The 56378-nt window shown below is 58.9% G+C and carries 53 protein-coding genes, 1 pseudogene and 1 riboswitch (2 of these 55 running past the window's edge); of the genes and pseudogenes, 31 read left to right on the forward strand and 23 right to left on the reverse strand.

All coding sequences use genetic code 11. The annotated features are described in order from the left end of the window. From ACYVDM_RS23250 to ACYVDM_RS23290, 9 genes are all read left to right on the forward strand, one after another. A protein-coding gene (locus ACYVDM_RS23250; protein WP_415790087.1) for an alpha/beta fold hydrolase crosses the window boundary here: on the forward strand, positions 1-126 show its end. The gene continues 825 nt to the left of window position 1, outside the view; the window shows 126 of its 951 coding nt (coding positions 826-951); its start codon lies off the left edge, out of view; its stop codon occupies positions 124-126. 119 nt (positions 127-245) lie between these two features. Beyond that, positions 246-337: riboswitch (TPP riboswitch) on the forward strand. A gap of 68 nt (positions 338-405) precedes the next feature. Further along, the gene (locus ACYVDM_RS23255; RefSeq protein WP_415790089.1) at positions 406-1488 is read left to right on the forward strand and encodes a LuxE/PaaK family acyltransferase; all 1083 of its coding nucleotides are present in this window, start codon (positions 406-408) and stop codon (positions 1486-1488) included. Further along, positions 1485-2957, forward strand: coding sequence for an acyl-CoA reductase (locus tag ACYVDM_RS23260; protein WP_415790091.1), 1473 nt, complete (start codon positions 1485-1487; stop codon positions 2955-2957). The genes ACYVDM_RS23255 and ACYVDM_RS23260 overlap by 4 nt, the downstream gene beginning before the upstream one ends. Beyond that, positions 2954-3718, forward strand: a complete 765-nt coding sequence (locus ACYVDM_RS23265) for an ABC transporter ATP-binding protein (RefSeq protein ID WP_415790093.1) — start codon at positions 2954-2956, stop codon at positions 3716-3718. The genes ACYVDM_RS23260 and ACYVDM_RS23265 overlap by 4 nt, the downstream gene beginning before the upstream one ends. Next, the gene (locus ACYVDM_RS23270; protein ID WP_415790095.1) at positions 3715-4479 is read left to right on the forward strand and encodes an ABC transporter permease; all 765 of its coding nucleotides are present in this window, start codon (positions 3715-3717) and stop codon (positions 4477-4479) included. The genes ACYVDM_RS23265 and ACYVDM_RS23270 overlap by 4 nt, the downstream gene beginning before the upstream one ends. A 20-nt stretch (positions 4480-4499) precedes the next feature. After that, positions 4500-5516, forward strand: coding sequence for an ABC transporter substrate-binding protein (locus ACYVDM_RS23275; RefSeq protein WP_415790097.1), 1017 nt, complete (start codon positions 4500-4502; stop codon positions 5514-5516). 1 nt (position 5517) lies between these two features. Next, a complete protein-coding gene (locus tag ACYVDM_RS23280) occupies positions 5518-6297 on the forward strand; it encodes an SDR family oxidoreductase (RefSeq protein ID WP_415790099.1) in 780 nt (259 codons plus the stop codon). A gap of 47 nt (positions 6298-6344) precedes the next feature. Continuing rightward, positions 6345-6962 (forward strand): cysteine dioxygenase family protein, encoded by a 618-nt coding sequence (locus tag ACYVDM_RS23285; RefSeq protein ID WP_415790101.1) that lies wholly within the window; start codon positions 6345-6347, stop codon positions 6960-6962. Beyond that, positions 6959-8560 carry a rhodanese-related sulfurtransferase gene (locus ACYVDM_RS23290; RefSeq protein ID WP_415790103.1) on the forward strand — a complete coding sequence of 534 codons (1602 nt, stop codon included), beginning with the start codon at positions 6959-6961 and terminating at the stop codon, positions 8558-8560. Before ACYVDM_RS23285 ends, ACYVDM_RS23290 begins: the two co-directional genes overlap by 4 nt. Positions 8561-8666: 106 nt before the next feature. On the opposite strand, the gene ACYVDM_RS23295 is transcribed toward ACYVDM_RS23290, so the two are convergent. Then, on the reverse strand, positions 8667-9485 hold the full coding sequence (locus ACYVDM_RS23295) for an aspartate dehydrogenase (RefSeq protein ID WP_415790105.1): 819 nt from the start codon (positions 9483-9485) through the stop codon (positions 8667-8669). A 179-nt stretch (positions 9486-9664) separates the two neighbouring features. Here ACYVDM_RS23295 and ACYVDM_RS23300 point away from each other — a divergent pair, with 179 nt between their 5' ends. Then, entirely contained in the window at positions 9665-10180 is a 516-nt protein-coding gene (locus ACYVDM_RS23300) for a DUF6314 family protein (RefSeq protein ID WP_415790107.1), read from the forward strand. On the opposite strand, the gene ACYVDM_RS23305 is transcribed toward ACYVDM_RS23300, so the two are convergent. The 3 genes from ACYVDM_RS23305 to ACYVDM_RS23315 all read right to left on the reverse strand — a co-directional run bounded on the left by ACYVDM_RS23305 (position 10118) and on the right by ACYVDM_RS23315 (position 12986). Further along, on the reverse strand, positions 10118-11416 hold the full coding sequence (locus ACYVDM_RS23305; RefSeq protein WP_415790109.1) for a TRAP transporter large permease: 1299 nt from the start codon (positions 11414-11416) through the stop codon (positions 10118-10120). The genes ACYVDM_RS23300 and ACYVDM_RS23305 overlap by 63 nt on opposite strands. Then, entirely contained in the window at positions 11413-11877 is a 465-nt protein-coding gene (locus tag ACYVDM_RS23310; RefSeq protein WP_415790111.1) for a TRAP transporter small permease, read from the reverse strand. The genes ACYVDM_RS23305 and ACYVDM_RS23310 overlap by 4 nt, the downstream gene beginning before the upstream one ends. A 95-nt stretch (positions 11878-11972) precedes the next feature. Further along, positions 11973-12986, reverse strand: coding sequence for a TRAP transporter substrate-binding protein (locus tag ACYVDM_RS23315; RefSeq protein WP_415790113.1), 1014 nt, complete (start codon positions 12984-12986; stop codon positions 11973-11975). A 250-nt stretch (positions 12987-13236) separates the two neighbouring features. On the opposite strand from ACYVDM_RS23315, the gene ACYVDM_RS23320 reads away from it, so the two are divergent. The 3 genes from ACYVDM_RS23320 to ACYVDM_RS23330 are packed head-to-tail and all read left to right on the forward strand — an operon-like array spanning position 13237 to position 16167. Beyond that, positions 13237-14310 carry a LacI family DNA-binding transcriptional regulator gene (locus tag ACYVDM_RS23320; protein ID WP_415790115.1) on the forward strand — a complete coding sequence of 358 codons (1074 nt, stop codon included), beginning with the start codon at positions 13237-13239 and terminating at the stop codon, positions 14308-14310. Further along, entirely contained in the window at positions 14307-15320 is a 1014-nt protein-coding gene (locus ACYVDM_RS23325) for a hydroxyacid dehydrogenase (protein WP_415790117.1), read from the forward strand. The genes ACYVDM_RS23320 and ACYVDM_RS23325 overlap by 4 nt, the downstream gene beginning before the upstream one ends. 16 nt (positions 15321-15336) lie before the next feature. Then, positions 15337-16167: an amidohydrolase family protein gene (locus ACYVDM_RS23330; protein ID WP_415790119.1), complete on the forward strand. Its 831-nt coding sequence runs from the start codon at positions 15337-15339 to the stop codon at positions 16165-16167. On the opposite strand, the gene ACYVDM_RS23335 is transcribed toward ACYVDM_RS23330, so the two are convergent. The 4 genes and pseudogenes from ACYVDM_RS23335 to ACYVDM_RS23350 form a co-directional block, all read right to left on the reverse strand. After that, positions 16153-17157 (reverse strand): LysR family transcriptional regulator, encoded by a 1005-nt coding sequence (locus ACYVDM_RS23335; protein WP_415790121.1) that lies wholly within the window; start codon positions 17155-17157, stop codon positions 16153-16155. The genes ACYVDM_RS23330 and ACYVDM_RS23335 overlap by 15 nt on opposite strands. A 42-nt stretch (positions 17158-17199) precedes the next feature. Further along, positions 17200-18253: pseudogene (locus ACYVDM_RS23340) on the reverse strand (tripartite tricarboxylate transporter substrate binding protein). Positions 18254-18332: 79 nt separating this feature from the next. Then, positions 18333-19064 (reverse strand): Sua5/YciO/YrdC/YwlC family protein, encoded by a 732-nt coding sequence (locus ACYVDM_RS23345; RefSeq protein ID WP_415790123.1) that lies wholly within the window; start codon positions 19062-19064, stop codon positions 18333-18335. A gap of 67 nt (positions 19065-19131) precedes the next feature. Continuing rightward, positions 19132-20115 carry a Bug family tripartite tricarboxylate transporter substrate binding protein gene (locus ACYVDM_RS23350; protein ID WP_415790125.1) on the reverse strand — a complete coding sequence of 328 codons (984 nt, stop codon included), beginning with the start codon at positions 20113-20115 and terminating at the stop codon, positions 19132-19134. A 258-nt stretch (positions 20116-20373) separates the two neighbouring features. Here ACYVDM_RS23350 and ACYVDM_RS23355 point away from each other — a divergent pair, with 258 nt between their 5' ends. Continuing rightward, on the forward strand, positions 20374-21918 hold the full coding sequence (locus ACYVDM_RS23355) for an acetolactate synthase large subunit (RefSeq protein ID WP_415790127.1): 1545 nt from the start codon (positions 20374-20376) through the stop codon (positions 21916-21918). 100 nt (positions 21919-22018) lie between these two features. After that, entirely contained in the window at positions 22019-22999 is a 981-nt protein-coding gene (locus ACYVDM_RS23360) for a Bug family tripartite tricarboxylate transporter substrate binding protein (protein ID WP_415790129.1), read from the forward strand. Positions 23000-23190: 191 nt separating this feature from the next. On the opposite strand, the gene ACYVDM_RS23365 is transcribed toward ACYVDM_RS23360, so the two are convergent. Further along, a complete protein-coding gene (locus tag ACYVDM_RS23365; protein ID WP_415790131.1) occupies positions 23191-24630 on the reverse strand; it encodes an NAD-dependent succinate-semialdehyde dehydrogenase in 1440 nt (479 codons plus the stop codon). A gap of 246 nt (positions 24631-24876) precedes the next feature. Here ACYVDM_RS23365 and ACYVDM_RS23370 point away from each other — a divergent pair, with 246 nt between their 5' ends. From ACYVDM_RS23370 to ACYVDM_RS23380, 3 genes are all read left to right on the forward strand, one after another. Then, positions 24877-25110: a putative hemolysin gene (locus tag ACYVDM_RS23370; protein WP_415790133.1), complete on the forward strand. Its 234-nt coding sequence runs from the start codon at positions 24877-24879 to the stop codon at positions 25108-25110. Positions 25111-25199: 89 nt separating this feature from the next. Continuing rightward, a complete protein-coding gene (frmR, locus tag ACYVDM_RS23375) occupies positions 25200-25475 on the forward strand; it encodes a formaldehyde-responsive transcriptional repressor FrmR (RefSeq protein ID WP_415790136.1) in 276 nt (91 codons plus the stop codon). Positions 25476-25529: 54 nt separating this feature from the next. Then, the gene (locus tag ACYVDM_RS23380; protein ID WP_415790137.1) at positions 25530-26639 is read left to right on the forward strand and encodes an S-(hydroxymethyl)glutathione dehydrogenase/class III alcohol dehydrogenase; all 1110 of its coding nucleotides are present in this window, start codon (positions 25530-25532) and stop codon (positions 26637-26639) included. A 78-nt stretch (positions 26640-26717) separates the two neighbouring features. On the opposite strand, the gene ACYVDM_RS23385 is transcribed toward ACYVDM_RS23380, so the two are convergent. Further along, positions 26718-29168, reverse strand: a complete 2451-nt coding sequence (locus ACYVDM_RS23385; protein WP_415790139.1) for a carbohydrate-binding family V/XII — start codon at positions 29166-29168, stop codon at positions 26718-26720. Between the two features lie 133 nt (positions 29169-29301). Beyond that, complete coding sequence (locus ACYVDM_RS23390) at positions 29302-29925, reverse strand: FMN-binding negative transcriptional regulator (RefSeq protein WP_415790141.1); 624 nt, start codon at positions 29923-29925, stop codon at positions 29302-29304. A gap of 169 nt (positions 29926-30094) precedes the next feature. On the opposite strand from ACYVDM_RS23390, the gene ACYVDM_RS23395 reads away from it, so the two are divergent. Continuing rightward, positions 30095-30991 carry a MurR/RpiR family transcriptional regulator gene (locus ACYVDM_RS23395; RefSeq protein WP_415790143.1) on the forward strand — a complete coding sequence of 299 codons (897 nt, stop codon included), beginning with the start codon at positions 30095-30097 and terminating at the stop codon, positions 30989-30991. 188 nt (positions 30992-31179) lie between these two features. Here the strand turns inward: ACYVDM_RS23395 and ACYVDM_RS23400 are convergent, their stop codons facing one another. Further along, positions 31180-32046: an isocitrate lyase/PEP mutase family protein gene (locus ACYVDM_RS23400; protein WP_415790145.1), complete on the reverse strand. Its 867-nt coding sequence runs from the start codon at positions 32044-32046 to the stop codon at positions 31180-31182. After that, complete coding sequence (locus ACYVDM_RS23405; RefSeq protein ID WP_415790147.1) at positions 32043-33215, reverse strand: TauD/TfdA family dioxygenase; 1173 nt, start codon at positions 33213-33215, stop codon at positions 32043-32045. The genes ACYVDM_RS23400 and ACYVDM_RS23405 overlap by 4 nt, the downstream gene beginning before the upstream one ends. A 104-nt stretch (positions 33216-33319) precedes the next feature. Here ACYVDM_RS23405 and ACYVDM_RS23410 point away from each other — a divergent pair, with 104 nt between their 5' ends. After that, positions 33320-34210: a LysR family transcriptional regulator gene (locus tag ACYVDM_RS23410; RefSeq protein ID WP_415790149.1), complete on the forward strand. Its 891-nt coding sequence runs from the start codon at positions 33320-33322 to the stop codon at positions 34208-34210. A 166-nt stretch (positions 34211-34376) separates the two neighbouring features. Then, a complete protein-coding gene (locus ACYVDM_RS23415; RefSeq protein WP_415790151.1) occupies positions 34377-35333 on the forward strand; it encodes a Bug family tripartite tricarboxylate transporter substrate binding protein in 957 nt (318 codons plus the stop codon). Positions 35334-35358: 25 nt separating this feature from the next. Here the strand turns inward: ACYVDM_RS23415 and ACYVDM_RS23420 are convergent, their stop codons facing one another. Then, a complete protein-coding gene (locus ACYVDM_RS23420; protein ID WP_415790153.1) occupies positions 35359-36144 on the reverse strand; it encodes an alpha/beta fold hydrolase in 786 nt (261 codons plus the stop codon). A 195-nt stretch (positions 36145-36339) separates the two neighbouring features. On the opposite strand from ACYVDM_RS23420, the gene ACYVDM_RS23425 reads away from it, so the two are divergent. Further along, positions 36340-37467 carry a metallophosphoesterase gene (locus ACYVDM_RS23425; RefSeq protein WP_415790155.1) on the forward strand — a complete coding sequence of 376 codons (1128 nt, stop codon included), beginning with the start codon at positions 36340-36342 and terminating at the stop codon, positions 37465-37467. A gap of 46 nt (positions 37468-37513) precedes the next feature. Here ACYVDM_RS23425 and ACYVDM_RS23430 read toward each other — a convergent pair whose 3' ends face one another. From ACYVDM_RS23430 to ACYVDM_RS23450, 5 genes are all read right to left on the reverse strand, one after another. Continuing rightward, positions 37514-38494 carry an Lnb N-terminal periplasmic domain-containing protein gene (locus ACYVDM_RS23430; protein WP_415790157.1) on the reverse strand — a complete coding sequence of 327 codons (981 nt, stop codon included), beginning with the start codon at positions 38492-38494 and terminating at the stop codon, positions 37514-37516. Between the two features lie 101 nt (positions 38495-38595). Continuing rightward, on the reverse strand, positions 38596-39603 hold the full coding sequence (locus ACYVDM_RS23435) for an ABC transporter substrate-binding protein (protein WP_415790159.1): 1008 nt from the start codon (positions 39601-39603) through the stop codon (positions 38596-38598). A gap of 213 nt (positions 39604-39816) precedes the next feature. Continuing rightward, a complete protein-coding gene (locus ACYVDM_RS23440; RefSeq protein ID WP_415790161.1) occupies positions 39817-40563 on the reverse strand; it encodes an SDR family NAD(P)-dependent oxidoreductase in 747 nt (248 codons plus the stop codon). 282 nt (positions 40564-40845) lie between these two features. Beyond that, positions 40846-41541: a glutathione S-transferase family protein gene (locus tag ACYVDM_RS23445; protein WP_415790164.1), complete on the reverse strand. Its 696-nt coding sequence runs from the start codon at positions 41539-41541 to the stop codon at positions 40846-40848. Between the two features lie 40 nt (positions 41542-41581). Further along, a complete protein-coding gene (locus ACYVDM_RS23450) occupies positions 41582-42178 on the reverse strand; it encodes a TetR/AcrR family transcriptional regulator (RefSeq protein WP_415790167.1) in 597 nt (198 codons plus the stop codon). 264 nt (positions 42179-42442) lie between these two features. Here ACYVDM_RS23450 and ACYVDM_RS23455 point away from each other — a divergent pair, with 264 nt between their 5' ends. From ACYVDM_RS23455 to ACYVDM_RS23480, 6 genes are all read left to right on the forward strand, one after another. Then, positions 42443-42988: a sigma-70 family RNA polymerase sigma factor gene (locus ACYVDM_RS23455; RefSeq protein ID WP_415790170.1), complete on the forward strand. Its 546-nt coding sequence runs from the start codon at positions 42443-42445 to the stop codon at positions 42986-42988. Then, positions 42985-43626: a DUF1109 domain-containing protein gene (locus ACYVDM_RS23460; protein ID WP_415790172.1), complete on the forward strand. Its 642-nt coding sequence runs from the start codon at positions 42985-42987 to the stop codon at positions 43624-43626. The genes ACYVDM_RS23455 and ACYVDM_RS23460 overlap by 4 nt, the downstream gene beginning before the upstream one ends. A gap of 158 nt (positions 43627-43784) precedes the next feature. Then, positions 43785-44096: a BufA1 family periplasmic bufferin-type metallophore gene (locus ACYVDM_RS23465; RefSeq protein WP_415790174.1), complete on the forward strand. Its 312-nt coding sequence runs from the start codon at positions 43785-43787 to the stop codon at positions 44094-44096. Between the two features lie 26 nt (positions 44097-44122). Beyond that, entirely contained in the window at positions 44123-45043 is a 921-nt protein-coding gene (bufB, locus tag ACYVDM_RS23470; RefSeq protein ID WP_415790176.1) for an MNIO family bufferin maturase, read from the forward strand. Next, the gene (locus ACYVDM_RS23475) at positions 45033-45818 is read left to right on the forward strand and encodes an HvfC/BufC family peptide modification chaperone (protein ID WP_415790178.1); all 786 of its coding nucleotides are present in this window, start codon (positions 45033-45035) and stop codon (positions 45816-45818) included. Before bufB ends, ACYVDM_RS23475 begins: the two co-directional genes overlap by 11 nt. An 11-nt stretch (positions 45819-45829) precedes the next feature. Continuing rightward, on the forward strand, positions 45830-46336 hold the full coding sequence (locus ACYVDM_RS23480) for a DoxX family protein (protein WP_415790180.1): 507 nt from the start codon (positions 45830-45832) through the stop codon (positions 46334-46336). Here the strand turns inward: ACYVDM_RS23480 and ACYVDM_RS23485 are convergent. After that, positions 46333-46668 (reverse strand): DUF4148 domain-containing protein, encoded by a 336-nt coding sequence (locus ACYVDM_RS23485; RefSeq protein WP_415790182.1) that lies wholly within the window; start codon positions 46666-46668, stop codon positions 46333-46335. The two genes, ACYVDM_RS23480 and ACYVDM_RS23485, sit on opposite strands and share 4 nt — an antisense overlap. Positions 46669-46968: 300 nt before the next feature. On the opposite strand from ACYVDM_RS23485, the gene ACYVDM_RS23490 reads away from it, so the two are divergent. The 3 genes from ACYVDM_RS23490 to ACYVDM_RS23500 all read left to right on the forward strand — a co-directional run bounded on the left by ACYVDM_RS23490 (position 46969) and on the right by ACYVDM_RS23500 (position 51663). After that, positions 46969-49320, forward strand: coding sequence for a penicillin acylase family protein (locus ACYVDM_RS23490; protein WP_415790184.1), 2352 nt, complete (start codon positions 46969-46971; stop codon positions 49318-49320). A 73-nt stretch (positions 49321-49393) separates the two neighbouring features. Further along, positions 49394-50032, forward strand: coding sequence for a UbiX family flavin prenyltransferase (locus ACYVDM_RS23495; protein WP_415790186.1), 639 nt, complete (start codon positions 49394-49396; stop codon positions 50030-50032). A 56-nt stretch (positions 50033-50088) separates the two neighbouring features. Continuing rightward, entirely contained in the window at positions 50089-51663 is a 1575-nt protein-coding gene (locus ACYVDM_RS23500) for an argininosuccinate lyase (protein ID WP_415790188.1), read from the forward strand. A 93-nt stretch (positions 51664-51756) separates the two neighbouring features. Here the strand turns inward: ACYVDM_RS23500 and ACYVDM_RS23505 are convergent, their stop codons facing one another. The 3 genes from ACYVDM_RS23505 to ACYVDM_RS23515 form a co-directional block, all read right to left on the reverse strand. Continuing rightward, positions 51757-54828: an efflux RND transporter permease subunit gene (locus ACYVDM_RS23505; RefSeq protein WP_415790190.1), complete on the reverse strand. Its 3072-nt coding sequence runs from the start codon at positions 54826-54828 to the stop codon at positions 51757-51759. Beyond that, a complete protein-coding gene (locus tag ACYVDM_RS23510) occupies positions 54825-55931 on the reverse strand; it encodes an efflux RND transporter periplasmic adaptor subunit (RefSeq protein ID WP_415790192.1) in 1107 nt (368 codons plus the stop codon). Before ACYVDM_RS23510 ends, ACYVDM_RS23505 begins: the two co-directional genes overlap by 4 nt. 75 nt (positions 55932-56006) lie before the next feature. Further along, positions 56007-56378, reverse strand: the 3' portion of a protein-coding gene (locus ACYVDM_RS23515) for a TetR/AcrR family transcriptional regulator (RefSeq protein ID WP_415790194.1). It continues 246 nt past the right edge of the window; 372 of the gene's 618 nt are visible here — the last part of the coding sequence; the start codon falls outside the window, past its right edge — the gene reads right to left on this strand; it ends in the stop codon at positions 56007-56009.

Genomic DNA, 56378 nt, shown 5'->3' on the forward strand with positions numbered 1-56378 from the left:
GGCAAGGCATCCGCCGCGCAGATCAAGGGTGCCAAGCTGATCGTCTACCCCGGTGCTCCTCACGGCCTGACGGAAACGCACAAGGATCGCCTGAACGAAGATCTGCTCAAGTTCTTGCGTAACTGATTTTGCAATAGTCGCTCTCGTTGTATTGACCCGCACTCCCATTTCGCAATGATTGGAAGTGCGGGTCACGGTTACACCTGGCGATCGCGGCGCTCAGTTTCCCAATGCGGGTTAACATGGCCTTTGCTCCGGGGTGCACGCCAGTGCTGAGATTCACACCCGCGAACTTGACCCGGTTTATACCGGCGTAAGAAGAGCACTGGTCTTGCCGGGGCGCGTGGATGCGCGGCTTGTGCGGGCGGGCTTCGGAGCTTCCATGTACAGGAACTAACCAAGCCCATGAACTACGTCGAACCGCCGGTCGCCGATATTCTCGAATTTATCGCCCAAGAGGGTTGCACGGACACGCAATTCGATCAGCTTGCGCTGCGTCTGTTTGCCTATCAATACAACGCCAGTGCGTCTTATCGTAGCTTTTGCCAGCGTCGCGGGGCCACGGTGCGTAACGTGAAATCGTGGAATGACATTCCCGCCGTGCCTATCGATGCCTTCAAGGCCATGGAACTACGTTGCGAGCCGCCGACGCCAACCGAACGCGTATTCATGACGAGTGGTACGACGCGGGCCGACATGCGGGGGCGGCATTTTCATCCACGGCTCGATGTATATAACCTGTCGATGACCCGCAATTTCGCGCAACGCTTTATGCAAGGCGTCGAGCGCATGCCGATGGGTATTTTGTTCCCGGACGACATTGCGATGCCTAATTCATCGCTGGCGCATTATTTGGCATTGGCGAAAACCACCTTTGGCACCGACGATAGTCGCTATTTCATGTCGCCCACGGGGATCGACCTGGAAGGGCTGTGGCAGCGCCTGGCGCAGGCCGAGCGTTCGGGCGAGCCCTATGCCCTGTTGGGTGCCAGTTATAGCTTTGTGCACGTGATCGACGCGCTACGTAAAGCCGGACGATCATTTCGTTTGCCAGCGGGTAGCCGCATTCTGGATACCGGTGGCTACAAGGGACAATCGCGCGAGTTGCCGTTGGAGGCCTTTTACTCGGCATTGTCCGAGCTATTGGGGGTGCCGCGTCATCTGTGCATCAACATGTACGGTATGACCGAGCTCAGTACGCAGTTCTATGACGATGGCAATGCGGTCGTGCCGTCGGTCAAGTCGGGGCCGCATTGGATACGCTCGCGATTGGTGGATCCCGCGACAGGCCGTACCGTACCGGCGGGCGAGCGTGGCATTCTGGCTCATTGCGATTTAGGTAACTTCAATTCGGTTAATACGATTTTGACCGAGGATGTCGGGGAGCCCGTCGAGGGTGGATTTTTGTTGTTGGGACGTGCCGAGGGTGCGCAGGCCAAGGGGTGTTCGTTGGCGGTCGAAGAATTCATCCGGTCGGTTGCGCCATGAGCGTTATTCGGGTCGAGGCCGGCTATCTACCGGGGCTGTCGTCCAGCGATGTTCAGTGGCGGACGCTGCCGTTCGATCGAGACGGTCAACGCGTCGAAGTCACGGTGCCGGAGCTATCGCCATCACAGATGGATGCCCTGGCAAAGCGGGTCCGGGACGCTAGCGCGCGGACGCTCAGGGCGCTGTCGGTCTCCGATATCATCGACATCATTGATCGCGCCATCAGTCGGTTGCTCGATCGCGACGACCCGTATCGCCGTCAGGTCGATGCGTTATTACCGCTAGTCAGTGGCTATGACACCGAGATGGTTCACCTGGGATTGACGGGTTTTTTCAAGACCTTTCGCGCACCACAATTGCATCGATTCGTGGCCGAGGATTTTGCGAATCCGAAAGTGCTCGATGGTTTTCAGCCGGCGATCAAGGGCGGCGCGGTGCGTGCCTTTGGGCCGCGACTGCTGGTGCACAGTTGGGCGGGGAATGTCCCCGCCTTGGCGCTGTGGAGTCTGGTTTGCGGTCTGTTGGTCAAGGCCGGCAATATCGGCAAGCTGCCCAGCGCTGAGCCCTTGTTTGCGGGCTGGTTTGCGCGATTGTTGGTCGAAGTACATCCGCCGCTGGCGGATTGCCTGGCCGTCGTGTGGTGGCGTGGGGCTGGAGACGAGGGCGCGGATGCGTTGTATCGCCAGGCTGATGCCGTGGTGGCCTACGGGGGCAATGACGCATTGCAGGCGATTCAGCGCCGACTACCGGTCACCACGCGTTTTCTGGCACATGGGCACAAGCTGGGGTTCGGTGTGGTCAGCGCCGCGGCGCTTGATGCGCTCAAGGCGCCTGCGCTGGCACGGCGTGCGGCGTGGGATGTGATGCGTTATGACCAGCAGGGCTGTTATTCGCCGCAGATCTTCTATGTGCAGCGGGGTGGCCAAATCGCGCCACGCGAGTTCGCCGGTTATCTGGCGAGTGAGTTGGCCAATTTGCAGCGACGTTATCCACGTCGCCCACTGGATCTGGCCGAGTCGACGGCCGTCGCAAAATGGCGGCAGTCCATCGAATGGAAGCCCTCGGCGCAGCATCGGCAAGGGAGTGAAGACCTGTTGATCGGCGACCCGATGGCGGCGTGGAGCGTCGCCTATACCGATGATACGCAGGCGTTGGCGCCCACTGCGCTGCAACGAAGCATCGTGGTGGCGGGCATTGATGCGTTGGACGACGTTGCTCCGGCAGTGGCTGCAAGTGCCGTGTTTCTGCAAACTGCCGGTATCGCGGCCACGCCGCGAGAGCTATATCGACTGGCCGAACAGTTAGGCGCCGAGGGCGTCACGCGCGTGAGTGCGATCGGTTCGATGAGTACGCCAGAGGCCGGCTGGCATCACGATGGTCGTTTCAATCTGCTGGATCTGGTGCGCATGACCGAAATCGAACACTCGGCCGAATCCGCGGCGGATCCGTTTGCCCCGTACGAGCCATGAGTACAGCGTCGGCTACGCCTTTTCTGGATATGCGACAGGTCGCCTACGCCTATGGGGGTGGCAAGCCTATTGTCGATGGCGTGAGTTGGCAATTGGCGACAGGCAGCTTTCATTGCTTGGTCGGTCGTAGCGGTTGCGGCAAGACAACGTTGCTTAAGCTCGCCGCCGGTCTGCTGGCGCCGCAGTCGGGCTCCATCTGCCAATCGGATGGCAAGCCCGTCAAACCTGGGCCGCAGTTGGGGTATGTGTTCCAGGCGCCTACGCTGCTCGACTGGCTGCGCGTGATCGACAATGTACTGCTGCCGGTTTCGTTGCAACACCAGCCACTCGCGGCCGACATCGAGCGCGCGCAAGGGTTGCTCGCCATGTTGGGGCTATCCGATCATGCGCAACAGTATCCTCGGCAATTGTCGGGGGGGCAGCAGAGCCGGGTGGCTTTGGCGCGGGCGTTGATCCTGGAGCCGCAACTGCTGTTGCTGGACGAACCCTTTGCCGCGCTTGACGCGATCACGCGTGGCGAATTGCAGGATGATCTGATGCGGATGTGTCGTTCACGCAAAACAACCGTGCTTTTTGTCACGCATGACATCAGCGAGGCGGTTTATCTGGGGGATCGCGTAGGGATGATGCACAAGGGCCGTCTGCTGGCCGACATCGCGATAGATATTCCCATGCCCCGCACGCAAGCTCAGCGTCATGGCACGACATTTAATCAATACTGCGCCCGGATATTCGACATCATGACGGGAGCGAGCCGATGAGACAGGGGCTGCATGGTCGTGCGCTGCCTGTGGCGTTGCTGCTGATCCTGTTGGGTGGTTGGGAATGGCTCGTACGGCAGATCGGGATCTCCGCGCTGGTGCTACCCGCGCCGTCGGCGGTGGCGCGAACGTTATGGGCGACGCTTTCCTCTGGCTATCTCTGGCCACACATTGGCGCGACGCTCGCCGAGATGCTGCTTGGATTGATCGTGGGCGGAATGTCAGGCCTGGCGATAGGTATTGCGCTCGCCGAATCGGCTTTGCTTGACCGCGTGCTCAAGCCCTATGTGATTGTGAGCCAGGTCATCCCCAAGCTCGCCCTCGCACCCTTGTTTGTACTGTGGTTCGGGTTTGGCATCGTACCGACGGTGGTGATGACCGCATTGATTTGTTTTTTCCCCTTGATGGAAAACACATTGACCAGCCTGCGGCAGGTGGATCCCAATCGGTTGCAGTTGTTTCGCATGCTGGGCGCATCGCGCGCCCAAACCTTGTGGCGGCTCAAGCTGCCTGCGGGATTGCCGGGGATTTTGGCGGGATGGCGCGTGGCGCTGGTGCTGGCCCTGGTCGGTGCCGTGGTCGGCGAGTTTATCGGCGCCAGCCGCGGCTTGGGCGCCGTCATTATTGCCGCCCAGGGCATGATGGACACGTCCCTCATGTTTGCGGCATTGACCGCCATCGCTGTGATCGGACTGCTGGGCTATCAGGCCATGCTGGCATTAGAGCGGCGTTTGCTGCGTGCCTACGAGAGCCACTCATGACATTTTTCAGGAAGTTTTCCATGTATCCGTCTCCTTCTCGTCGAGCGCTGCTGGCAGCCGCCGCGGGTTTTGCCGTCACGTCGCTCGTTGCCCCCCTTGTCCGCGCTCAAGCTGCGGCGTCGGGGACGATCACGCTGGCCGGTTGGAGCAAGCCCATCTCCGAGATCACGAATCTGCTGGTCGAGCCCGACAAGGGTTTTTTTAAGGCGCAGGGTGTGGAGCTCGTTTATCTGCCCGGCGCGGGCGGCGGCGACGCGATCCGTAATATCTTGAGCGGTCAGGCAGACGTGGCCTTTACCGACCCCGGCTCATTCTTTATGGCACTGGATAAAGGCGAGAAACTGCGCGCGATCTATGACATTTATCCCCAGAACGTCTTTAACGTCGTGTCGCTCAAGTCTGCCAACATCACGCGCCCCCAGGATCTGAAGGGCAAGCGCATCGGTGTCTACAGCCTGTCCAGCGGGACGCGCCAGAACCTGCTGGTGCTGCTGCACCAGGCGGGCCTGACGGAGGCCGACGTCGAGATTGTCGTGACGGGCGTGTTGAATTTCGCCCCGTTGCTGCAGGGTCAAGTCGATGCCACGGCGGCGACCGATACCGGATTGCTCGTGGGCCGGCGTCGTGGAGTGGGTGAGGTGAACGTGATGGAAGTCCGTGACTACATCAATGTGTCCAGCGATCTTTTCGTCGTGCGCGAGCAGGTCTATCAGCAGAAAAAGCCTTTGCTGAGAACCTTCCTGCGGGCCTATCGCGATAGTGCGGCATGGATGCAGGCCCAACCTGAAGAGGCCGCTACGCTGGCGACCCGGCGTGCGATCGATGGCAGAGATCGAGAGGTAAACTTGGGCGTCATCCTGTTGCGCAATGACGCGGCCATCGCGCCGCCCGGGCCCGATGGCGCTCAGCGCGTGTTGGGCGCGTTCGATCTGGGCCTTTTGCAGCGCGCGGCCGATGCGTATCGGGACTTGGGCCTCATCCAACATCCCATCGACGTGGCCAGCGTCGTCGATACAGGCTTTTTGCCGGAGCCGTGATATGAGTGCTACCCCAAAGTTCGCAGGCAAAGTTGTGTTGGTCACGGGCGCCAGTCGCGGTATCGGCGCAGAGATCGCGCGCAGCTTCGCCCGGGAGGGCGCGACGGTCGTCATCAACTATCTAAGCAATACGGTCGCTGCCGACGCTGTCGTCGCACAATGTCTGGCGGTGGGCGCAGACGCCTGGGCCGTACAGGCTGATGTGGGTGCGCAGGACGCCGTGCGCGACATGATCGACGGTATCGTGCAAGAGACTGGACGTCTTGACGTCGTGGTTAACAATGCCTTGCGGCACTATGCCTTTGATCCGCGCCGCCGCACGCGTTTTGATGCGCTGAGCTGGCAGGACTATCAGTCGCAATTCGACGGTGCGGTCGGCGCGGCATTCAACGTGTGCCGCGCCGCGCTGCCGCATTTCAAGTTGCGCGCCCAGGGCTGTATCGTCAATATCTCGACCAATCTGGTTGAACATCCCGTGGTGCCGTACCACGACTACACCACAGCCAAAGCCTCGTTGGTCGCCTTTAGTCGCAATTTGGCCTCCGAGCTTGGGCCGTTTGGCATACGGGTCAATTGTGTCGCGCCGGGCCTGGTGTATCCCACCGATTCGAGTGGAGAGACCCAGGAGTCGTTTCGCGAGTCCCTTATCGCCGCCACCCCGCTCAGGCGTATCGCCAGACCCGAGGATGTCGCCGGGCCCGTGCTGTTTCTGGCGTCTGATTGGAGCGGGTTCATGACGGGGCAGGTATTGTTTGTCGATGGCGGGCTGGTTATGCGATAGTCTATCGGTATACCGATCCATCTTGCCGGGACGAGCAACCTGTCACTATGAACCATCCGTCGACGACGACCCCTATTGCTGCGTTGCGTACATTCGTGATCCGTTTTGCGGAGCTATTGGCGCGCCATCCTGATGAACCCACCATTTTGCGCGAAGGCGGCGCACTACTGGGGCAGTTGGTCTCGCAGGACGATTGGTTGCCGGACGAGTACGCGCAGCCAGACCCCGATTTTTATCGTCAGTACCTGTTGCACGCGGATTCGGCGCAGCGTTTTTCTGTGGTGAGTTTTGTTTGGGGCCCCGGGCAGCTTACTCCCATCCACGACCATACCGTATGGGGCTTGATCGGGATGTTGAGGGGCGCAGAGACCTCTCAGCCCTATGCGCTGGATGCTTCATCCGGTATTCGGATGGCGGGTGAGGCCGTCAGGTTGACGCCGGGGCAAGTCGAGGCGGTGTCCCCGACAGTAGGCGATGTGCATCGCGTCTCCAACGCCTACGACGACAGGGTATCGATCAGTATTCATGTCTACGGCGCTAATATTGGCGCGGTGAATCGCAACGTTTATACGGACGAGGGGGCGCGCAAGCCCTTTGTTTCGGGCTATCACAATACGACCCTTCCCAATATCTGGGATCTATCCAAAGAGTTGAAGAAACAATGAGCGTGACGCAAGCGACAGCACCCATTCCCACGGTGTCCTTTCACGATGTCCGCGAGACGCTGCTGGCCAGGCGAGAGATCGCATTGATCGACGTGCGTGAAGAAGACCCCTACGCGCAGGAGCACCCGCTGTGGGCCGCTAATTTTCCCCTGGGGCGGCTCGAGCTGGACGCCTGGGAGCGCATTCCCAGGAAAGACACACACATCGTGGTGTACGGCCATGATGCGTCCGGCGATCTGGCGCCCCGCGCCGTGCAGGTGCTGCGGTCGCTTGGCTATAGCGATGTCGTTGCCCTGGAGGGCGGGCTTGAGGGGTGGCGTGCTGCGGGCGGAGAGATCTTTCGCGATGTAAATGTCCCGAGCAAGGCGTTTGGCGAGTATGTCGAGTTTCATCGTCATACGCCGTCGCTCAGCGCCCAGGAAGTGCAACAGCTGATTGACGACAAGGCGGACATGGTCATTGTCGATGCGCGCCGGTACGACGAGTACAACACCATGAGTATTCCGACGGCCACCAGTGTGCCGGGCGCAGAACTCGTTTTAAGGATTCGAGAGCTGGCGCCGGATCCGGCGACACGGGTGGTTGTCAATTGTGCGGGCCGCACACGCAGCATCATTGGCGCGCAATCCTTGGTCAATGCTGGCATCCCTAATAAGGTCGCCGCGCTACGCAATGGCACGATAGGTTGGAAACTCGCCGGCCAGGACCTCGATCACGGTGCGACACGCCACTACGGCGAGGTGTCGGACGACACTCGTGTGGCGGCGCAGGCGGATGCGCGCCGCGTGGCGGATTTAGCAGGCGTGCGGCGTATCCGTCTTGAGGATGTAGCGAGCTTGCAGGATGCGCAACGTACGCTTTACCGGTTCGATGTGCGTACACCCGAAGAATACGTGGCGGGGCACTTGCCCGAGTTTGCGTCGGCGCCGGGTGGCCAGTTGGTTCAAGAAACCGATCACCGCGCGCCGGTGCGTGGTGCACGAATTGTCCTGGCCGATGACGATGGCGTTCGGGCATCAATGAGTGGATCGTGGCTGGCGCAGATGGGGTGGGAGGTCTATGTGGTAGACCCGCCTGTTGGCGGGGACGTATCGGGTGCCTGGAGCCGCGCGGAGCCCGCGCTGCCCCAAGTACCGTCCGTCACGCCGGAGGTGCTGGAGCAGTGGCTGGAATTTGACGAAGACATCCGGGTCGTGGATCTGGCACCGAGTGTACAGTACGTGAAAGGGCATATTCCGGGCGCCTGGTTCGCGATACGCGCGCAATTGGCGTCGGCACTGAAAACCATGGGCCAGGCGCAGCGCTATGTATTTACGTGTGGTTCGGGCGCGCTCGCGCAATGTGCGGCGCATGACGCCCAGCGCCTGACGGACGCACCGGTTTATGTTCTGGAGGGCGGCAACCGCGCGTGGCAGGAGGCGGGGTTGCCCCTCGAACAAGGCGAGACGCACTTGGCGTCCGCTCGCACGGATCGCTATCGACGACCTTACGAAGGGACCGACGCCCCGCCGAGCGCTATGCAGGCCTATCTGGATTGGGAGTACGGACTGGTCGAGCAGTTGGGACGCGACGGCACACACGGGTTTCGGGTGGCGTGACGCCGACACTCAGCGCTGGCTGAGTGCTGGCATCACCCGTATGTCCGACCCAGCAGCTGTGGGTGGTCGCTTAGGTGGCCGTTTTGGTAGCCATTTGCGCGGCCGTTTAAGTCCCGATACGCAACGGCGACACCATCTTGCGCAGCGCTGCCACGGCGGACAACGCCGTGATACGGCCGGTCCGGGGGTTGCTTTCGCTAGGGATGTTCTGGATTTCCATGCTCAGCTTGGCGGCTTCCGCATCGATTTCGATGCGATGGATATTACGCGTCACGGTAGGGTCGGCCCAGATCTCCAGGATCGTGCGATCAGGTCCGGCACCGGCTAGCGACAGGGACACGGCGACGTTCAGATTCGCGGGAAAGCCCGACGCGGCTTCGCGTGCGGTGCCCGTGTAAATCATCGTGGGCTCGGTGATGGCATCGAGGTCGATGTTGTTTTGGACGACGTAGGGGGCGCCCGCAAAGCCGCGCGGCGGTTTGCGGCTGACCATGCGCACTTCGTTGATCTTGCCTTCGGCCGCCGCGGTGACCGCATCCAGACCGAGCAGGGCACCGGTGGCGACGATGATCTGTCCGCCGTGTTCACGAGCGATCTCGATCAGGTGCTCGTTCAGCAGCAGTGCGCCTGAGCTCAGTACTAGCAGTTTCTTGCCCGCCTTGAGTACCGGTTCGGCGATGCGTGGCAACAGGGCAGCGGGTGCGCATTCGACGACGACATCGCAGTGCTCTACGAGATGATCGATGTCGGTATACGTGACGGGCTGTGCAAAGGTATACGCGTTACGTGCTTTCTCGACATCGCGAACACCAAGGGCAACCAGTTGCACGCCAGGGACGCCTGCGTCGAGTTTGGCGGCAATGGACTGGCCGATCGCGCCAAAGCCGGCGATGCCGACGCGCAGGACGGGGGATGAGGTAGACATAAAATAGCTCCAGAAGACTTGGCGAAAGTATATGCCGAACGGTAATCCCTGTTACCTGGATAGTGTTATTGAACGGATCAGCAGGCCCGCGCGGCTATGATTGAGCCACTCATGAGAAGCCTGCTCTGGGAGGGCCAGCACATGGCGCTTTTTATGCGTGAATCAACACAGGCACGACGATGAATGTTTCCGATCTGCTGGACATGCTCGAAGGGGCGTGGCGACTGAGCCGCAGCATCGAGGCTGAGGGGGCAGTCATGCAGGGGCGCGCGCAATTCTCGCGGCTTGCCCAGGACGCGCTCCTCTATCGCGAAGAGGGGGTGTTGACGCTGCACAATGGCCAGACGGTTCGGTGCACGCGCAGTTATCGGTTTCTTGCGCAGGGCGAATCGCTGCAGATTGTGTTCAACGATGCACCGGATGCGGGCAAGCCCTTTGTGACGTTGCGCTTTAGTGACGCGCCGTCAGGGGGGGTGATCGCCAACGACGAGCATCTCTGCGTAGCGGACACGTATTCGGTGCGCTATTGCCTCAGGTTGCCCGCCGGTTACGAGACCGATATCTCCGTCTCGGGACCACGAAAAAAGTATCGCGCCGTGACGCGATACTCAAAAATCGACGATGATCAGGCTTTAATTTCCGCCGATGACCTGATGAGGCAGCCAGGTGGCGATCTCGGGAATCAGCATGATTGAGACCATCACCAGCACGATCACGCCGAGCAACGGCCAGACCGCATGAACCCCTTGGGCGAACGGGATCTTTGCAATGCTGGTCGTGATGAATAGCAAGATGGCGACAGGAGGAGTAAGCCCGCCGATCTGCGTAATCATCACCATGATGATCCCGAGTTGCAGCGGATCAATGTGAAAGGCGCTCCCGACATACACGATCGTGGGCACCATCACGACAACCACCGCGAGCCCGTCGAGTATCATGGTCAGGATCAGCATGATGATGGTGAGCAAGACCAGCATCAGCAGCGAACTATCCGTGACACCCTTGAGCGCGGCCAATACGGTGTCGTTGAAATCCAGATAGCTCAATAGCCAGCCCAGGACACCGGCCATGCCAAGTACCCCGGCGACCATGGCGGTCGTCACCGCGGCGTCGACGACGACGCTGGGGATATCCTTCCATTTCAGCTTGCGATACCAGATCATGCTGACAAGCAGGCTATATACGCATGCCACCACACCGGCCTCGGTGGCGGTGAATACTCCGCTGAGGATCCCCCCCATGATGACCACGGGCGCGAGCAAGGCGGGCCAGACGCGCAGGGTCTCCCGATAGATCTGCTTCAGAGACGAGCGCGGTTGCGTGACGCGTAGCGCCGCATTGGACGGCAGATAAGACAGTGCGTAGATCACGACCATCAATAGCGTCGCGATCATGATGCCAGGCACCACGCCCGCCATAAACAGTCCGCCGATGGATACACCGGTGATGGATCCGTAGACAATCATGGTCATGCTGGGCGGGATGATGGGACCTATCGTGGAGGCCGCGGCGACGATGGCCGCCGCCAGACCGGGCTTGTAGCCGCGCTCTTTCATGGCCGGAATGATCACCGAGCCGACGGCCGCGGCTTCCGCCGTCGAGGATCCCGAAATATTGGCCATGGCCGTGCATGACACCACCGCGGTATGCCCCAGGCTGCCGCGTATATGTCCGACCAACGACTGCGAGAACTCGATGAGTCCGGCGCTCAACCCGCCGCGCGTCATGATGGCGCCTGCCAGGATGAAATAGGGCAGTGCCAGCAGGCTGAACGAGTCCAGCATGGCAAAGGCTTTTTGTGGCACCAAGGCCGGTACGAGGCCCGGAATGATCATCGCGCCGGCCAGGCTGACCGATGCGATAGACAACAGAATAGGGATGCCGAAGAACACCAGCACCAGCATGGCCGCGAAGATAATAATCAGCGTCATGATGGGCGCTCCTCAGACTTCAGGCGCGCGGCCATCGTGGCGACGACGCAGAGAACAAGATAGGCGCCGCCGATCACCATACCCGCGTAGACCAGCGACATGCTGATGCCCAAACCCGGGCTGAGCTGATATTTCGTGACTTGCATCAAGCGCCAGGTGTAGGCCATCAACGAAAGGCCCAGACCTATCCAGAGTAAGTCGATGACCCAAAGCATGGCACGTTGCATTTTTGCTGGGAACCGCTCAAAAAAAGTATCGACCCGCAAATGCGCGCTGCGGTTGTACGCGATGGGAATCGCCAGAAAGACCAGCCAGACGAAGGCGAATTTCTGAAATTCTTCGCTCCAGCTCAACGATACGTTCAGCACAAAACGGTTAAAGACCTGCAGTGTTCCAGCGATGACGATGGCCGCGAACAGCAGGGTAATCAGGGCCTCGACAAACTTGTTGATGTAGCGCATCGGCTTCTCGGAATAGCGAAACGGTATCAGGCTAATGACGGCGAATGGGCGCGGCGCCGGCTGGGAGCCGGGCCGCAAGTGAAACGTCGTGGGTGTTACTGCACCGCGCGAATTTCGGTCAGCAGTTCAGTGCCGCCTACGTCCTTGGCGATCTTGTCTTGCAGCCCTTGGGCTTTTTCGCGGAATTCGGTGGTGTCAACCGTCGTGATGGTCATGCCTTTCGCGCGCAGAAACTCGAGTGCCTCTTGTTCGCGGATCGGTGCGAGCGCCCGGTTGACGTCACCGGCCAGCTTGGCGCCGTCCATCACTACTTTTTTCTGTGCGTCGCTGAGCTTATTCCACTCGTTCAACGAGCAGGCAAAGACCGCGGGGCCCAGGAAGTGATTGGTGATGGCGAGGTTCTTGGCGACTTCGTAGAACTTGTTGGTGACAACCACGGCAGAGCCGTGTTCGAAACCGTCGAGCACACCGGTTTGCATGGAGGTGTAGACCTCTCCAAACGACATCGGTGTCGCGTTTGCGCCCATCGAATTGATGGTTTCGACATAGACGGGGCTCTGGATGGTACGAATTTTCAGGCCCTTGAGGTCTTCGGGGGTGTTGATTGCCTTGTTGGCGGTGACGATGTTACGTGCCCCCCAGTTGGTCGTCCAGGCCAGCACCTTGAAACCGGATTTCTCGAGATCGGCTGCGATTTCGTCGCCGACCTTACCGTCCAGCGCGCGGTTCATGTGGTCATAATCTTTCCAGAGAAACGGCAGATCAATGACGCCGACGCGCTTAGAGAAGTTATTCAGGATAGCGGTCCCCGCCACGGCGCAGGTGGCGCCGGCACCGAGTTGCATCGCTTCAAATACCGCACGCTCATCGCCCAATGCGCTGCTCGGGTAGATACGCGCGGACAAGGTATCCGAGTGGTCTTCGAGGTAGTTTTTGAACACCCAGGCGACGATATGGTGTTCGGACGTAATGTCACCGTGGGCCGAGTGGGAAATTTTCCACTCTTTTTTGTCATCGGCGTGGGCGGTCGGCGCAACGGCAAGCGCTGCGGTAGCTAGCAGGGCAGCCAACAGCGGTTGGGTGCGAAAACGGGGCAAAAGGGATCTCATCGTGTCTCCTCCTGTGATTGAGTCAAGGTCTGTCAGAATTAGATATATCGTTTTAGTAGATCGTTTTACCAATACCTTATCACGACCTGATTTCTTGCGACAGTAATCAGCTATTAGGCATTACCCTAATATCCTTAAACAGGATGATTTTGATAGAAAAAAACGATACAGAGTTATTTTTTTGAGCCATGATATAGTCAATAAAACGATTTACTATAACGATTCATTTATTTGCGAAACGAGGAGCCTGATGGCAACGATCCAGGATGTCGCCCGGTTAGCTGACGTCTCGATCAGTTCGGTGTCTAACGTGTTGAACGGCCGAACCGAACGGATGCGTCCGGACACCTTCGTCCGCATTCAACAGGCCATCGACAAGCTGGGATACCGTCCCAATCAAATGGCCCGGCACCTGAAGACCGGCCATCTCCCGATTCTGGGTTTATTGGTTCCTTCTATGTCCAATCCGTCGTTCGGCCAAATGGCGGTCGCCATCGAGGCCGTGGCGCAATCCAGGCACAATTACCGGGTGTTGGTGTGCAACACCTACCGCGACAAACATCTCGAAGCCAAGATGCTTGATGATCTGATCGGCCTGGGTATCCGGGCCGTCATTGTCATTTCGTCGCTCAATGACGAGCGGCATATCGAGGCGGCGATTGACAAGGGGCTGGCGGTTGTCAGCTATGACTTGGGTATCGATCCCTCCAAGCCCACCAAGCACGATCACGTTTTACCGGACAACCGCCTGGCAGGTCGCCTGGCAGCGAATCACTTGATCGAGCACGGGCACCGGCATCTGGCGTTCGTCAAACCCAAAGGGGCGACGATCAGCCGCCGAGAAAAAGTCGAGGGTTTTTTAGCGGCCGCGAAAGAATCAGCGACAGAGTGCTCCGCGCAGATCATCGAAATCGACGGCGGCTCGCGATTTGGCGATAACGAACTGGGTCAATTGGGCTTTGAAGCCGCGCAGAAAATCGTCGCGCTGTCGCCAAGACCCACCGGGGTGGTGGCGGTCAATGATATGACCGCGATCGGTGTGATGGCAGGGTTACGGCACTGCGGTTTGTCTATCCCGGAGGATGTTTCGGTGGTTGGCATGGATAACGTCGCGGTCTCCGAGTACGTCTGGCCGCCCCTGACAACGGTGGCGACCCCCGTGCGTGAGGTTGCCGAAACCATGGTCGAGCAGGCCATCGCGCGCGTCAATGCATCCGACATGCCGCCGCGTGAGTTCAGTTTTCCCCCACGGCTTGTCGAGCGGCAATCAGTGTCCGAGCCCGGTAAACCTTTTCAATCCAACGCCACGCCTCAAAAATCATGACCCGGATTTTTCTTACGCATAACCGCGCCGCGCTGCATCATTACTATGGTGAACGCGCATTGCAACAATTGACGTCGTTGGGTGATGTGCGTTTTCACGATAGCGATGAAGACACATCGCCCGAAGACATCATCCGTCAAGCGCGTGATTGCGAGATTCTGGTCAGTTTTCGCGTCCCGCCGATCGACGCCCAATTGATGCAGGCATTGCCTGACTTGGCTGCCGTATGCCGAGTGGCCGTGGATATTCGCAATATTGATCTTGAGTGCGCCAATCGCCTGGGGATCCTCGTGACGCGCGCCACGCCGGGCTTTGGCGCATCGGTTGCCGAGTGGACCATCGGCATGATGATCAGTCTGGCGCGGCACATCGACAGGGCATCGTATGCCTACCATCATGGTCGTGCGCCGTTGCCGTTGATGGGACGAGAGTTGCGCGGTGCCACGCTGGGCATTATCGGCTATGGCACGATAGGCCAGTATTTGGCCAAGCTGGCGCGCGGCTTTGGCATGAAACTGATCATTAACGACCCGTACATCACTGCTGAAAATGCGCCTGACCTGCAGCAGTGCTCGCTCGACACGTTGTTGGCACAGTCCGACTTTGTGGTGTGCCTGGCACCCGCGACTGCGGCGACGACGCATATGATTGACTTGGCTCGCTTGCAACAGATGCAACCATCGGCCTACTTTATCAACGCATCTCGTGCCGAGTTGGTCAACGAGCACGATTTGCTGCGGGCGTTGGAAGACAACTTGATTGCAGGGTGCGCACTGGACGTGGGATCTGCTGCGGATCAAATGCCGGCGATGGGGCTGGCGGGGCATCCCAAAGTCATCGCGACACCGCATGTCGGCGGACTCACGCCGCAGGCGTCGGAGCATCAGGCCATGGACTCGGTGCGACAAGTGCAGGCGCTGATTGCCGGGCAGATGCCCGCGCCCTGTGTCAACGCGCCCTATGCCATTCGAGCCCGAGATCGTTTCGGACTGCTATTGCCAAAAGCGTGACGCGGGCGGAGGCTTCATGATTCAAACCCTTTGGCCAGTCCCTCCAGACGGCTGCGATTGCCACCTCCACATCTATGATCTGGACGCGTATCCGCTGCCGCAAACATCGCCTGTTTCGCCCCCACGGGCCACTTGGACCGACTATCTCGCGTTGCGCCGCGAGTTGGGAATCACCCGTTGCGTGATCGTGCAGCCGATGGGTTATGGTTTTGACAACCGCTGCACGCTGGATGCCCTGCAAGCCGCAAACGGGTCCGCACGCGCTGTCATTTCCATGCCTGGAGAGGCGACGGACGAAACACTGGCGTCGCTGGCAAGCGCTGGTGTCGTAGGGGTCCGGTTTCAGATGGTGCCCAATAGCGGCAACATCATGACGTGGGATGACCTACCCGCCGCCGCGCGGCGTATCGCCGCCCTGGACTGGAATATCAATCTGCAGTTGGATGGCCGCACGCTACCCGATTACGAAAGCTTGATTACCCAACAACCGTGCCGCGTGGTGATCGATCACGTGGGGAAATTTCTCGAGCCCGTTACTCCACAAGATCCGGCTTTTGCCGCATTGCGGCGACTCCTGGACACCGGCCGCGTCTGGGTCAAGCTCTCGGCAATGTACGAAACCTCTCGTTTGGGTGCGCCCGCGTATCGTGATGTCGGCGTGTTGGCCGAAGCACTGGTGCACCACTATCCCGAACGCTGCCTGTGGGCCAGTAACTGGCCGCATCCCGGTCAGGAGCAGCGTCCTGATGACCGGGGCCTGCTTGCGCTGCTGGATGACTGGTGTCCGTCACAAACCGTGCGTGACCAGATCCTCGTGCACAATCCGGCGCAGTTATACGGGTTCTGAACGTCGAGTATCGAACTTCGCCGGAGCCAGTTCCACTAATGCTTCCAGCACCAAGTCCAACACCGTTTGTGCCGCCGGTGATAAAGATCGATCGCGCCGTTGATAGATACCCAGTATGCGGCACAATCGCGGCCCATGTATGGCAACAGCCGTCAAAATCGGATGACCTGCGGCAGGTAGGGCCGTGGCGGGTAATACGCTGATGCCATAGCCTGCTTCTACCATCCCGTACACCGTCGATATATGAGAAACCGGTGTTTTCCCGCGCAGTTTGACGTGTGCGCGTACCAGTTGGTCGTTGACGATCTGCCAGGTCCCGCTGCCACTGGCAGGCAGGACGAGCCGTTCGCCCGCGAGATCCTTCCATGTGACCCTGCGTCTCGTCGATAACGGGTGTTCGCGAGCACAAACCAGAAAGAAGGGATCTTCCGCCTGTGGGGTAAAAAGCACTGCACTACTTTCGGTGTCGGGTTTTACGCCTAACCCAAAATCCGCCCCGCCCGCGCGTACCGATACCGTGACTTGGCTGGCAACATCATCAAGTATGTCGATTTCCAACTCAGGGTAGCGCTCGCTGCATGCTTTCAAGGCGAGTGGCATGACGCGGCCTGCCAGTGACGCCACGCAAGATATGGTGACACGGCCACGACGTGCCTGAGTCGTAAGCGTCGCGTCGCACAGCAGTCGGTCGTAGTCAGCCAATAGGCGCGCGGCCCCCTGCAAGAAGCTTGCGCCCGCTGCGCTAGGGTGTACCTCCCGGGAACTGCGATCGAACAGCACAATCCCTAATGCCTGCTCTAATTCCGCAATCGCCGCGGACACGGCCGGCGGCGACAAGTGGACGGTCTCGGCCGCACGCCTGAAATTCAGGTGTGTGGCGACCGCGACAGCGACACGCAGTTGGCGCAGGGTAACGCTCATAGGGACTCGCAGATCAGCTTGAGGTACATGCGGGATGTAACCTGACAGCAACACAGTGCGATCCATCATAGCGCGGTGCGCCTCAGCCGTACGTCGTTGGCCACGTGATGCTTATTGGGACGCCAGACCCAATTGCTCGATCACCGGGCCGTATACCGCCAGGTCGTCAGCCAACAGTTGAGAAAACTGTTTGGACGAACCTCCCGCGACTTCAAACCCTTGTTTGGCGGTGGCTTCGCGGGTTGCGTCATCCTGTAAAGCCTTTTCGAATAGGGAGTTCAGGCGCGCGATGATCTCTGGAGGGGTCTTGGCCGGCGCGAAGAATCCTAGCCAACCCGTCGCCTGAAATGTCTTCAAGCTTGACTCTGCGAAGGTTGGCAGATCTGGCAGCATGGTTGAACGCTGCTTACCTCCGCTGGCCAGCGCGCACGCGCCCCGATTCGATAAATGGCAATGCTGTCGAGACACTGATGAAGAACATGTTGACTTCACCGGTGCTGGTGGCGACGATCCCGGGATTGCCTCCCTTGTAGGGGACATGCTGGATTTTCAAGTCTCCAGCATCTCGCTTGAGTACTTCCATGGCTAAATGCTGTGGTGTGCCGATACCCGTGGATGCGTAGTTGAAAGCATCCGGCTTGCTACGCACGAGCGCTATCATTTCGTCTACCGATTTGGCAGGAAAGCTCGGCGTTACCAGGAGCACGTTGTCTAGTGTTGCCCCCAGGATGATTGGCGCAAGGTCGCGACGCACGTCGAACGCTGCCTTTGGATACAGAAGTGGCTGATAGGCGATCGAGGATTGGTCTATCAATATCGTATACCCATCTGGCGACGCATTGGCGACGGCGGCTCCCGCCACCAAACCGGCTGCTCCCACTTTGTTTTCTACGATGACGGACTGACCCGTCTGTTTGGCTAGTGATTCGCCCACCAGCCGGGCAAAAGCATCGGTGCCTCCGCCGGCAGCGTACGGCACAATCAGGCGAATGGGTTTGGACGGAAAACCGTCGCCGTTCGTTGCCGCTATGGCCGGGCCAGCGGTCGCCGCCAGGAACACCAGGGCGCCAGCCAGCATGCGGCGCAGGGTATTGCGCACGGCACGCTGCAGCCCAGCGGGATACGTGTAAACGGATAGATCGTTAGTCGTGAACGGCGAACTCATTGCATTGTCTCCTGAGTATTTTTTATGTTGATTGCCTGCGCTCAGGAATACCACTTTCCGAAGCGCATGCGGGAATGCGCTATACCAGGCTCATGCTGCCTTCGGTGGGGCGATTTGGCAGGTCCAGAGAAAACTGTTTGCTCAGAATGGCCTGGATTTCTTCGTACAGGCAGCCGAAACGCAGGATTCGACGCGTGCCCATTTCGATGATGGTGCTGCCCACAAAATGAGGGTTCGCATATCGGCAGCGGCCGTAGTCGACGGCGATGTCGACGTGGTTCAAGAGTTCGGGCTCGATATCATTCAACTCGAACTTGTTCCCTTTGAGAGAGACATTGGCGGACGAGCCCATCATCGGTGAGCTGGATTCAAAAGACAGACGAGCCAGTTCCCGGTGCAGGGAGCCTGCATTCATCAGCAGATCCATGGTCGGCCCCTTGGTCGAGCGGCGTAATGCGCCAAACTCGACGGTGCGCAGGAAGTCATGATCGGGTCGATAGGTGCCTACGATGGACAGGGGCATATCGTGGTCGATGGTGATGCATTTCACGATATCCCGGTCCAACTGCTCGCACTCGATGACTTCGCTGAATGTGTCCCAGTTTCCCAATATGCCATTGGGTTTTGCGCTGCTGCGGTTTTTGAGTTCATAGATTCGTTCAACTGCGCGGGCCGTGTGGGCGAAGATCGCGTAGGAAACGTCAAACGGGATAACGCAAACGCCGCCGGCACGCGCCATATTGAAAACACGTCGTGCATTGTCGCGGACGGTTGCAGGATTGGGTTCGTGGCCGGGATTGATGAGCTGCATGAGGAACGTCTCCTTGGGATTAAAACGGAAATTGGCGTTGATTAACTGAGGATGAGTGCGACGTGGATCAATCGAGTTGAAGTTTCAAGGCTTCCAGAATGGGCTTCCAGCGCTCGTACTCGTTGCGCAATGCCTCGCTAGTTTGTTGCGGGGTGGTGGCGTAGGGCTCATAGCCCTGCTGATTCAGGATGGAAACGAAATCCGGGTCGCGAACGACGGCGTCAATCTCTTTATGCAAGCGATCGACAACGGCTCGCGGCGTTTTGGCGGGCGTCAGGACGACGAACCCCAATTCCAGGTGGGCCTTGGGCAGGCCTGACTCGACCATGGTGGGAATGTCCGGGGCCAGGGATGTGCGTTCGGAGGTCATGACCGCTAGTGGCGTCAGATCACCCGTTTTGATGTTGCCACGCACCGCGCCTAACGTGAACATGCCTACTTGCACATGGCCGCCGAGCACATCGACTAACGAAGGGCCGCCACCACGATAAATGGCTTCCCCTAGTTGCACCTGCGCCTCGCGGGCGAAAAGCTCAAAAGCGAGATGATGCGGCGTGCCGAGTCCCGGGTTGGCAAAGTTCAATGTGTCGGGTTTTTGGTGAGCCAACGCAATGAATTCCTGCAGGTTCGAGGCCGGCAGTTTCTTATTGCTGGCAAAAACCAGGGGTGACTTGGCGACGTAAGTGATGGGCGACAAATCTCGGTAGAAATCGTAGCCGAGCTTGCGATAAAGCAACGGAGCCAGCGCGATACCATCAGTGTTAATCAGCAGGGTGTAGCCATCGGGGGCTGCGCCGGCGACGTATGCTGTCCCGATATTGCTGCTTGCTCCGCTCTTGTTCTCGATAATGACCGGCTGGCCTAGTCGTTGTCCCAGTTTGTCGGCCAGTGGTCGGGCTAAGCTATCGGCACCGCCTCCGGGCGAGAAAGGGACGACGAGCTTGATCGGCTTGTCCGGATACGCCGCGTTAGCCAAGGGGGATGTGACGGCCGCGCAGAGCGTGAAGACGCTCGCGAGTCCAGCAAGGGCCCATTTCAACTGCCTATTCATGATATGTCTCCGTCGATGTCGTTCTTATGACGGACAGGTTAGGAGGCGTCTCGCGGTCAGTCCAGTTGATTGTTTTGAATGATCATTCAGCTTTTTTTATCGATAAGCGGCATGTTGGCAATGCACATGCGCAACGCGACTATTGTTGTGCAGCGCGCACCGAGGAACTCGCCATGTGGTAAGTTTTCACTGCACTGCCCATAGCGGTTATGCGGTACAAGATTGTCTGTTCAACAAACGAGTCCTGGAGATATCCCAATGAATGGCGCCAAAAGCCTGGTTCAAACGTTACTTGCCTCAGGTATTGATACGTGCTTTGCCAATCCCGGCACGAGCGAGATGCATTTTGTGGCGGCCTTGGATCAAGTGCCGGGCATGAAGTGTGTCCTGGGTCTTCAGGAAAACGTGGTGACCGGCATGGCGGATGGGTATTTCCGTATCGCCCGCAAGCCCGCCTGCACGCTGCTGCACTGCGGCCCGGGCCTGGCCAACGGCATGGCTAACCTGCATAACGCGCGCCGTGCGCGCAGCGGCATCGTCAATATCGTGGGCGATCAGGCGACTTATCACCGCCCCTTTGATGCGCCGCTGACAGCAGACACGACGGGGATGGCGCAAACGGTGTCACAGTGGGTGCGTGCCAGCACGCTGAGCGCGAATCTGGGCCGGGACGCAGCAGAGGCCGTTGCGGCAGCCCAAGTTTATCCGGGTCAGATCGCCACGCTGATTCTGCCCGCCGACGTGTCCTGGAACGAAGGCGGTGTGGTCGGTACGCGGATCAGTGTGCCCGCCACGCCACCCGTGGACGGCAATGCGGTCGAGCATGTGGCTCGGACGCTGCGCGCCAAGGGCGCCGATACCCTGATCCTGCTGGGCGGTCCCGCCACGTTGAGCGAGGCTCAACCCCTGGCATGGCGCGTGGCGCAAGCGACGGGCGCCACGTTGATGGGGGACTTTGTCACGGGCCATGTGGCACGCGGTCGCGGACGTCTGCAGCTCGAGCGCACGCCGTATGTCATGGAGGCGGCCATCCAGGCGCTCGAGCGCTTCAAGCACATTATTCTCGTGAATGCCAAGGGTCCAGTCGGCTTCTTTGGTTACCCAGGGTTGCCGTCGGAGCAATACGCACCGGATGCACAATTGCATGTCTTGTCCCGGCCCGATCAAGACCCTGTTGCGGCGTTGCAAGCACTGGTGTCTGCCCTGAATGCCCCCGAGGTCGAGATTCCTGATCCCGGTCCACGTCCAGAGATCGCGACGGGGACGCCCACGCCTGAAGGCCTGGCCCAGACAGTCGCTGCGTTAATGCCTGAGAATTCCATCGTCTCGGACGAGAGTGTTTCTTTTGGTCGTGGTTTCTATAAGTTTAGCCACGCCGCGCCCGCGAATGATTGGTTGCATCTGGCGGGTGGCGCGATTGGCGACGGGCTGCCCGTCGCGACGGGAGCGGCGATCGGCGGGCAGAAGCAACGGCGCGTGATTAGTTTGCAAGCGGATGGGTCCGCCATGTACTCGCTACAGTCGCTTTGGACGCAAGCCCGCGAGCAGTTGCCGTGCACGACGATCATTCTGAACAACAGCAAATACAACATTCTGATTAATGAGTACAAAAATGTCGGTGCGACGCCGGGTGACACCGCGATGAGCATGCTGGATCTTGGCAATCCGTCGCTCAATTGGGTGAGCCTGGCCAACGGGATGGGCGTAGAGGCGGCCCGTGCCACGACACTCGAGCAGTGCGGTGATCTGATGAAGAGCAGCTTTGGAAAACAGACGCCGTTCTTGATCGAACTGATGGTGTAAGGGGCGGCCCGAGAATCAATTCCGGTGATATACGTCTCGTACGATTTGGCAAGACGTACGAGCATTCCCAACTAGCATCAGGTGGATGGAGACACAGACAATGAAATTGACTCGGCTATATAAATATTTGGGTGCAATCGCCATTGGCGGCGCGGCGATGGCTGCGCATGCGGATACCTATCCTGACAGACCGATTACGTTAATTGTTCCCTACCCGGCAGGAGGGACGACCGACTTGGCGGCGCGGACTATTGCCCAAGCGATGGGACCCTATCTGAAGCAATCGATTGTCGTCGACAATCGTGCGGGCGCGGGCGGAAGCATCGGCATGGGGATGCTCAAGCGCGCGGATCCCGATGGGTACACCATTGCGATGGGGACGATTGGCACGCAGACCATTAACCAGTTCCTCTATCACGACATGCCGTACGATCCGGCTAAAGATTTCGCCTCTCTGGCCATGGTACTGACGACGCCGAATGTGATAGCGGTGCGCCAGGACTCGCCGCTGAAGACGATGCAGGATCTTTTCGGCAAAGCCAAAGCCAGCAAGGACAAGCCCATTTCGTATGGATCGCCTGGCGTCGGGTCGTCGGTGCATTTGACCGGCGCGTATCTCGAACAGGCCGCCGATATCGAGATGCTGCATGTGCCGTTCAAAGGTGTGTCGGGCTCGATGCCTGCGTTGATCGGCGGACAGATCGATGTACTGATGGACAATTTGCCCAGCACGATCAGTCAGCTAAAGGATGGATCTCGCGTCCGCGCGCTGGCTGTGACCTCCGCAGAGCGGTCATCGTCGTTACCCGATGTCCCGACGGTCGTGGAGTCCGGGATCGCGGATTTCGACGTAACGGCCTGGTTTGCGCTGTATGCCCCGGCTGGCACGCCCTATGACGTGCAGGCAAAGTTGATCGACGCCGCGACCCAGGCACTGGCCAGTGCGGACGTGAAGGCGCAACTGGCGGCCTTGGGCGCCACCGCGGGCACGCTCACAGGCAAAGACCTTGCCGCATTCGAGGACAAGGAACGTCAGCGCTGGAGTCAGCTCATTAAAGAGCGAAATATCACCACCAATTAGGACGCCGTCGTCAAAATCGACGACAAACTCATGGTCGAATTGTGTAGCGAAGTCGATCGTGATCGCCACGGCATAGAGTTCGATGTGGATCAGATTCAGGTAATGTGATTGCTTGATTTTCCGCCCTATTAGCGCAAACCGCCCCCCGCTCGACGACCGAGCGGGGGGCGGTTTGTTTAGGGCTTTAGACGTTAGACGCCGACGACCGATACGGCCTTGGTGACCAGATAGGCTTCGAGCGCCTCAGGGCCGCCTTCGGAGCCGTAGCCCGAGTCCTTCACACCGCCGAACGGCAACTCAGCCGAGGGTGTGGCGGGCTGGTTGATCCAGACCATGCCGACTTCCAGGCGACGCGAGAGTTCGTTGACGTTTTTGAACGAACGCGTGTAGGCATAGGCCGACAAGCCGAAAGGCAGGCGGTTGGCCTCGTTGATGGCTTCGTCCAGCGATTCAAAGGTGCGGATCGCGGCGATGGGGCCGAAAGGTTCTTCGTTGAAGATGTCGGCGTCCAGTGGTACGTCGGACAGAATGGTCGGCGAGAAGAAGTTGCCGGCCGTGCCCACGCGTTCCCCGCCGGTCATGACCCGTGCGCCTTTTTCGCGGGCGTTCTTGACGATCTTGTCCATGGCGACCAGGCGGCGGTCATTGGCCAGCGGACCCAGCGTCGTGCCATCGGTCAGGCCATCACCCAACTTGAGGTTTTCGGCGTGCGCCACGAAGGCTTTTTCAAAGTCGGCCTTGACGGACGAGTGCACGAGGTAGCGGGTCGGCGAGATGCAGACCTGGCCGGCGTTGCGGAACTTGGCGGCGCCTGAGGCCTTGACGGCCAATTCGACGTCGGCGTCCTCGGCGACGATCACCGGGGCGTGGCCGCCCAACTCCATCGTGACGCGCTTCATGTGCTGGCCCGCCAGGGCGGCCAGTTGCTTGCCGACCGGGGTGGAGCCCGTGAAGGTCACCTTACGGATGATCGGGTGCGGGATCAGGTAGCTGGAAATCTCGGCCGGCGATCCAAACACCAGACCGATCACGCCCTTGGGGATACCCGCATCAACGAAGCAATTCAGCAAGGCAGCAGGAGAGGCCGGGGTTTCTTCGGGGGCCTTGACCAGGAACGAGCAGCCTGCCGCCAGGGCCGCGCCCAGCTTGCGGACGATCTGGTTGACCGGAAAGTTCCACGGCGTGAAGGCGGCGACGGGGCCGACGGGCTCTTTCAACACCATTTGATGGGCGGCGACGTTACGAGCCGGAATGATGCGGCCATACACGCGCAGGGCTTCGTTGGCGAACCAGTCGATGATTTCGGCGCCGGCTTTGACTTCGACGCGAGCCTCGGTCAGCGGCTTGCCTTGTTCTTGGGTCAGCAGGCGCGCGATGTCGTCAGCACGCTCACGGATAATCAACGACGCCTTGCGCATAATGGCGCAGCGCTCGTGGGCGGACATGTTGCGCCAGGTCTCGAAGCCGCGTTGGGTTGCGGCCAGTGCCGCGTCCAGATCCTCGCGAGATGCACTGGCGACCTGGCCGATCTTGGCGCCGGTCGCGGGATTGACGACGTCAATGCGATTGTTGCCTTTGGCTTCGCGCCATTCGTTGTCAATCAACAGGAGAGTGTCGGGATAACTGCTCATGAATGCTCCAAAGGGGATGTTGCGATCGACTCGACCGGGTTTTGATGCCAAGAGTCGGAGGAAAACGGTAGCCGCCCGGCGATCAGGGCGATATATCCAGGAGTTAACACCTGCTGGCGCTATCTGTCAAAACGGGGTAATCGGAAATTGTATAGGGATAACGGGGACAAAGTGGCGGCATTGCGGATGAAATCGGAGGGGCGGCGCAATATACTGGGTTTCGGTCTTGGTTGACGGAGAAATAAAGTGTCAAGGAAATGGTTGAGCGTCTGTGTGGTCATGCTGGCGGGATGCGCAAGCCAGAATGAGCCCTCTGTCGGCATGGCGAATCCGGCATCGGTGTATTGCGGGAAGGTCGGCGGACAGCTTGAAATCCAGCAGACCCCCTCGGGCGAGATTGGCATTTGCGTATTACCCAGCGGCGAGCGTATCGAAGAGTGGACGTTGTTTCGCCGAGATCATCCCGAGGCAAAGATCTGAGTTTTCTTATGACGGAACGGTGAAGCGTGAGTGCGTGCGCGGGTTGATATATACTCCCTCCTAGTATATTTTGATGCCTGTTTTGACCTATGCCTCATTCCCCTGATGAAAAAAAGCGGGCCCTCGCGAGGGTGCGTCGCGTACGTGGTCAGTGCGATGCGCTGGAACGTGCGCTTGAGGCCGGCGCAGATTGCGGCCCCGTGCTGCAGCAAATCGCAGCCATTCGCGGCGCGATCAATGGGCTGATGTCCGAGGTCCTGGAATCACATATCCGCGAGGGTTTTAGCGATCCCTCGGCGCCTGGCGATAAGTATGATCAACGCGTGCAAGAGCTTCTGACCTTGGTGCGCACTTACTTGAAATAATCAATATTGCCAGCCTGGCTGTGCAGTTTGCTTTCCCTTTACGGAGCCATATCCATGAAATCCCGTGCCGCCGTTGCCTTTGCCGCAGGCCAACCCTTGCAGATCGTCGAGCTTGATGTCGAGCCCCCCCGTAAAGGAGAAGTGCTCATCAAAATTACGCATACCGGGGTTTGCCATACTGATGCCTTCACGCTCTCGGGCGAGGATCCGGAAGGCTTGTTTCCGGTCGTCCTGGGCCATGAGGGGGCGGGCGTGGTCGTCGAGGTCGGAGAAGGTGTCACCAGCGTCAAGGCCGGCGATCATGTGATTCCGCTCTACACCGCCGAATGTGGCGAGTGCTTGTTCTGCAAGTCGGGCAAGACCAATTTGTGCGTGGCCGTGCGGGCGACGCAAGGCAAGGGCGTAATGCCCGACGGCACGACGCGTTTCTCGTACAACGGTCAGCCGGTCTATCACTACATGGGTTGTTCGACGTTCAGCGAGTACACGGTGGTCGCCGAGGTGTCGCTGGCCAAGATTAATCCTGATGCGAATCCCGAGCACGTCTGTCTGCTGGGCTGCGGTGTGACGACCGGCATCGGTGCCGTGCACAATACGGCCAAAGTCCAGGAAGGCGATTCCGTCGCCGTGTTTGGTCTGGGCGGGATCGGGCTGGCCGTGCTTCAGGGCGCACGCCAGGCCAAGGCAGGCCGCATCATCGCCGTTGACACCAATCCCGACAAATTCGGCCTAGCCAAAGTCTTTGGTGCTACCGATTGCCTGAATCCCAAGGATTTCGACAAGCCCATCCAGGAAGTCATTGTGGAGATGACTGGCTGGGGGGTCGATCATTCGTTCGAATGCATCGGCAACGTCAACGTCATGCGTGCTGCGCTCGAGTGCGCACACCGTGGTTGGGGGCAGTCGGTCGTGATCGGCGTAGCGGGCGCGGGCCAGGAAATCTCGACTCGTCCATTCCAGTTGGTGACGGGGCGTCGTTGGCTGGGCACAGCGTTTGGCGGGGTCAAGGGCCGTTCGCAATTGCCGGGCATGGTCGAAGACGCGATGTCGGGCAAGATCGAGCTCGCCCCCTTTGTGACACACACCATGGATCTGGACGAGATCAACAATGCTTTTGATCTGATGCACGAGGGCAAATCAATCCGTAGCGTTGTGCACTATTAAAATTAAAAAAGGCGCGACCCTTGTTCGGGGTCGCGCCTTCTACGTTATCGATGTCGATATAACGATGTCTGAGGCAGATTAACGACGTCCGCCAAAGCGACCGCCACCAAAGCCGCCTCCACCAAAGCGACCGCCGCCGCCAAAACGGTCTCCGCCGCCAAAGCGATCACCGCCCATGCCTCCGGACCAGCTCATGTCGCTGCGATTGTCGCTCCAGTCACGCGCCTGACGTTGCCCATCCAGGTAGTTGCCCGTGGCATTGCTCGACGAGAAATCGCTGCGTTGCATGGGCTGCCAGCCTGACGAGGTATGTTGTTGCCAGCCGCCGTCGGCAGTGTGCTGGTAAACATTACCGTTATGGTCACCGTAGAGGTTGCCGTTGTTCCATGCGACGGTGTTGCCGGTATGGCTGTCATGCTCTACCCCGCGACGATCGACGCTGTTGGCACCGTCACCGGCTTGGCCGGTGGCCGTCGTACCCGATACGACGGTGCGTCCGGTATCGCTGTTGGTGCGGGCGCTCTGGCGCCCCGCACGCCATTGGCCATCGTCGTTTTCGACGACACCCGAACGGCTGGCGCCTGATACGCCCGTCGCGGTATTCTTGTAGGCATCGCGCTGCCCGGCGGCATAGTTGCCGGAGTAAGCGTTGTAGTCGGCGCCGCGCGAGCCCTCGAATCGGCTACCCGTGGCAGAGTTGTAGACGTCCGCGTGGCCGGTGCGCCATTCGTTGCCGGTCCAGTCGTTGTAGCCGACGCTACGGGTCACGGCGCCTTGGCCCCATGTGCCATAGACGTTGGTCCGATTGATATCCACGCCGCGCGAATAAGCGAACCCGTCGTACGGCCCCCAATAGGGTTCGGGCCCCCACATGTCTGCCGCGGCAAAGCCGAATGCGAAGCCCGCCGCGGTATCCAGCGCGGCGTTATACCCATAGGTAGGCGGATAGCTGACCCACGTGTTGTCGACGACAGTGGGGGGATAGGCGTAGCCAGTGCCGTACACCACCGTGCCGTCCGGGTTGACCACCATACCCAGGTAGCCCGGCGTATAGCCCACCACCACGGCATCGGGTGTGGAGCCATAGATATGGACGTAGGTGACGTAGTGCAGCGGCGACTCGGGGGGAATGGTGTAAATGGACGAGGGAACCGAATCGGCCACGCGCCACGGTCCCTGGGGTGAGCTGGCGGTGAACCAGACCGCCTTCGACATGGCGTAGTACTCGTTGCTGGTGACCTGGATCACGGGCACCGAGGTATTGGTCGCATAGTGCAATGAGGTGCCGGCGATACGATCAAACTTGGGCGACCCGCCGATGTAGTTGACGTGCAGTGTCGCCTTGGTGCGGGATACGGTTGCCGTTTGCGGAATCGTCGAGGCGATGAGTGCCTCTTTGGCTTGTGGTGTTCCAGGTACCGAGGCCAGTACGCCCGCTTGGGGATCGTGGATATCGATGCGGGCAAAAGCCGGATTCAGCTTGTTGCCGGGCACGTAGCTCCAGGTACCGTCCAGTTTCGACGCGCTGAACCAGCGCCCGGATACAAGTAGGTAGTAGTGGTTGTCCGACGGCAGCATGAATAGCGCATGGTCGGCATTATTGACGGACAGCAGGCTGGTGCCTTGCACGGGCCGCATCTGCGCCGGGCCCTGCAGCAGGACGAGTTCGGCGGGATCAGAGGATACGATCATGGCTGGCGGCTGGGGCGGTCGTGCTGCGCCTTTGGCGAGCAACGGATCGACGGGCGCCTGTCGGGCTGCCGCGGCGGCCACGGTGAGCAGGGCTTGCGAGGGGGATTCGCTTTGCCATCCCTCGAGCAGCGAGCGAGACGTGTACCAATAACCCGCGGCATTCGAGTGGTATTCCCCGTTGGGGCCACGGACAATCAGGGCGCGACTGTTGATGACGCGCTGCCAGCCTTCGACTTGCGGTACCGGTTTGAAGATGGCTTTCCCGTCGATCAGCACCAAGACGGTCGGCGTCGTGCGAACGAAAATTTGCGGGGGCGTGTTTTTGACCTGGACGGTCTTCAAGTCCGCCAATTGCCGCGAAGCGGTGTAGCTGAGTTGCAGTTCGCTCAGGCGCACGGTCATTTCGACGGGGAGACGCGAGCTGAATTGTTCCCGTACGGTTTGTGCCGTGTCGGGCGCCGTGGGAATCTGGACGCGTGAAATCTGAAAATGCGTCAGATGGACTTCGTCGTTGGCCTTGTTTATTACCTCGGCGTCGGCGCTGAAATCCGCCACCCCGTAGGTCGGATTGCCGTTGGTGGGGCCCGTGGCAATGGCTGCGCGACCCGTGATACGGGTACCTGTCCAGCTATCAATCTGCGGCTGGTAGATTTCGTAGCGAGTGCCATGAAAATCCAGCTTGCGAGGCCATTGGGGCGCGATGCTCTGGGAGCGTGGCGCGGTGGCCTGCGGCGGCGCGGGTTGGGCAGAGACGCTGACGCCGCTGGTGGCTACCGTTGCCGCGAATAAGGCGGCGATGATGGTTGCGGGTTTCAAGTTATTGCTTTTGTCGAACATCACGCTTTCCTCGGGGTTGGTCTTCGGCCTACTCGGAAACAGCTTTCAGAAAGGAATCCATCTGAGCATTTTGCCCGTACAAAGTTCATTTTCTTGTTACAAAACAAGGGGCGTCTGTTTCCCCCCGGGGATGCTATCCCGCGTGGCGCATCATATCCGCTAATTCGTGGGCGCCGCGTGCGTCCAAGCCATCCGCCGCGCCCAGGCGATCGCGGGCGGGCTTGTTTTGACCCAGCTTGCGCTTGCCAACGAGCGAGGTGATCTCGATTTCGATGCCGACGATGTTTTGCAACATGCTGTCGATGTACTCGGGCGTGGAGTCGCCCATTTTCCAGGGCTTGGGTTCTGTGGCCTCGTGCCGTTTGGTCAATTGCGCGACGACCCGGCGCACGAATCGTTCGTCGTCCAGGATGGTGAGCACCCCATGGGCATGGACCACCTCGTAATTCCAGGTGGGGACTTCGCGGTGGGTCTCGTGCTTGTTGGGATACCAGTTGGGCGAGATGTAGCTCTGGGCGCCACGAAAGACGACCATGACGGCAGAGCCGTCCGGACAGCTTTGCCATACGGGGTTGGCCCGGGCGACGTGGGCCCAGAGTCGTCCGTGCGGTCCGACCGCGGGATCCAGTTCGAAGGGGATGTGATTCGCGTCCAGTCCGTCGGCGCCCTGGGTCACGAAGACGCCCAGCGGATGCTGGCGAATAATGCGGTGGAGTTCTTCCGGCCGGTCTTCGGCAAAATGCGAGGGAATATACATGGTGGCTCGATGCGGCGGCGCGCACAAGATAAGGGACCCCATAATGTTGCTTAAAACGGGCCTAATAACAAGTGCAACAAGTGCCGGAAACAGCATCTGGGACAAGCCGGGTGGCGTTGGGCGGTCATACTGTTATGCGAGAATGTTTGCACCTTTCACCGTCAAGCTTATGGCCACTACCAAAAAGCCTCCTGTCGCCGAGCCCACCGTATCCCACGCGGCACCGTCTGCCATGCTGGCGCGTATCGAAAGCCTGCTTCCCACCATGGGGCCGGCGAGTCATCGCATCGGCGAATTCGTCAGCCGTTATCCCGACCAGGTGGTGCACATGTCGGTCAGCGAGGTGGCCGAGAAAACCGAATCCAGCGAGGGCAGTGTCATCGGTTTTTGCAAGCTGGTGGGAGCGTCGGGGTTTCAGCAACTGAAGATTTCGTTGGCCCAGGAAATCGTGAGGCCGGTGCAGTACATCCACGAAGACCTCGCCCCAGAAGACAGCGCCGGTACCGTGGTGTCCAAGATTTTCCAGAGCAATATCCAGGCGCTGCAGGAAACCGCTTCGGTACTGGATACCCAGGCGCTGGAGCAGGCCGTGCGAGTGCTTGCGCAGGCCCGTCGCATTGAAATCTACGGCATAGGCAGCTCGGCCACCATTGCCGAAGACGCGCATTACCGGATGCTGCGCATTGGCCTGAACGCGACCGCGGTCACGGATTCGCACGTGCAGGCCATCAGCGCCTCGCTGACCGGCCCCGATGTGGCCGTGCTGACCATCTCGCATTCTGGCAGTACGCATGAAACCGTGCTGGCCACGCGCCTGGCCAAAGAAGCCGGTGCGCGTACCATCTGCATCACCAATTTTGGCAAATCGCCTATTCAGTCGTTTGCTGACGTGGTGTTGCACACCATCGCGCGCGAGACACGCTTTCGTACCGAGGCGATGACCAGTCGTCTGGCTCAGTTGGCCATTATTGACGCATTGATTGCGTGTCTGGCATTGACCAACTACGACAAGTCGGTCGCTACCCTGAAAAGCACATTCAATGTGCTGTCGCTCAAGCGCTACTAAGTCCGAAGACCAGGTCCGAAGCCCAAGCCCGAACGCTGAGCCCGGAAGTCCGAGCCTCAGCGTGTTGCGGCCCGCCTCTGCGCGACGCAACACGATTAACGTTCGTTGTCCCGGGCCGGGACGCCGGGTACAGACGACGGGATCCGAGCGTCAGTCGGCAGGGTGGTCGTTGGCGTTCGGGCGTGTGATTACTTCTCGTAGCTGCGCCCGAGTTCCAGCAGTTCCGGCGTGCCGATCAGGCCGTTCAGCGCGTTGAAGTCATTCATCTCGCCCCACAGGGGCTGGGTTGTCCCGTGGTTTTTCAGGCTGGCAAAGTAGCGCTGCAGTTGATGGGACACAAAGCGTGCCGTGCCACCCGGATAGATCACGATGCGATAGCCGCGGGCCGAGAGTTCTTCGACGCTACCTACGGGGGTCTTGCCACCCTCGACCATATTGGCCAGCAGCGGGATGCGTGTAGCGTACTTGCCGCAAACCCGATCCATGTCGTCGCCCGACACGACAGCTTCGATGAAGAGGGCGTCGACGCCGCAGGCCAGATAGGCGTCGGCGCGCGCCAGGGCCGCGTCCAGGCCTTCGACGGCAACGGCATCGGTACGGGCCAGAATAAGCGTGTCGGTCGAGTGCCGCGCATCAAGGGCCGCGCGCAGTTTGCCGCACATTTCCTGCGTCGAGACCAGTGTCTTGTTGTCCAGGTGACCGCAACGCTTCGGAAAGGTCTGGTCTTCCAACTGAATCATCGCCGCACCGGCGCGCTCGAACGTGCGCACAGTGCGCTGGGTATTCAGGGCGTTGCCGTAGCCGGTGTCGCCATCGACGATGACGGGCACTTGTACGCGATCGGTGATCCGCGCCAGAACGTCGGCGGTTTCGGTGGCGGTGGTCAGGCCAACATCGGAACGCCCCAGTTGGGTATAGGCGACGGCGCCGCCCGATAAATACAGGGCATCAAAGCCGGCTTGTTCGGCGATCAGGGCTGTCAGGGCGTCATAGACGCCGGGCGCGAGGACGGCGGGACCATTTGCGAGACGCTCACGCAGGTTGACGCGGCTCATACGGGGCTCCCGGCGGTCTCGCTGGGCGAGACAGAGGCGATATAGGCTTGCATGTCTTCCTTGGTGACGGTGGGCTTCCACGTAGTAAAGGGCATGTTCAGTGCGGCGGCCTGGCGTTTTTCGTATGCCAGGAACTCTTCGGTAATGGAGCTGCCGCGCACCCCCCCGCGTACGGAACCCGCGCGGGTATCGCCGTAGTACTCAAGCCAGTCGTCGGGCAGCGGTTGTGATCCGGGGATTGCCAACCACAGTCGTAGCAGATGGCGTTTGAGATCCGGTTCTTCGTAATCTTCAAAGGGCGTGCGCGAGTGCAGCGTGACATAGTTGTTCAGCAATTGCAGGTCGCCGCGTTCCAGTTCCATCGAATAGCAGAATTGGTCAGTGGGCATCAACGTATCCAGCAAGTCCAGGGCTTCGGTCTGTGCCGCGGTCAGGCGGGGGACTTCGGGAAAGTCGTTTTGCGCGGCCACGGTGTTCTTGCGGTTAGAGCGCGCCGAAAAATATTCCGGATGCGAACCGAGGATAGACAAGCGATAGTACGGCGGCTGGCTCGGGTCTTGCGTGCCTTGGTAGCTGTGAAAATAGCGGGTTTTCAAGGCTTCGATCAGATCGGGGCGGATTTTCTGGATGGCATCGCGCAGCGCGATCGAGCTGACGACTTTGCTGGTGCCGCCCGATTTGGCCGTACGACGGCAGAGCAGGGCGACTACGTCGCAGGAGTCTTGGTGAAAATCCAGACCGGCGTTGGTGTTATAGCCGCGTCCGCCTTTGACTTTGTACGAACCACCCGCATCGCGGACGTCGTTGATGTACTGGCTAGCTCGGTTCTGAGTGCGACCGACGCCCATGTACAGGGACATGCCCCAGTAGGCCATGCGAGTCTCGTCTTCGCTCCAGTCATCGACGGGAAAGCCTTTCAGCAGGCACATACCCCAGCGCTGCTGGGTGGCGTCGATGGCTTGTTGTAACGCATCTTGCGAAGCAGCCGGCAGCGGAAAGTCCGCTTGTTCCATGGCCAATAGCGGCTTGTCCAGGCGCTTGGCATGGGCCACGGCGGCTTGAACGCCATCGACCTGCTCGTTCGTCAGGCGCAAGATCCAGGAATCGTCCTGTTTGACTTGGTCTGGTGTCCAGGCGAATGGGCGTTTGGAGGGATCGACTACCGACATATTTATCTCCGTAATGAAGGGTCTGAACATCAATAGCTGCAGTGTAATGACATCACTTCATTTAGAATAACGATGTTATTTGACGAGTTTCATAAGGAATTTTGATGAAAATCGAAACCTTTGCCACCCTGGAGGCCATCTTGCAGGCGGGTACCTTCGTTGGGGGCGCGCGTTTGATGAATATCACGCCCAGCGCGGTGAGCATGCAGATGAAGCAGCTTGAGGGCTATCTGGGCAAGCCTCTCTTTGACCGGTCGGGGTTGCAGGTGCGGCCCACCCAACTGGCGCACGAGGTGGCGGACACCCTGAGAGAGGCCCTGAAAGGGCTGGATGCACTACGTTCCGGCACGGTGCTGGAGATTGAGGGCGTGGTACGGGTGGGGATCATCGAGTCGATGCAGCCCCTCGTGTTGCCTGGCCTGCTGCGTTTTATTCGCACCCGCCATCCTAAACTGGATGTCATCCCCATCCGGGGACGAAGCAGCAGCCTGACGACTGCGCTGAAGGCCGGCGAGATCGACGCCGCACTGGTCGCCCAGCCCGTCGGCGCGCAGGCCGGTCGCCTATCATGGACGCCGATGTTGCGCCGGGAGTTGGTGCTGGTTGCCCCACCCGACACCGCCGATACGCCGATTCCTACGCTGTTTCGTCAATTGGAATGGATACGTTATGACCGTAAAGCGGTCTCGGGCAGCATGGCCGCACAGTACGTCAACAGCCAGATTGGCGACGTACGCAGCACACTGGAGTTCGATAACGCGGCGGCCATTGTGGCCATGGTGAGTTCGGGCTTGGGTATCTCGGTGATCCAGCGGCCAGATCCCGCCACGTTGCATGGTTATCCCGTGCGCATCTTTCGCTTGGGCAAGTCCGCGCCGATATTGCAGTTGTCGATGGTCAATCGCAAGTCGGACGACGATAGCCGGCCGTTGGGTGTCGTGCGCGAGGCAATGGCGCAGGCCTGTGCGGACTATCACAAGTTATCGAAGCAATGAGGGCCACTTTTTTTGGGGGGGCGCTTGCATCGCGTTGTAGGGAAGTCAGGCCGACATCAACAAAAATCCTTAGTAAAGAGTTCAAATAACTTCGTTATTCCTAATGTACCGTCTATGACTAGACTACTTCCCCACACGAAATAGCAGCATGGACGGAGACGCGGCAATGCACAGAAGAACATTCATGGGAGTTTTGGGCGCAGGGGCGCTGGCGGCCTCGGGCGTCGCCCACGCGCAGACGCCCACGACGCGTATTGTTGTCGGTGCAACACCCGGCGGCGGCACCGATACGGTCGCACGCGTGCTGGCGGCCGAGCTGGGCCGCGTGATGGGCGAAACCTTTGTAGTCGAGAATCGCCCGGGGGCGGGAGGCAATATCGCCGCCCAAGAGGTGGCGCGCGCGACGCCTGACGGCCGTACCCTGTTGATGTGCTACACCAGCCACGCCATTAACGCCACGTTGTATCCCAAACTGCCTTTTGACCCGATCAAGAGCTTCACACCGGTTGTTCACGTCGCTAATGCGCCGTCGATATTGTTGGCGCACCCCTCTGTGAAGGCCAACAATATGGCCGAGCTGATTGCCTTGGCCAAAGCCGAGCCCGGCCAATTGAGCATGGGCTTACCGGGTATCGGGTCTGCCGGCCACCTCGGCGCCGAAGTGATCATGCTGGAGACGGGCATTGATGTGCTGCTCGTGCCCTACAAGGGGACAGCGCCTGCGATGACGGATGTGTTGGGCGGGCAAGTCAGCATGATGTTTGCAGGCGCGGCATTGGCAAAAGGACAGTTGAAATCCAAGGCGCTCAAGCCATTGGGTATCAGCAGCGCACAGCGCATGAGCGTATATCCCGATATTGCACCGATTGCCGATACGATTCCCGGCTACGACTTCAGCGCCTGGTACGGTCTTCTAGGACCGGCAGGGATGGATGCCGGACGGACGAAAAAATTGTCCGAGGCCACGACGCAAGTCCTGAATGACGCCAAGATCAAAGGGCAGTTGCTCGAAGAAGGCTTGCTTGTCGAGGGGGGAGCTCCCGCCGAATTTCAACGCTTTTTGCAGACTGAAATCGAGCGTTGGGGCACGGTCGTAAAAGCCTCGGGTGCGCAAGCGGGTTAATCGCTACCCATTGACCGTCGACGGGCTATAGCGTGGCTAGCCAGTCGCGAATCGTCGCCACGACCGTATCGGGTATCTCTCGGTGCGGGACATGGCCGCACCCCTCGAGAATTACGGATCTGGCTCCTGCCAGGGCATGAATGCGGCGGGGATGGTCCAGCGATCCATATTCATCGTTATCGCCATGCAGCGCCAATGCCGGACAACGGACCTCGCGGAGATAGGCCTCCAGTGTCCAGTCTGCGAAGCGCGGAGATAGCCATGTCTCGGTCCAGGCGTTCAGGACCCAGGCTGCCTTGTCTCCGTGGTAGCGCTTCAGGCGATCCAGTTGTCCGGGTTGCGCAAAGGCGGCCTTGGCTTGCCGAATGCCCTCGAGCGTGTGCTCTTCGGCATAGACCTGGGCGGACTCGGTAATAAGGGCTTGGCAGGCGTCTTGATAGACGGCCGCGCTGGCAATGCTCATCCCGCCGCCGACACTGTGGCCAAACGCAATGAATTGCTCCAGATCGAGCGCCGAGCGCAACACCCGAAAATCCCCGTGGATCTCTTGACCGACAAGGTCGCAGTCCAGGGTACCCGGATGCGGGTCCGAGCGGCCGAAGCCCAGGCGGTCATAGGCAATGACGGGATGGCCTGTGGCGACAGCCAGTTGCTGGGGAAAATCCCGCCATAACTCTACGCACCCAAGCGAATCGTGCTGCATGACGATCGTGGGAAGGCGAGGGACCGACGCCTCCAGCGTCCAGCGCCTGGCGAAGAGTTGGCCACGATCGGTTTTGACGAAAATATCCTCGGTCGCTACGGTCTGCATGCTTGTTTCTCACTTTAGGGCGCAATCCTCCATGAATGATAAACAGGATTGGATATTTGAGTGCGCACCGGTATCCGCTTTTTCTGACAACCCTGTCAGTCAGCCGTCAGGGGATCGACTGCCATTGTCTTGTAGACTCGCTTGCCTCGGGCAGCTCATGTCTTGCGTTGCTCATTTTTAATGGGATAGGCGCACGTGTTTCAGCTTGCCGCGGGTCTGATCGGTTTTTACGTGATAGGGCGTTATGTATGGCCGCTAAAGCTGGGCGTCATCGCCAAGGTAATTTTGTCTGCCGCCGTCTTGGTCGTCGCCGAGCACCAGTGGCTGGTCAGCCAGATTGCGGGATCCATGGCATCGCCCGAGAGCCCGCGATGGCTCATTATCGGATTCGGTGCTGCTTATGGGGCGCTTATCTTGTTGGCGTGCTTCTTGGCGCTAAAAGATCTGCTCGGCGGGCTGCTGTATCTGGCCTCTCGCTCTGCGGGAGTGCGCGTTCTAGCTGGCCGCAGATTGCCACATTTCATGGCGGTACTGGCACTGTCGCTCGGGGCATGGGGCACATCACAGGCCGTCCGTGTGCCTGAGGTACGCAAGCTGGAATTACCTGTGGCAGGGTTGGCGCCGGAGTTTGATGGTTACCGTATTGTGCATCTGACCGACTTACACATTAGCCGGCTTTTTCACGGCCCTTGGGTCGATGCCGTGGTCGATAAGGCCAATATGTTGAATCCTGATCTGATTTTGATTTCCGGAGATTTGGTGGATGGCACCCCCGAAATACGTCAGAACGATTACCCGCCACTGGGCCGCTTATCTGCGGAAAATGGGGTGTACGCCGTCACGGGGAATCATGAATACTACGCGGCGTTTTCACAGTGGATCGAAGTATTTCGTGGATTGGGTGTGACGGTGCTCGAGAATGAGCACGCGCTTATCCAGGTGGGAGAGGGATCGTTGGTCATCGCAGGTGTGCCCGACCAGATTGGGCCGCGTCATGGTCAGATCGGTCCCGACGTCGAGAAGGCGCTGGCAGGCAGGCCGGGAGGTGTGCCGGTGATCTTGATGGATCACCGTCCTGGTGGCGCCGGGAACAATCAGGCACAGGGTGTGGACGTGCAACTCTCTGGCCATACGCATGGTGGCCATATTCGAGGTTTAGATCTGCTTGTGGCGCGTTTTAACGCCGGGTTTGTATCGGGGTTGTACGAGGTCGGCGGCATGCATTTGTATGTGAGCAATGGCGCGGGCTTGTGGCCCGGCTTCCCTCAGCGTATCGGCCGGCCGTCGGAGATCACCGAAATTACGTTGCGGCGGTCATCGTAGCGTTGCATCAGGACAAGTGGATTTTGCATAATAAGCTTGGGTATTCTTATTCGACTGATGCAATCCCCGGCACCCCTTTCCGGATGTCTTGCGAGAAACTCGAAACGTCCTTTGATTCCCGCGCACGTTGAGTGTAATGACCTGCGTGTCGATAGTCTGCCATGCTGTCCGCGCCTTCGAGGGCCTCCAGTTCGTATAGATACTCTGGCAGATAGCCCGAGAGCAGCAGTCGATAATCAAGCGGCAGGCCGGGCACGATCTGTTTGGCTAGTTGATAGATGATCGTGGTGCAATTGGCCGTGATCGTGTTGTAAAAACGCGGGTGTTCTTGCAGTTGGTTGGCCGTTTCCATATATGAAAGAAATAACGGGCGTATCGTACCCTCAGGCATTTTCACGCGATAAAGATAGCCTTCCTCGCCCCGTACATTGGTGCGTACGCGCAGGCTGTCTTGTTCTGTAGAGGCGAGTACCGCTAATTCATACTGGCGGAAGAATCCGCCGATCTCTGAAAATTTATCGCCTTGCTTGCGGCGGATTTCTACCGAAAACACGACGTATTGACCGTCGGTAAAACCGAAAGACACCATGGTGTGGGCAATGGCGGGGCGGCCCCAGGACGACAAGACCAAGTCTACGGAGCGTAGCTGCGTCAAATCATAGGTGCGCGTTTCCCAGCGTGGGTCATAGTCGGTTTTTGAACGCCAGTCGAAGTTGCGCACGTTGTGCAGCGTAACCAGATCGCCCCTTATCGTGCCATGGGTCTGCTCGGCAACTTCGGGTATCCATTGCCGGTCGTTGGAGGGCCGTACGCCCAGCCACCACCACGCCTGCATGATGACCCACGCGAAAGCGAATACCGCTAGCGGAAGATACGTGCCGCGGATCAGGCCAATGACCGCCGCAATGGTCAAGACAATCCAGATGATGGCCAATATGACCGGTATCGGAGCCTGAAACCATAGGGCGAGCGTGCCCCAGAAGGCCGCAGCCAATACGGCCAACACAATGACGGTGTGTAAAAGCATGATCGTTCGAGTTCGCTTCACAGTCAGATTGTTGTCTTTGGCATCATTGCAAGCTTTGGGCGGGATGGTTTGCGGTGCTGGCGCGTCGTGATGTGAGTCTGTCAACTGGCTGCCAGCTTGTTCCGCACACGCTCGGCGACATCAGCAGGTACCCACTTGGTCCAGAGGTCCGGGTGGGTTTTCAGAAAATAAAGCGCTGCCTCCTCGACCTCCATGCCTTCGTTCTCCATATGCCCCAGGACCTCGGTCACGGTTTTCTCGGGAAAGTTGATTTTGGCAAGAAAGGCGATTAGTTGGGGCGCGCTGTCAGCGAATTTAACGTTGACAGCGGTCTTGACCGTGTAGGGTGCGATGCCGGTGGGTTGCGGGTCGGCGCATTGCGCATCCTTGAAGCACTCCAAGGCTTTCTCATCGACAGGCGGAAGCTCCAGCTTGACGAGATCCAGAGACCCGGCCAGGGATGTCGGCGTCCAGTAATAAAATACAATGTCCTTCTTGCGTTTATATGCCGAGGTGATGGCCGCGCGTTGTGATGCTGAACTGCCCGGGGAATACACGAGATACTCGTCTTGCAGTTTGAAGGCCTTGATCAAGTTCGCGCTAAGATTGCCGCATGTCCAGCCTACCGCGCAGCCGTAGAGCCGGCCCTTGGTGGGCTCTTCGTCATCGAGGAACAACTCATGCCGGCCTTTCAGGTCGGCGACCTTGCGAAGATCCGGGTATTTCTCTGCCGTGTAGCGGGGGATATACCAGCCGTCCGTGCCGCTGAAAACCTCGCCGATCTGTTTGATTTTTCCCTCGGCAATGGCTTCATCCCAGGCCTTTTGCATCTGCGTGCTCCAGACCTCGGCGTTGATGTCTACATCGCCGCGTTGCAGCGCGGCAAACATCGGTAAGGTATCGCCGGGTTCGACGTCGGTTTTGCAGCCATAGCCGTGTTCGACAATATAGCGTTCGATGTCCACGATCAGCAGATTGGATTCCCAGTTCATGCCACCAAACTTTATGGGTCTATCCAGTTCGCAGGTGGGGGTTTCGGCGTGAGCGTTGAGGCTAAACATTGCGCCGGCGGCGAGACTGGTAGCGGCCAGAATACGTTTGATATGCATGCGACGAACCATTGATCTATTTCCCCTGTCTTCCGTAGTAGAGGCCTTGATCGTAGCAGACGGGCTCAATGGCGCAGCGGGTCTTCGCAAGAGTGGCACGTGCTTACGTTCTGCGAGACCTGCGGCGCACATGGCAAACGGAGACTCCGCAAGGCGTCCTCCACGCAGCTGACGGTACGTCTTACTGTATTGAGTACGCCTTGCCGCAATGCGCTATTTTTTGTCGATCGACAACGCAGAGAATGATTGCGCGACCGGCATGAGCTCTAGGCGATTGATGTTGACATGAGCCGGTAAGTTGACAACCCAGGAAACGGCTTCGGCGACGTCCTTTGCATCCAAGGCTGTCACGCCCTCGTATCGGCTGGCGGCGAGTTTTTCATCGCCGTGAAAGCGCACTTGGCTGAATTCGGTGCCACCCACCAAACCGGGTTCTATATTCGTGACGCGCAGCGGTGTGCCAAACACGTCGGCACGTAGATTCAGGCTGAACTGTTTCACAAAGGCTTTGGTCGCGCCATAGACATTGCCGCCTGCGTAGGGATAAGTCCCGGCAACGGATCCAATGTTGACGATGTGGCCGACCTGACGGTCGATCATCCCCGGAAGAAAGGCTCTTGTGATCGCCACCAGAGCGGTGATGTTGGTGTCGATCATGGTTTTCCAGTCATTCCAGTGAGCGTCTTGGGCTTTTTCCAGGCCTAGCGCCAAACCTGCATTGTTGACCAGGATGGTGATCTTCGAAAATTCCTCGGGCAGGGAATCAGGCAGCGCCGCGATCGCATCGGTGTCACGCAGATCCAAGGCCAGTGGATGCACGGCGGGGCCAAGCTCAGCAGCCAGGGCATGCAGTCGCTCGGCGCGTCTACCGATCGCAATGACTTTCTTTCCTTGGGCGACGAATTGCCGCGTAATCTCCAGCCCAAATCCCGCGGTGGCACCCGTGACAATAGCAACCATATTTATCCCCTTTGATCTGCAATGAAAGCCGATTTTTCGCCACGACCACGTGGGCGATGCATACCGATTTTCGATCACAGTAGCGCAGATTTCAAATGGTGTGCCACCTTGGATCTCGATGCCAGCCGCCTCTAATTTGGCTCGGACGTCGGGCATTGCCGGATTTGAGTTGCTCTTTAATGGCGCTGAGCGTGTCGATAAACAGCACGGACGATATGTGGGGCCGCCACCGAATGTGACCTCGGTGGCGTGAGTGGCGCGTTTGCTCGGCTGTCAGACGGATTACGCGAAGTTAGACGGAAACAGGGCGCGTTGTGTTTCCTCGTCATTGACCTTTTTGAATTCGATATCGGACCCGACTTCGCGCGCGCGGCTCGCGGCAGGCCGGGCGTCGATGGATTGGAACCATCGTTTGATATTGGGATAGTGCGCTAGCGGGTCTTCGGCGCCTTTCATCACGCGGGATGCACGGCCGAGCCATCCCCAGGCTGAAATGTCGGCAATCGTGAATTCGTTGCCGACAATGAATTCGCGCCCGGCCAGATGGTCGTCCAACACTTGATAATGACGTTCAATTTCGCGGCGGTAGCGATTGACGGCATAGTCCAATCCGGATGGCGCGGCATACTGAAAGTGAACGGCTTGCCCGGAAAAAGGGCCCAATCCGCTGGCAATGAATAATAGCCACGACAGCAGTTCTCCGCGGTCCTGGGGCGAGCCCTGGAATTTGCCGGTTTTCTCGGCGAGATATAACAAGATCGCCGTAGAGTCGAATACCGCGACAGGTTTGCCCGTCGAGCTATCCAGATCAACAATGGCAGGGACTTTGCCATTGGGGTTTATTTCGCGAAACTCCGGTGTGTGCTGTTGACCTTTGCTCGTATCAACCGGAACAACCTCATAATCAAGACCCGCTTCCTCAAGAAAGAGGGAAATCTTTGCGGGGTTTGGCGTGGGGTGGAAATAGAACCGAATCATGGCGAGGCCTCCTAGGTAATCGAGCGTTGGAAATATTGGTCTATGGTTGAGGGGTGACGTCCAGTAATGTGGTGATGGGTCGTATCACACCCTGCAATAAGGCGCGTTCGGGTCGCGATCTCGCCAGAACACGCAAGCCCATTAATACACTGAGCAACATGCGGGCGAGGTCGGCCGCGGGAACGGCCGTGTTGATCGTGCCGTTGGCCTGGCCGGCCTCGACACAGCGAAGAAAAAAATGCTCCATGTCGCTCAGGACTTGTCTGAGGGCATCCTGAAACTCCGGATCGTGAGGAGCCAGCTCCAGGGCGGAATTCACGATGAAGCAACCCTTGTGCTCCGAATCCGCCAGGGAGAGTTCAACGATTTCGTCGAGAAAGGCGAAAATCGCATCGCGCGGCGCTAATTGTGTTTCATATCGTTTGATGCGATCACAGAAACCGCGTTCGATATAGCGGTCGAGCGCCAGGCGATAAAGCGTGCGTTTGTCGCCAAACGTGTTGTAAAGACTGGCGCCGCTGATGCCCATTGACTCGGCCAGGTCGCGGGTAGAGGTGGCTTCGTAGCCGCGAGACCAAAAGAGCAGAGTGGCTGCGTCAATGGCGGATGCGTCGTCAAACTGTTTTGGGCGGGCCATGGTGTAACCAATCGTCCTGTTTGAACGAATTACCGAGTATAGGTAATCGTCAGTAGATATTGAACAAGCAGCCGGTTTACGGTTGTCCTAGCGTGATTTGAGGGTAAGTCCGTGCTCGGCACAATGGTAATCTATTTTGGATCAAATGATCTAGAATAATGAAGGATTGAATGCTGCTGCGCCAGTATGGAGCGTGTCTGGTCACGCGAACCACGAGCGGCTACATTCAGGCCCATGCCATCCTCTGACGAGATAGGACAATATTTGTACGAAGTAGAAAGCCGTCTGAGCGCTTTGCTGGTCAGCAGCCTTGATGGCGATGCGAAAGCGTACGCTCGCTTTCTGGACGAACTCGCGCGTCATTTGCGTGGCTATCTGCGCAGACGTATTCCTCAGCGGCATGACGACGTGGAGGATATTGTTCAGGAAGTTTTGCTCGCGGTGCATAACGCTCGGCATACCTATCGGCCTGATGAGCCCCTGACCGCCTGGGTGCATGCGATTGCCCGATACAAGCTCATGGATTTCTTTCGCGTGCACGCGCGACGCGACGCATTGAACGATCCTTTGGATGATCATGAAGATCTATTTGCCGTCGCCGTCGACGAGCCGGCGCAAGCCCGCCGCGATATACGTAAACTGCTCGATACGCTCCCAGATAAACAGCGGCTACCCATTGTGCACGTTAAGCTAGAAGGCCTTTCTGTAAAGGAGACGGCCCAGATCACAGGGCTTTCGGAGTCTGCGGTGAAGGTGGGTGTACACCGCGGGCTGAGGGCGCTGGCAGCGAGAATCCGGGGCGAAAAATGAAAACGAACGATTTGATTGGATTGTTGGCGACTGGTGTGGCGCCGGTGGATAGCCGTACGGTGACGCGCCGCTTTGGCGCGGCGTTGCCGCTCGGGATCGTGGGCGCATTGCTGATCATGAGCCTCTTTTTCGGCATCCGACCCGATATTCGCGCGCTGATGGTATCCCCCGTTTTCTGGGCGAAAATTGCTTTTCCATTTTGTATTGCGTTGGCGGCTCTGGCGAGCATCGTTCGCCTGGGTCGGCCCGGCCAGCGCGTGGGCTATGGCTGGCTCGCGATAGGACTGCCGTTTGTGGTGGTAATGGTCGTGGCCGCCGGTGTGCTATGGGAGGTACAGCCTGACGAGCGTGTATCCCTATTGCTGGGCAAGACCTGGAAAATCTGTGCGTTCAATATTCTGCTGTTGTCCGTACCTACCGCCGTGGCCAGTTTCTGGGCTCTGAAAAGTCTTGCGCCGACGCGTCTGCGTCTGGCGGGTGCTGTATGTGGCTTGTTGGGCAGCGCCATGGCGGCGGTGGTGTATTCCCTGCATTGTCCCGAGATGAGCCCGGCATTCTGGAGCGTTTGGTACACCCTCGGCATGTTGCTGCCTGCCGCGATTGGCGCCTGGCTCGGCCCTCGGATTTTGCGTTGGTAATGGTCTGGCGCGATCGCGCGGCAGGTGGATGTTGAGCAGGCGGACGTCGATCAAAAAATAAATAAAAACCCTCACCCCTGTAACCGCAGCGCGCTGGCTAGCGAACTTGTTCTCGTGTGTCGTTCAAACACACCTTACTAACGTAAAGGAGAGATGCAATGTCTGCGAAGTCAACGATCAATTCAGCGGTTTTGATGGGTGCAGTCGCCACGCTGCTGGCGTCTGTGGCAACGGCGAGTCCGTTGAGCAAGGCGGAGGTCGATGCCGCCGTGGCGGCCAAGAAAGAGAAATGTTATGGCGTGGCTTTGAAGGGGCAGAACGACTGCGCAGCCGGCCCTGGAACGACCTGCCAGGGAACGTCCACCATGGACTACCAGGGCAATGCATGGAAATTCGTGAAGGGTGGAACGTGCACCAGCATCGAGGTGCCGGGCGGCGGTCACGGCTCGTTGACGCCGATCAAAGCCTAAGCGTGGCCAGCGACTAGGGAGTTGCCATGAGCACATTACCGAGTCTTGGCGGCAAGCGTGCTCATTGGCCTTCCCGCACGTGCAGGGATTCAACGCGGGCGCTGGTCGGTACGAGTTTCAAGCACGAGCATCTGCCGGCCATCGCAGAGCAGGGCCTGACGCATGGGTTTTTCGAGGTGCATGCCGAGAACTACATGGGCGACGGCGGTCCCGCGCACCGGGCGCTAGAAGGTATTCGGCGCGATTATCCGCTGTCGGTCCATGGCGTCGGGATGTCCATCGGCGCGAGCCAACCGCTGAACGCCCAGCACCTCGAACGCTTTCGTCGTGTGGTGGATCAATATCAACCGATGCTGGTTTCCGAGCATCTGGCGTGGTCGACGCATGAGGGACTTTTTTTTAATGACCTATTGCCGCTGCCCTACACTCGCGAGACATTGACGCATGTCTGTGAGCATATTGATCAGGTACAGGCGGCGATCCACCGTCCGTTGTTGCTGGAAAATCCCGCGACCTATGTCACGTTCGCCTCATCGACGATGAGCGAACCCGATTTCATGAACGAGGTACTGCGGCGGTCCGGATGTGGCTTGCTATTGGATGTCAATAATGTATTCGTGTCAGCCACGAATCATGCGTATTCGGCATCGGCATATCTGGCGCAGCTCGCATGCGAGCATGTCGCAGAGATTCACCTGGCCGGCCATACACGACAGCTTGACGATCGCGAGGAGTTGCTGTTGATCGACAGCCACGATTGCCCTGTTTCTGATGAAGTCTGGCGTTTGTACGAGTCCGTGATTGCACGCACGGGCCCGGTTCCTACCTTGATTGAGTGGGACAGCCAACTGCCCGAATGGCAGGTGTTGCGCGACCAGGCGGAAAAGGCGCGCGGATTGATGCATACGTTGAGCGTGGTGGGGGGGAGTCTTGAGTATGCCTGCTGAAACACTGACTTCCGGCATGCACGAAGCATTCGAAGATCGCTTCGTACCTGGCCTGACCCATCCGTTGATTGACGCGCCGACGGATATCGTGTCGCGCGTCGATGGTGCCGCACAGCGGCGATACAACGTCTATCGCAATAATGTGACCGTCAGTTTGATCGATGCGCTGGTGGCTATTTACCCGGCGATTCAGCGTATTACCGGAGAAACCTTCTTTCGCGCCATGGCACGGTTTTATGTGCGCGCCAGTCCGCCTTCGTCTCCATTGCTGTTTGAGTATGGGCGGGATTTCCCGGAATTTATCGAACGCTACGCGTACGCGCGTGAGATGCCCTGGCTGGCGGATACGGCGCGTGTCGAGCGTGCCTGGCTGGACGCGTATCACGCAGCAGATAGCTCGCCGCTGTCGTTTGATCGCCTGGCCGCGGTTGATGCTGCCGAGTTGGATGGTGTGCGATTCGTCGCGCATCCTGCGACCCGTATCGTGCGATCACGCTATCCGGCAGTGGCGATCTTTGTGATGAACAAGCAAGAGGGGCCCGTTTCGCCGTTATGTTCCAGCGATCAAGAGGATGCATTGATTACGCGTCCCGATGGCGAGGTCATCGTGTCCCGGCTTGCCCCCGGAGGGGCGGCGTTTCTCTCGGCGATGGTGACCGGGCAACCCCTGGCGCACGCCGTTCAGATCGCAGCGAGGGAATACGCCGATTTTGATCTTGCGCAGAATATGGCGGCAATGATCTCAGCCGGGGCGTTCACGGACATTCACTTTTAAGGTTGAACGAGATGCTTCATGTTGCCAGCGATACAGGCCACCCTTATCCGTTGATCGATAAGCCGTTGCACATCATCCGACGTTTTGCCGTGCCATCCTTGGCGCAACTGTTGCTGCGGGGGGCGTTGGCGGTGCCGTTCTGGATGTCGGGTGTCCTGAAGTGGCAGGGGTTCCTTCAGTTAAATGACACGGCGATCTATCTGTTTACCGACGAATTCAAGCTGCATCTGCCGGGAGGGCCATACGCCTATCCAGCGCCAGAGATCATGGCCTTTCTTTCTGGTTGTGCCGAGATTGTGCTGCCGATCTTACTGGTACTGGGGCTTGGCGCACGATTTGCCGGTGTAGGCCTGTTGTTGATGACCTGCGTCATTCAATTAACCGTCCCCGAGGGGTGGCCGGTGCACGTGACGTGGGCGGCCATGGCCTTCGCGATCGTCACATGGGGGCCGGGCAAAATAGCGATAGATCACTGGTTTACGCAACGGCTCCGAAAGGCGGCCACGAGCCCTGATTAACGAACGACAGGGGGGTAGTCCTCTTCACCAAAGGTGTACTGGCCATTCGCTTTGGCTTGCGCGAGTTCGGCGCGAACCTGTTCGCGGCTCTTGCCAGGGGTGCTGGCAGCGACGGCGACGGGGTAGTCCTCTTCACCAAACGTGTATTGGCCGTTGGCTTTGGCTTGAGCCAGATCAGCCGCGACCTGGGCACGCGTCGGGGCGTTGGCATCCGCTTGTCCATAGACGCCTTGGAAGGGGACGTTGTTCGGTTCGATATTGGGCGAGGCGGCATAAGCACCGGCACTCAATAGGCTCAGCGAAACTAGTAGGGTAGTAGTCAGGGTTTTCATGATCAGACCTCCATTTGTCTATTGATCTTGGGAGAATCCGGCGGCGAATCCGTCGAGGTTCGTTTGCTTTCCCGATGGCTGAAGTCTGCGCTGATTGTGAATTGGGATAAACCCTTATTTTTTGAGAACATCATTCCATTTTTTGGGGTAATCAAATAGATCGGTCTGATTTGTTCGGAAAAACGGGCTATCCAGATATGGATAACGGATACGCGTGATGGTTGGCGTGCTCGCGGTGAGTGATGGCAAACTACCCACTTGGCGTCGGCATCACAGGCGCGGGTCTGACACGGAGGGGGCATGCATTCAGCGGGTGTACACGAGGTGGCGGGGCTGGCGGGGCCGGTGGATATCCTCATTGATACGTGGGGTATTTCGCATATTCGCGCCCAGCATGTGCGCGACGCGTTTGTGGCCCAGGGTTTCAATGCCGCTCGCGATCGACTCTGGCAGATAGACCTGTGGCGCAAGCGTGGCCTGGGGTTGCTGTCTGCCGATTTTGGGCCTGGCTATCTCGAGCAGGATCGTGCGGCGCGTTTGTTTTTGTACCGTGGCGATATGCAGGCCGAATGGCAGGCCTACACGCATCCTGAGTCACGCGAGATCGCCCAGGCCTTTGTCGATGGCATTAACGCGTACGTGGACTACGTGTTGCAAGATCCGCAGCGTCTGCCGCCCGAGTTTCATCGACTGAATACACGGCCCCAGCATTGGCAGGCCGATGACGTGGTGCGCATTCGATCGCATTCGTTGATGCGCAATGCGGATTTTGAGCTTAAGCGTGGTCTCGTCATGGCTGCGGCGGATGCACAGACAGATCTATTGCGTCGTTCCATCGAGCCTGCACGTGCACCACAGGTGACGCCGGGGCTGGATTTATCCAGTCTGGACGAGCTTGCGCTGGACGCGCTAAAGCTGGCGTGCGCGCCGGTGACGTTTTCGGCCGAGCGTTTGGCATGCCGGCCCGAGGACGCTTGGCGATGGCGCAAGCCCGACGTGAATGGCGAGGTTTGCCTCGACATGGATGCCGAAGGCTCCAACAACTGGGCGATTGCCCCTACGCACACGGCGACAGGTCGACCGATTTTGGCGAGCGACCCGCACCGGGCGTACTCCATGCCGTCGTTGCGATATCTGGTGCATTTGCAGGCGCCGGGCTTGGATGTGGCCGGCGCGGGCGAGCCCGCCCAACCCGGTATCTGCATCGGCCATAACGGCACGATCGCTTTCGGACTGACGTTGTTGATGATGGACCAGGAGGACTTGGTGGTCGTGACGCTGCATCCGGACGACCCCAGCCGTTATCGCTATGGCGATGGCTGGGAGTCGCTGCGTGTCGAGCGTGAGGTGATCGCCGTCAAAGGGCAGGCAGATGTTGATGTCGAGCTTTGCTATACACGCCATGGCCCGGTGACCTGGATCGATACCGATCGGCATCTGGCGTATGCCCTGCGCACGGTCTGGACGGAGCCCGGCAGCGCGCCGTATTACAACAGCCTGGGGATAATGACGGCGACGGATCTGGCGCAGTATCGCCAGGCGTTAAAAAACTGGTCGGTCCCCGCCGTCAATCATGTTTATGCCGATACCTCGGGCCATATCGCATGGGTCGCGGCAGGCAAATGGCCGCGCCGGCGCCATTGGGACGGACTATTGCCGGTGCCGGGAGATGGCCGATACGAATGGGAAGGTTTCTGGCCGGGTGACGGATTGCCCAGCTTGCAGGATCCACCTTGTGGCTATGTGGCGAGCGCCAACGAGAACAAGCTACCCGCAGGCGAGGATTGGGGCGATCGGCATGTGAGCTACGAGTGGGCGGACCCTTCGCGCGCCGCGCGCATCGATACGGTGTTGTCTGCCAGCACGGCACATACGGTGCAGGGATCGATGGACTTGCAGTGCGATACGTTGTCGCTGCCCGCGCAGCGGCTATGTAAGGTCTTGGCCTCCTTTATGCCGCAACCGTCGTCAGGTCAGGATGAGGCGGACTTGGGATGGCGGTTGTTGCATGCCTGGAGTGGCCATCTGGATCCGGACAGTGCGGCGGCGGCGCTGTGCGAGGTTTGGTGGGCAAAATTTCTGCGGCCTGCGTTGCTGGATCATTTTTCCAACGATCCCGTGGTACGGCCATTGTTGGAGCCCGGCGACGTGACGACGTTGCTTGATCTCATCGATCCGGCGCAATCCAACGCTTTTACCGGGCGTAACGCCTTGATGCGAGACACGCTGGCGCGCGCCTACGCTTTTTGCGTGCGCGAACTGGGGCCGCGCGTGCAGGGGTGGGCATGGGGCGCATTGCATCACGGGTTTTTTGAACATGCTGTGGGACGACTGGATCCGCAGGCCCAGCGGTTGTGGAATGCCGGCCCGTATCCGGTGGGCGGGTCGCCCTATACCGTGATGAATACCTCTTATCGCATGAGCGATTTCCGCGCCACGATCGGTGCGTCAGTGCGATTGGTCATGGATGTCGGGGCCTGGGACGGCAGCGTGGCCATCAACGCGCCAGGCCAGTCGGGGGATCCCGCCAGCCCGCACTATGCGGACATGGCGTCGAGCTGGTGCCGTGGGCGATATGTGCCGCTGCTGTACTCACGCGAGGCCGTCGATGCCGCGGTGCGGCGACGCATAGAACTGGTGCCGGCGGTGTGATCGTTGTTCAGGCAGGCGCCGCAGGCGGCTATGATGGCGCTGACGGTTTGTCGCTATTTTTTAAGGCCAAAGAATGAAGCAGTCCAATTCCCCGCGCCGTCTGATCGTGGGTATTACCGGCGCAACCGGGGTGGTTTACGGTATTCGCGCACTGCAAGTGTTGCGCGAGCTTGGCATCGAGACACATCTGGTGGTGTCGCGGGCCGGAGAAATGACACGTGAATACGAGACCCAACTGAGCCGTCGTGATCTGCATGAGCTGGCGGATGTTGTCTATCCCATTAATGATGTCGGCGCGGCGATCGCCAGCGGGTCGTTTCGTACGATGGGAATGTTGATTGCACCGTGTTCCGTACGTACGCTGGCCGAGGTGGCCACGGGGGTGACGACGTCATTGCTGACGCGCGCCGCGGATGTCGTGCTCAAAGAGCGGCGCACATTAGTGATGATGGTGCGCGAGACACCGTTGCATGCGGGCCATCTGCGCAATATGTTGAGTGCGACCGAGATGGGCGCCATCATTCATCCGCCTGTCCCCGCGTTCTATACGAATCCCAAATCCATTGAGGACATCGTCGATCATTCATTGGGACGCGCGCTAGATTCTTTTGGCCTGGATATGCCCAATGTTCCGCGCTGGGGCGAAACGCCGAATCCGGTCGAGATCGGTGATTTTGGCGACGACAAGGACGATTCAGCAGTGCCGCGTTAATCAGTACACTAATCGCTTGCCCCTCCCCACGGATAACCTGCCCAGAACGAGAACATATGAGACATTATTCCCCTGGTATTTTGAGCGCTGTACTTTGTTTTTCGGTTGTCAGCGCGGGTGCGTGGGCACAGCAGCCGGCTACGGCTAAATCCGCCGCGCCCGCGGGTGCCGCTCCGGCGACAGCTGCCGCCGAACCCGTGCGCGACCCGTTTTTCTGGCTTGGGGAGATGAACAAGGCGACGGCGGTGATCAACACCGAGCAGGGGCTATTGGATCAAGCCCTGGGTGCGCGACTGGCCGCAGGTGTTGCCAAGGTCATCGACGAGGGGAATCAGCCCGGCGCGAAACGGCCCTCTACCGTGATTACGTTTGAGCCGTTATTGATCAAGGCGGCGGGCCAGGACATCACGTTGTTGCACGCCGGCCGCTCGAGCCAGGACATGCATGCTACCTATCGCAGCGCGATATTGCGCGATAATCTGCTGGCGTTGGCCGATCAGCTGCAGGCTACGTCTACGACCCTGGTCAAACAGGCGGCAAAGCATGCCGACACGATTGTGCCCAACTACACCAATGGTGTGGCGGCGCAGCCCAATAGCTACGGTCATTATCTGTTGGGCCACGCGGCTGCGCTGGATCGCGACGCGCAGCGCATTCGTGAAGCCTACGTCCGTATTGACCGGTCTCCCATGGGCACGACGGTGCTCAATGGCACCAGTTGGCCGCTGGATCGCAAACGCATGGCGCAGTACCTGGGGTTCACTGCGCTGGTCGATAATGCCTATGATGCGTCGCAGATCTCGTCGATGGATCAGCCTGTCGAGGTGGGGGCGATTGTCACGAGCATTGCCCTGCATGCCGGCAACTTTATTGAAGACGTGATGACGCAGTATGCGCAGCCACGCCCATGGATTCTGCTGCAAGAGGGTGGCGGCAATACCTATGTTTCCAGCGCGATGCCGCAAAAGCGTAATCCGGGCTTGTTAAATAGCACGCGTAGCGACGCCTCGACGGCCGTGACCCTGGCAATGGGGCCGGTCTGGCAGACGCACAACATTACCCCGGGAATGAGCGACCCCAAGGACACCGAGCAAAATACCGCCATGGTGGACAGCGCTATTACGGTGTTAAAGCGCTGGGACCGCGTCCTGAAGGCGTTGGTTGTCAGTCCGGAGCGCGCACTCGAGGAGTTGAATAGCGATTGGACAGCGTCACAGGAGTTGGCCGACGTCCTCATGCGTCAATACAAGCTGCCGTTTCGCGTGGGGCATCACTTTGCCTCAGAGGTCGTGAGCTATGCCAAGGCCAACAACATCAAGCCGCTGGACTTCCCCTACGATCAGGCGCGACGTATCTATGCCGAAGCCGTAAAGGGCGCGGACTATCCCGCCGAGTTGCCCATGAGTGAGGCCGAGTTTCGGTCGACTCTGGATCCGGTGGCGATCGTCAAGAATCGTCAGACGTCGGGCGGTCCACAGCCCGCCGAAATGCAGCGAATGCTCAAGGAAGCGCAAGCGCGCTTGACGGAGCAGACGACCTGGATCAAAGCGCGTCGCGATCATATCAACGCCTCGTTGGCGGAACTGGATCAGCAATTTGATCAGTTGGCGGCAGGCGCGGCAGCCAAGTGACGTGGCTTGGCGGGACGGTCAGCGCTGACAACTTATGCGCGGATGAGGCCGGCGACATATTGCGGCCTTGTTAAGAGGTATGTGCGGTGGTCGTCATGCCAAACCGGTGGAACCAGGCTTGATCTTGAACCAGATGGCATACATCGCCGGGAGGAAAACCAAGGTCAGAATCGTTCCGCCGAATGTTCCGCCAATTAGGGTATAGGCCAGCGTTCCCCAGAACACGGAATGCGTCAGTGGAATGAATGCCAGAATCGCCGCCAATGCCGTCAACAGTACTGGGCGGGCACGTTGCACCGTAGCCTCAACGACGGCACGAAACGGATCTAGCCCTTCCTTCTCGTTATGGTGAATTTGACCAATCAGAATCAAGGTGTTGCGCATCAAGATGCCGGACAGGGCGATCAAGCCAACGAGTGCATTGATGCCAAACGGCTGTTGGAATATGAGCAGGGTCGGCACTACGCCGATTAAGCCGAGTGGACTCGTGGCAAACACCATGACCATTGCCGAAATCGAACGCACCTGAAAGATGATGATTAGCAGGGTGAGCGCGATCATGATTGGGAATAGCGGCAGCATGGCCGTACTGGCCTTTCCCGATTCTTCGATCGCACCGGCTTGCTCGATCCGATAACCCGGCGGCAGTTGGTCGATGACGGGCTGCAGTTTTTTCAGAATGGCGGCGGAAACATCCGGTGGCTGCAAGCCCTCCGCGATATCGCCCCGTACCGTGATGGTTGGCGTGCGATCCCGACGCCGCAAAATGGGATCTTCCATTCGCACATCGACGATTCCCACCTGAGACAAGGGGATGCGTTGCCCTGCTGATCCCACCAAGGTAAAACCGGCGATCTTTGCTGGATCGAGCCTGATGTCGCTCGCCGCACGACCTACTACCTGTACCGAGCGAATGTCTTCGCGAACTTCTGTAAGCGGCACGCCAGTCAGCAGAAACTGCAACTGCAAAGCCACTGAATTGGAGGTCAAGCCGATCGCTTGAAGTCGATCTTGGTCAAGCGTGAGGTGCAAGGTCGGTACGCGTGATCCCCAATCCGTGTTGACTGTCCGCATCATGGAACTCGCTTGCATGACGGCTTCAGCCTGCGCTGCAATAGCGCGCAGTTTGTTGGGGTCCGGCCCCATGACCCGATAGGCGACTGGGAATGGTGAATATGGACCGAACACGAGTTGCGTGACACGTACCCGGGCTTCAGAAGCCAAACCATCCGCTGCGGCTTGGCGCAGCCGAAGTTTGAGAGCGTCTCGTTCCTCTTGACTACCTGTCAGCACGACGATTTTGGCGAATGAGGGATCGGGTAATTCAGGCGACATGGCCAGATAAAAACGCGGTGCCCCCTGGCCAATGTAGGACGTTACGATTTTTGTTTCTTTTTGCTTTCTCAACCAATCTTCGATCTTTGTCGTCGTGGCACTGGTTTGTTCAATCGACGTTCCATACGGCATTTGCACTTCGACAAGTACCTCGGGTCGGTCGGAACTCGGGAAGAACTGCTTGTTGACCAACCCCATTCCCAGAATAGCCGCCACGAATAGTCCCACAACGGTTCCGGCAACCAGCCATTTACGCGCAATGATGCGAACCAATACCTGACGGAGTCGGTTGTAGTTGCGGGTGTTGTAGATAGCTGCGGGCCCACCTTCCACCTTTTTGATCTTTGGCAACATCTTTACCCCGAGGTAGGGCGTGAACGCCACTGCGACGACCCAAGAGGCAATCAAGGCGATGCCGACGATCCAGAACATGTTGCTGGTGTACTCGCCCGCTGTTGAGTGTGCGAATCCGTTGGGCATGAATCCGATGGCCGTGATCAGCGTGCCGGAAAGCATGGGGGCTGCTGTATGGCTCCAAGCATAGGCCGATGCCGTGACGCGGCTATAGCCTTCCTCCATTTTTACTACCATCATTTCGATGGCGATGATGGCATCGTCTACTAGCAGACCCAATGCCAGAATCAACGAACCAAGGGTGATACGGTCGAAGTTCTTGCCTGTGGCAGCCATGACTACAAAGACGGCGGCCAGTGTTAGGGGTACCGCTGCTGCGACGACGATACCGACGTGCCAGCCCATGCTGATGAAGCAGACCACCATCACGACAAGCAGCGCAACGAAGAATTTGACCATGAACTCGTCGACCGCCGAGCTGATGTTGACGGACTGGTCGCTCACTTTGGTCAGTGTCATGCCCAAGGGCAGGCCGGCGTTAATTTTGCTGGTCTCTACGTCGAGCGCTTGGCCCAAGTCCAGGCCGTTCCAGCCGTCACGCATCACAACCCCTAGCAACAACGCCGGCTCACCGTTATTGCGTACCAGAAAGGTTGCCGGGTCTTCGTGGCCGCGTTCAACCGTCGCTACATCCGAAAGTTTTAGTGTTCGCCCCTGCGCCGTGATCGGGGTTTCACGAATTTTCTCCAGTTTATCGAACGCGCCATCCAGACGAAGGAAGACCTGTGGCCCGTCAGTGTCGATGGAGCCAGCGGGAGTTAGTACGTTCTGGCTGTTGAGGGCGGCAAAAATGTCTTGCGGCGCAACGCCCAGTGTTGCCAGTCGGTCATGGGAAAAAGAAACGAAAATGCGTTCGGACTGCTCGCCAATGATGTTGACCTTCTTCACGCCCGGCACATGCAGCAACTGCTGTCGCAGAGATTCCGCATCACGTACCAGTAGCCGTTGTGGTTCGCCTTTGGCTTTCAGGGCAAAGAGTGCAAACGTAACGTCCGAAAATTCGTCATTGATTATTGGCCCTATGACGCCGTTCGGTAGATTCCTGGATTCGTCCCCCAGCTTTTTGCGAGCTTGATAAAACTGCTCCTGGACCTCTGCAGGCGGCGTACTGTCACGCAAGGAGACAACGGTGAAGGCCAATCCTGGGCGGGTGTAGGTTTCCGTGCGGTCGTACCAGCGTAGTTCCTGCATGCGCTTTTCCAGTGGCTCGGTCACCTGATCCTGCATCTCCTGCGCAGTCGCACCGGGCCACGCGGTAATGACAGTCATTTGTTTGACGGTGAAGGGCGGGTCTTCCGCACGACCTAGCTGGAAGAACGCAAGAAGGCCCGCGATCGAGATCAGAATGATCAGGAAGAGCGTAATGGAACGCTCGCGGACGGCATGCGCAGAGAGATTGAAACGGCCTTCGCTCATGGACGGCCTCCGGTGGCCGAGGCTTCGTGCTGGCTGAGCAATCTCACCTGCTCTCCTTCATGAAGCAGATGAGCACCCAGCGATACAACCTGCTCGCCGAGCTTGAGATTGCCATTCACTCGTGCAGCGTCATCGCTCAATTCCAGAACTTGTATGGATCGCCACGTTACCTTTGCCGGCTGGCCCTGGACGACCCAAACACCTGTTCCATTGCCCGGATCGAACAAGGCGCTGATCGGCACCTGAAGCAGCTGCATGGACGTGATGTTGTCTGGAATCTCGATAGTGACGGTTGCGCCCAATGGTGCGTTGGCGAGCACGTCTTGAAGGACATACCTGGCCTCGTAAGTGCGGGTTGCGCGATCCGCCGCATCAGATAGCTGTCGCAATTCTGCCGATACGGTAGCCTGCTGTTTGCCGTACAGCCTCGCCTGGGCAAGTGACCCCACGGTCGGTCGTAGCGTTTCGGGCAAATGCACGATGGCTTCGCGCTGTCCTGCCCGCGCCAGGCGCATGACGGGCTGCCCAGCACTCACGACTTGCCCCGGCTCGGCCAGTGTCTCCACAACGACGCCGTTCGCATCGGCCGTCAGGATAGCGTAGCTCGACGCATTCCTGGCGACGTCGGCTTGGGCCTCGGTCGCTTTGAGCTGCGCCCGCGCCGCGTCAGCCGCGGCTTTGATTTGATCGTATGTGGACGCCGAAACAGCGCCCTCGGCGACCAGATCGCGATAACGCGCTTCATCGTCGGACGTTTGCTTGGCACGCGCCCGAGCTGCCGCAACTGCCTCTTGCTGCGCTCGCGCCTGCAATTCCAGATCGATCGGGTCCATGCGCATGAGAGGCTGGCCACGCTTGACGGTCTGCCCGGTATCGACGAGACGCTCTAATACTTTGCCGGGTACGCGAAAGCCCAGGTCGACTTGAACCCGGGCAGCCACGACACCCGTGAATGATCGTGACGCGGCAGATGCATCTTGAACCGCATCTACCCTGACCAGGGGGGACTCCGTGCGCGGATCAAAGGCGTTGTTGTCGCCGCATCCGGTTAGGACAAGCGGCAACAGACAGATGACATACGAGACGAGCTGGCGCCGAAGCATGGGAACCCTTCCTGACGAAATAGGGCTCTCATTTTATTCAAGTGACTAAAATAGTCAATAGTCACATTGGCGCAGTCAAGGTGCCAGGCTACGTAATATCAAACTGGAAAGCTGAGGAGTCGCCTCGGAGGCACTGACCAGGTTGTGCTGCAACAACAGCGGATTGATGTATGGACGCATCACCAAGTAGATCGCATTGGCGGCCTCGTCCAGCGGGGTCTTACGCTCGAACTCGCCCAACTCGCGGCCGTCGCGCACGATCTGTAAGACCAGGCTTTTGAGGTGGCTCTCGTAGGCACGAGCAGACGGCCAGGATTCTCTGGCCGAAGTCGCGGCGATGTCGTAGAGCTTGCGGTCATGAAAAAACAGGTCGCTGCCAGCTTCCACCAATACTTTGAACATTCGGCGAAACCGCTCGGACGCGGAGGACACGTCGGCAGTGGCTTG

The sequence above is a fragment of the Bordetella tumulicola genome (assembly GCF_054779135.1).

Coding starts and splice junctions, on each gene's coding strand:
- ACYVDM_RS23430 (WP_415790157.1), bottom strand. CDS start 38,494: ATGCTTTTACACACCGTCATTGTGTTGGCCGTATTGGCTGCGGCCTTC.
- ACYVDM_RS23275 (WP_415790097.1), top strand. CDS start 4,500: ATGTATCCGTCTCCTTCTCGTCGAGCGCTGCTGGCAGCCGCCGCGGGT.
- ACYVDM_RS23460 (WP_415790172.1), top strand. CDS start 42,985: ATGAAAACGAACGATTTGATTGGATTGTTGGCGACTGGTGTGGCGCCG.
- ACYVDM_RS23435 (WP_415790159.1), bottom strand. CDS start 39,603: ATGCATATCAAACGTATTCTGGCCGCTACCAGTCTCGCCGCCGGCGCA.
- ACYVDM_RS23495 (WP_415790186.1), top strand. CDS start 49,394: ATGAAGCAGTCCAATTCCCCGCGCCGTCTGATCGTGGGTATTACCGGC.
- ACYVDM_RS23365 (WP_415790131.1), bottom strand. CDS start 24,630: ATGAGCAGTTATCCCGACACTCTCCTGTTGATTGACAACGAATGGCGC.
- ACYVDM_RS23440 (WP_415790161.1), bottom strand. CDS start 40,563: ATGGTTGCTATTGTCACGGGTGCCACCGCGGGATTTGGGCTGGAGATT.
- ACYVDM_RS23285 (WP_415790101.1), top strand. CDS start 6,345: ATGAACCATCCGTCGACGACGACCCCTATTGCTGCGTTGCGTACATTC.
- ACYVDM_RS23380 (WP_415790137.1), top strand. CDS start 25,530: ATGAAATCCCGTGCCGCCGTTGCCTTTGCCGCAGGCCAACCCTTGCAG.
- ACYVDM_RS23500 (WP_415790188.1), top strand. CDS start 50,089: ATGAGACATTATTCCCCTGGTATTTTGAGCGCTGTACTTTGTTTTTCG.
- ACYVDM_RS23330 (WP_415790119.1), top strand. CDS start 15,337: ATGATTCAAACCCTTTGGCCAGTCCCTCCAGACGGCTGCGATTGCCAC.
- ACYVDM_RS23315 (WP_415790113.1), bottom strand. CDS start 12,986: ATGAGATCCCTTTTGCCCCGTTTTCGCACCCAACCGCTGTTGGCTGCC.
- ACYVDM_RS23450 (WP_415790167.1), bottom strand. CDS start 42,178: ATGGCCCGCCCAAAACAGTTTGACGACGCATCCGCCATTGACGCAGCC.
- ACYVDM_RS23345 (WP_415790123.1), bottom strand. CDS start 19,064: ATGCAGCTCATCAATCCCGGCCACGAACCCAATCCTGCAACCGTCCGC.
- ACYVDM_RS23385 (WP_415790139.1), bottom strand. CDS start 29,168: ATGTTCGACAAAAGCAATAACTTGAAACCCGCAACCATCATCGCCGCC.
- ACYVDM_RS23395 (WP_415790143.1), top strand. CDS start 30,095: ATGGCCACTACCAAAAAGCCTCCTGTCGCCGAGCCCACCGTATCCCAC.
- ACYVDM_RS23280 (WP_415790099.1), top strand. CDS start 5,518: ATGAGTGCTACCCCAAAGTTCGCAGGCAAAGTTGTGTTGGTCACGGGC.
- ACYVDM_RS23350 (WP_415790125.1), bottom strand. CDS start 20,115: ATGAATAGGCAGTTGAAATGGGCCCTTGCTGGACTCGCGAGCGTCTTC.
- ACYVDM_RS23400 (WP_415790145.1), bottom strand. CDS start 32,046: ATGAGCCGCGTCAACCTGCGTGAGCGTCTCGCAAATGGTCCCGCCGTC.
- ACYVDM_RS23325 (WP_415790117.1), top strand. CDS start 14,307: ATGACCCGGATTTTTCTTACGCATAACCGCGCCGCGCTGCATCATTAC.
- ACYVDM_RS23260 (WP_415790091.1), top strand. CDS start 1,485: ATGAGCGTTATTCGGGTCGAGGCCGGCTATCTACCGGGGCTGTCGTCC.
- ACYVDM_RS23360 (WP_415790129.1), top strand. CDS start 22,019: ATGAAATTGACTCGGCTATATAAATATTTGGGTGCAATCGCCATTGGC.
- ACYVDM_RS23445 (WP_415790164.1), bottom strand. CDS start 41,541: ATGATTCGGTTCTATTTCCACCCCACGCCAAACCCCGCAAAGATTTCC.
- ACYVDM_RS23485 (WP_415790182.1), bottom strand. CDS start 46,668: ATGAAAACCCTGACTACTACCCTACTAGTTTCGCTGAGCCTATTGAGT.
- ACYVDM_RS23390 (WP_415790141.1), bottom strand. CDS start 29,925: ATGTATATTCCCTCGCATTTTGCCGAAGACCGGCCGGAAGAACTCCAC.
- ACYVDM_RS23310 (WP_415790111.1), bottom strand. CDS start 11,877: ATGCGCTACATCAACAAGTTTGTCGAGGCCCTGATTACCCTGCTGTTC.
- ACYVDM_RS23300 (WP_415790107.1), top strand. CDS start 9,665: ATGAATGTTTCCGATCTGCTGGACATGCTCGAAGGGGCGTGGCGACTG.
- ACYVDM_RS23415 (WP_415790151.1), top strand. CDS start 34,377: ATGCACAGAAGAACATTCATGGGAGTTTTGGGCGCAGGGGCGCTGGCG.
- ACYVDM_RS23510 (WP_415790192.1), bottom strand. CDS start 55,931: ATGCTTCGGCGCCAGCTCGTCTCGTATGTCATCTGTCTGTTGCCGCTT.
- frmR (WP_415790136.1), top strand. CDS start 25,200: ATGCCTCATTCCCCTGATGAAAAAAAGCGGGCCCTCGCGAGGGTGCGT.
- ACYVDM_RS23355 (WP_415790127.1), top strand. CDS start 20,374: ATGAATGGCGCCAAAAGCCTGGTTCAAACGTTACTTGCCTCAGGTATT.
- ACYVDM_RS23490 (WP_415790184.1), top strand. CDS start 46,969: ATGCATTCAGCGGGTGTACACGAGGTGGCGGGGCTGGCGGGGCCGGTG.
- ACYVDM_RS23295 (WP_415790105.1), bottom strand. CDS start 9,485: ATGTCTACCTCATCCCCCGTCCTGCGCGTCGGCATCGCCGGCTTTGGC.
- ACYVDM_RS23480 (WP_415790180.1), top strand. CDS start 45,830: ATGCTTCATGTTGCCAGCGATACAGGCCACCCTTATCCGTTGATCGAT.
- ACYVDM_RS23465 (WP_415790174.1), top strand. CDS start 43,785: ATGTCTGCGAAGTCAACGATCAATTCAGCGGTTTTGATGGGTGCAGTC.
- ACYVDM_RS23265 (WP_415790093.1), top strand. CDS start 2,954: ATGAGTACAGCGTCGGCTACGCCTTTTCTGGATATGCGACAGGTCGCC.
- ACYVDM_RS23420 (WP_415790153.1), bottom strand. CDS start 36,144: ATGCAGACCGTAGCGACCGAGGATATTTTCGTCAAAACCGATCGTGGC.
- ACYVDM_RS23255 (WP_415790089.1), top strand. CDS start 406: ATGAACTACGTCGAACCGCCGGTCGCCGATATTCTCGAATTTATCGCC.
- ACYVDM_RS23505 (WP_415790190.1), bottom strand. CDS start 54,828: ATGAGCGAAGGCCGTTTCAATCTCTCTGCGCATGCCGTCCGCGAGCGT.
- ACYVDM_RS23305 (WP_415790109.1), bottom strand. CDS start 11,416: ATGACGCTGATTATTATCTTCGCGGCCATGCTGGTGCTGGTGTTCTTC.
- ACYVDM_RS23270 (WP_415790095.1), top strand. CDS start 3,715: ATGAGACAGGGGCTGCATGGTCGTGCGCTGCCTGTGGCGTTGCTGCTG.
- ACYVDM_RS23405 (WP_415790147.1), bottom strand. CDS start 33,215: ATGTCGGTAGTCGATCCCTCCAAACGCCCATTCGCCTGGACACCAGAC.
- ACYVDM_RS23410 (WP_415790149.1), top strand. CDS start 33,320: ATGAAAATCGAAACCTTTGCCACCCTGGAGGCCATCTTGCAGGCGGGT.
- ACYVDM_RS23320 (WP_415790115.1), top strand. CDS start 13,237: ATGGCAACGATCCAGGATGTCGCCCGGTTAGCTGACGTCTCGATCAGT.
- ACYVDM_RS23290 (WP_415790103.1), top strand. CDS start 6,959: ATGAGCGTGACGCAAGCGACAGCACCCATTCCCACGGTGTCCTTTCAC.
- ACYVDM_RS23475 (WP_415790178.1), top strand. CDS start 45,033: ATGCCTGCTGAAACACTGACTTCCGGCATGCACGAAGCATTCGAAGAT.
- bufB (WP_415790176.1), top strand. CDS start 44,123: ATGAGCACATTACCGAGTCTTGGCGGCAAGCGTGCTCATTGGCCTTCC.
- ACYVDM_RS23335 (WP_415790121.1), bottom strand. CDS start 17,157: ATGATGGATCGCACTGTGTTGCTGTCAGGTTACATCCCGCATGTACCT.